Origin of the sequence: Streptomyces sp. NPDC058576 (assembly GCF_042718715.1) — a bacterium.
Lineage (GTDB): Bacteria > Actinomycetota > Actinomycetes > Streptomycetales > Streptomycetaceae > Streptomyces.
On record NZ_JBHXPF010000021.1, the window covers coordinates 1 to 56145 of the forward strand.

Consider the following 56145-nt stretch of genomic DNA (forward strand, 5'->3'; position numbering starts at 1 on the left):
GCCTCCCCCACGAAGTACCCGGAGACGGCGACCACCGCGACCCGGATCGCGTGGCGCAGGATCGGTGAGCCGTGGTGCAGCTCGCGGCGCATCGCGGCCAGCACCACCGGGACCAGTTGCAGCAGCGTGGGCCGCTGCCGGGTGTCCGGGGCGAGGTCGGAGGGGACCCCGCTGTCGGTGCCGGTGCCCTCCGCGATCTCCAGGACGTCGTCGAGCAGGGCCGAGAGCCGGTCGGCGGCGCGGCGGGCGGGACCGACGAGGATCACGTCGTTGTCGGGGGTCTTCAGGACGCCCAGGTCGGTGGCGGAGAGGTGGACGGGCTCGCCGTGCCGGACCGCGCGCGCGGCGGCGTCCAGGACCGATCCGGCCGCGCCGAGCAGCTCGTTCACCCAGAGCCGCTCCAGTCCGTCGCCGGGCACCCCCATCGCCGGGTCGGCCAGCGAGGCCAGCACCGGGCGCAGCCGCTCGGCCACCCCCCGGGCCCCGTGCAGTTCGGCGGGGCGGCGGCGGGCCTCGCGCGGGGTGACGGCGGCGGCGCTGCGGGCGGTCATCAGGGGCAGCGGGTCGAAGGGGGCGACCGGGTCGTGGCGCAGCCGGCGGGCGTAGTCGGCCTCGGCGGCCAGGGCGTCGGCGAGCGCGTCGCGCTGGGCGCCCCATCTGCGGACGGGGAAGAGGACGATCAGCGCCGCCTGGACCAGGCCGCCGACGGCGATCATCCCCGCGTGGGCGGCGGCGTCCACCACCGAGGTGGGCAGGGTGATCGTCACCAGCATGATCGCGACGTTGGAGGAGGCGATGATCCCGCCCGTGGGCCCCGCCGCCCAGGCGAGACCGGCGAGGAAGGTCCAGAGGCCGAGCAGGCAGAGGAAGAGCACGACGTGCGCGCCGCTGACGTAGCCGACGAACGTCGAGACGGCGAGGCTGGCGCCGGAGACCAGGGCGAGGACGGGGCGCGGGCGCCAGCTGCGCTGGAAGGTGGCGATGGCGGCCTGGAACGCGCCGAACGCGGAGCTCGCCGCGATCTCCGGCCCGAACAGCACGAGGCTGATGCCGACGACGAGGGCGAGGCCGGCCGCACCGCGAAAGGCGATGAGGGGTTCCAGCCTCTGCCGCTCGATCTCCAGCCCCGAGCGGGCGGTCTCCTTCAGCGCCCGGAGCCAGCTCATGGGCCGAGCCTAACCGTGCATCGTAGGACAAGCTCGACTTAAGCCGTGATTTCGCCCTCGGGTCGGTGGGACGCGCCGCCCATGCGGGCGCGGTCGGCGGCCTCCGTGCCGTGCGTCCAGCCGTCCAGGTCGGACACTCCGCGGAGCCGGGTGGTCGTGGTCCTCGGGAACATCCGCCCGGCGGCGTCGGCGACCGCGACGTCCCGGGCGGCGAGGACGGGGAGCAGCCCGCCGACCGCCCCTCCTTCCGGACCTGTGCCGGTGTCCGCAGCCGCCGTGATCCGCTCGGCGTCAGCGGCCAGCCGTCGGCCGAGGCGCTGGGCGTACCCCATCAGGAACGCCTGCCGGAAGGTCTTGGTCCGCTTGCGCCCTCCGGCGCGCTGCCCGGCCTCCGCCCGGGTCATCGCGGCCGTCCCCTGGACGAGCAGCGAGGTGAACAGCAGCTCCACGGCCTCCAGGTCGGGCTCGAAGCCGACGACCGTGGAGAAGCCGAGATCGTCGTTCCACACGGCCCGGCAGCGGTTCGCGGAGGCGACGGCGTCCAGCAGGATCGCCTTGGCGCTCTCGTACGGGGGCTCCACCCCGATCCGGCAGGCCCCCGGTGTCTCGCGGCTCCGCGTCCGGGCGGCGAGGAGGGCCTCGTCGATGGTGTGCCGGGCCATCAGCTCCTGCGCCTTGGTGGTCAGCGCCTCGGCCTCCTCCGGGAAACCCGTCGCCTCCGCCTTCGCCAGCAGCGCCCGGATCCGGGTGAGCATGCGGGGCTCACCGGCGGCGGGCGGCCGGTGCAGCGGGCCGGCCGCTGTGCCGGGCGGCGGTCCCACGGGCTCGATGGCGGGCAGCCGCAGCAGCAGCCGGCACAGCTCCAGCAGGTCACCGGCGTAGCTGAACCGGTCGGGGCGGTTGCGGGGCACGGGCGGCGGAAGTTCGGCGAGCTGCTGCCGCCAGCGGGGCGGCAGCTCCGGGTACCGGGCGGTCTCGGCGGCGATCAGGGTCGCGGCCAGCGCCGCCCGCCGCTCGTCCAGCTCCCGGCGGACGAACCGGACCAGGTCGGCGGGGTGCCAGCCCCGCTCCCACGCCCGGCGTACGAACTCCTCGCCGCGCCGGTGCGCCTCGTCGTCGGCGTCCGGGGCGGCGGCGAGCAGGGACGCGCCGGTGTCCAGGGCGGCGTCGCCCTCCGCGTAGAGGGCCGCCGCGCACGCCCGGTCGATCACGGATTCCATCCGGCCAAGGGTAGGCGGACCGCTTCCGGGAGGACCGCCTCAGGGCGGCGGGGGCGGTCGGAGGCCGGGTCCGGGCGGCGGGGCCGGTCGCGGGACGAATCCGGGCGGGGGTCGGATCCGGGGCGTTGTCAGTGGCGGGTGCCGGATCCGGGGCGTTGTCAGTGGCGGGTGCCAGACTCGCACCCATGACCGAACGGTGGGCGGTGGCGGCCGCGGACGGGGGCGGGGCGCTGCTCGCGCCGCTGGCGCGGGACGGCACGCCCGCCGGGCCGGTCATCGCCGAGCCCGACCTCGTCGAGGCGGTCCGCTCCCGCCCCGACGTGGTGCGCTGGGTGTGGCGTTCGACCGCCGGTGTCTATCCCCGGCTGCTCGCCGCCGGGGTCCGGGTCGAGCGGTGTTACGACATCGAGTGCGCCGAGCTGCTGCTGCTCGGGCACGCCGGGCGGCTCGGCGAGCCCCGGTCGGCCGCCGCCGCGCTGGCCCGCCTCGACCACGCGCCGGTGCCGCCGGACCCGCCCGCCCGGTCCGCCGAACCGGGCGCGCAGTCCTCCCTCTTCGAGCCGTCGTCGGGGACCGGGGTGCCGTTCGAGGGGCTCCTGCGGGTCTATGCGGACCAGGTGCGCCGGCACGACGCGGCGGAGCACCCGGACCGGATGCGGCTGCTGACCGCGTCGGAGTCGGCGGGGATGCTCGTCGCCGCCGAGATGCACCGGGCAGGGCTGCCCTGGCGCGCCGACGTCCACCGGGAGCTGCTGCACGGACTGCTGGGCGAGCGGTACGCGGGCGGCGGCGAGCCCCGCAGACTCGCCGAGCTGGCGGACGAGGTGTCGGCGGCGTTCGGCAGACGGGTCCGCCCCGACCTGCCCGCCGATGTGGTAAAGGCGTTCGCGCGGGCGGGCATCCCGGTGAAGTCGACCCGGCGGTGGGAGCTGGAGGGGCTGGACCATCCGGCGGTGGAGCCGCTGATCGCGTACAAGAAGCTGTACCGGATCTGGACCGCCCACGGCTGGTCCTGGCTCCAGGACTGGGTGCGCGAGGGCCGCTTCCGCCCGGAGTACCAGCCGGGCGGCACGGTCAGCGGCCGCTGGACGACGAACGGCGGCGGGGCCCTCCAGATCCCCAAGGTGATACGGCAGGCCGTCGTCGCCGATCCGGGGTGGCGGCTCGTCGTCGCGGACGCCGACCAGATGGAGCCCCGGGTGCTGGCGGCGATCTCCCGCGACCGGGGGCTGATGGAGGTGGCCGGACATGACGGCGACCTCTACAAGGCCCTGTCGGACCGGGCGTTCTCCGGCGACCGCGAGCACGCCAAGCTGGCGCTGCTCGGGGCGATCTACGGCCAGACCTCCGGGGACGGGCTGAAGAACCTGGCCGCCCTGCGCCGCCGCTTCCCGCTCGCCGTCGCCTATGTCGACGACGCGGCGCGGGCGGGCGAGGAGGGGCGCCTGGTGCGGACCTGGCTGGGCCGGACCAGTCCGCCGGTCGTCTCGGCGGGCCAGGACGAGGAGGCGGGCATCCCCCAGGAGGACCCCGAGGGCTCCGGTGACGCCCTGGGTCCCGGGGCCGCCTCCGGCGGCGGCACGGCGCGGGCCCGGGGGCGCTTCACCCGTAACTTCGTGGTGCAGGGCAGCGCGGCCGACTGGGCGTTGCTGCTCCTGGCCGGGCTGCGCCGGACGCTGCACGAGCAGGGGCTGCGGGCGCGGTTGGTGTTCTTCCAGCACGACGAGGTGATCGTGCACTGCCCGGCCGAGGAGAGTGCCGCCGTGGTGGAGGCGATCCGCGCGGCGGGCGAGCTGGCCGGGCGGACCGCCTTCGGACGGACTCCGGTGCGCTTTCCCTTCACGACGGCGGTGGTGGAGCGGTATGCGGACGCGAAGTGACCGTACGGACCGGAAAGCGCCCCGTTCACGCGCCGGACGGCGTGAACGGGGCGCGGGCGGTGGTGCGCTCGCCGTCTCTCTCGTCTACCCGCGTTCCCACAACGCGGGGACGTTCGGCGGCTCCCAGCCGGACATGGCCCGGTGCGCCTGCAGACAGCGGTAGGCGACCCCGCCGTACGTCACGCGGTCGCCCGCGCGGTAGGAGGTGCCGGACGACCAGCTGGTCCCCGGCTCGGTGGGTGGATCGGTGGGCGGATCGGTCGGGCCGGGCGGCTGGGCGACGTCCAGGACGAAGTCGAAGGAGCCCTGACGCCCGTTCCCGACGCTGCGGACGTTCATCAGCAGCTCCGGGTCGAACAGGGCGTCGGTGGTGTTGCGCGGCTCGTTCGGGAAGTACAGCTGGGTGGTGAGGATGCGGCCGCCGGGCGCCTGCGCCTTCACGTGGAGGTGCCGCGTACGGCCCGGGTAGAGGCCCGGCACGACGGTGGTGAGGCTGAACGACCCGTCCGCGCCGGTGAACTGGTGCCCGCGGAAGGCGAACCGCGCCATGTCGTAGGCCCCGTTGGTGTCGGCCTGCCAGAAGTCGAGCAGAGCCCCGGAGAGGGGCCGGCAGGCCCGGCCGAAGACGTAGCCGCTCACGGTGAGCGGTACGCCGGGGGTCCCCGGGGTCACCAGGCTGGTGCGGCGCGGCGAGTCGGGCTTGAAGTACGGCCCCTCCATCTGCGGCGGCGTCGGGTCGTCGCCGTCGTCGCACTCCGGGGTGGGGGCCAGGGGCCCGTTCCCGGCGGAGGCGGCGTCCCGGGCGAGCGCGACGCCTCCTCCGGCGAGCAGGGGCGCTGCGCTCGCGACGAGCGCGGCCTTCAGGAGACCTTTGCGGCTGATCCGCCGCCGGTCCCCCGACGCCTCGTCGGACGCGTTCGGGTCGTGGGGGGTCGCGTTGTCCGTGTGTGGGGTCATGACGGTTTCCTCGGAGTCCTCGGTGGGCCTCGACGCGGGGAGGCGGGAGGCGGGGAGGTTCAGGAGGTGCTGCTGCGGGAGTGCCGGTCCGCGCCGGTCAGATCCGCTGCCAGAGCGCCGGGACGGCCGCGGGGGTCCAGCCGGGCTGCGCCGTGTGCGGCTGGAGGCAGCGGTAGGTCGCTCCGCCGTACGTCACCGTGGCTCCGGCGGCGTATGCGGTGCCGGCCGCCCAGGTGCCGCCCGGCGGGTCGGTGGGCGGGTTCGTCGGCGGCGTGGTGGGCGGGTCGGTGGGCGTACCGCTGGTGACCAGGGTCAGCCCGTACGCCTGGAGCAGCGGGTTGAGCGGCTGGAAGTAGGTCGTACCGCCCGACGAGCAGTTGCCCGAGCCGCCGGAGGTGACGCCCTGCGCCTGGTTGCCGGAGATGTACGAGCCGCCGGAGTCGCCCGGCTCGGCGCAGACGCTGGTGCGGGTCACGCCGGAGATGGTGCCCTCCGGGTAGGTGACGCTGGTGTTGAGCTGCTGGATGGTGCCGCAGTGCCAGCCGGTGGTGGAGCCGGAGCGGCAGACCGAGGCGCCGGCCACGGAGGCGGTGGACCCGGCGACGGTGACGTCGCCCCGCCCGTAGCCGTTCACCAGCGGTCGCGGCGTCCAGTTGGCGTTGGTGGCGACCCAGGCGTAGTCGCGGCCGGGGAAGGTGGAGCCCTGGAAGGTGCCCTGGGCCTGCTGGTTGAAGCCGTTGGTGGTCGTGCCGACCCGGCCGCAGTGCCCGGCCGTGGCGAAGCCGTTCTGAGTGCCGCGCTTGACGGAGAAGCCGATGGAACAGCGGCCCGAGCCGTTCATGTAGTACGCGTCGCCGCCCCGGAGGTCCGCGAAGGTGCGTTGCTTCTCGGCGGACCGGGCCACGGTGACGAGGCCGCTGTCGGCCCCGGCCGCCTTCACGAACGCCTCTCCGGCGGCGGTGCTCGCGGCGTTCACGACGACCCGGTTGGCCTCGACGTCGACGTACCAGACGGGCACGTCCTTCGGGGCCTTGCGCAGCGCGGCCCGGTCGAGGGTCTCCTTCACGCCTTCGAGCCGGTCCAGGCTGTGGGCGACGACCTCGGCCTTCGCTCCGGCCTCGGTGATCCGGGCGGCCTGGGAGGCGTCGGTGGTGGCGACGGTCAGGGTCGCCTTCCCGCCACTGACCCGGGCTCCGGCGAAGTGGGCGCCGAGGGACTTCTCCAGCCCGGCGGCGACGGCGGCGGCACGGTGTTCGTTCGCTATCCGGCCGCGGGCGTCGTCCGCGTCCAGGCCGAGGTCGCGCTCCATGGCGGCCAGCAGTCCGGGCGACAGACTGTCGGCGGAGACCGGCGGGACGGCGGTGCCCGCGGGGTCGGCGGACGCCACGCCGGTCAGCCCGGCGAGGGCGAGCGCGCCCACGGCCACCGTGGCGGTGCCGGCGGCGAGGGCGCGTCTGCGGAGCGTGGTTCTCTCCACGTAACTCTCCTTGGTTCAGGGGATGTCCGGATCCGGCGGGGGTTGGTCCGGACCAGGGAATTGCCGAAACCGTAGCGGCGGTGACGCCCGGCACAGGAGATCCCGTTCGCCCCCTCCCTCCGCGTTATGGGGCCGGGCGCCCGCGGAGAGCCGGAAGCCGTCTCCCTTTCGGCGGGGCGCCCGGGTAGGTTCGCCCTCATGCACACAGGGCAACTTCTGGGCTCGGGACGCACCGCCGACGTGTACGCGCTCGACGGCTCCTGGGTCCTTCGCCGTTACCGGGACCGCACGGACACCACGGAGGAGCTGGCCGTGATGAGTTACGTCGGCGCCTTCGGCTTCCCGGTGCCCCGCATCGGCCCGCCCGCCGAGGGGGCCCGCCCCACGGACCTGGTGCTCCAGCGGCTGACCGGCCCGACCCTGGCCGAGTCCCTGCTGGCCGGGCGGCTGGGGGCGGCCGAGGCGGGGACGCTGCTCGCCCGGCTGCTGCGCGAGCTGCACGCGATACCGCCCCGGGTCTCGACGAACCCGGAGGACTGCGTGCTCCACCTGGACCTGCATCCGGAGAACGTGATGCTGACGGCGGGCGGCGCGGTGGTGATCGACTGGTCCACCGCGGCGGAGGGCCCGCCCGGCCTCGACCGGGCGATGTCGGCGCTGACCCTGGCCCGGATCGCGCTCGACCCGGCGTTCCCGGCCGGGGCGGACGTACGGTCGTTGCTGGCGGTGCTGCTGGCGGAACTCTCCGACGAGGGCGGCGCGTCGGCCGCCGACCTGACGCTCGCCCGCACCCGCCAGCAGCGGAACCCGTATCTGACCGGGGACGAACGGGACCGCCTGGACCGGGCGGTTGACCTGGTGCTCGACGCCTCAAGCCTCTGAGGCGAACCGAGCGCCTCCGGGGAGATCAAGCCCCTCCGGCGCCTGAAAAGCGGGGGGGCGGGGCTCGGGCTCCGGGGCCCGGGGGGCGGGGGGCGGGAGCCCGGGTGGAGCCCCCGAAAGCCCGGTTTCAGCGCCGCCCGCGCTTCGCGTCCCGCACGCGCCGCAGCCGGTTCACCGTGACCGGGTCCACCCGCAGCGCCCGCTCGTCCTCGATCAGCGCGTTCACCAGCTGGTAATAGCGGACCGGTGAGATCCCGAGCTCCTCGCGGATCGCCCGTTCCTTCGCCCCGGGCCCCGCCCAGGAACGCCGCTCCAGGGCCAGCAGCGCCCGGTCCCGTGACGACAGCTCGTCGGCGCCGGGCGGCGCGGGCACGGCCGGGGCGTCGTGGTGCTCAGGGTCGGGGGCGGTCATATCAACCAACCTAATGCCCACCCCCGACACCGCACGCGCGACCGCGCCCCTCGTGCGCGGCCCGTGGCCGCTACTCGGCGGACTCCGCCTGCGTCGCCTCGGCGGCTATCCCTCCGAGGATGCTCTCGGGGTTGCTGCCCGGCGCGACCGCGCCGCCGATGTTCTTCTTGATCGCGTCGCTGACCGTGGCCCAGGACGTCTTGCCGAACGGGGGCAGGGTCGAGTTGGGCAGCGCGGCCAGGAACTCGTGCAGCTTCTCGTGCTTCTTGTCGGTCTCCATGGCGGCCGAGGCGCTGCCGGTCACCGGGAGGAGGTCATACTCCTCGGCGAACTCCAGCACGTTCTCATCGGAGTAGGCGTAGTCGAGGAACTTGCCGATCTCCTTGCGGTGACCGTTCTCCTTGAAGCCCATCATCCAGTCGGCGACGCCCATGGAGCCCGTGGTCGGGCCGTCGGAGCCGGGCAGCGGCACCATGCCGACCTTGATGCCCTTGGCCTCGGCCTCGTCCATCAGGGTGGGGTGGCCGTTGAGCATGCCGACCTTGCCCGCGGTGAACGCCTCGAACGCCTTCGCCCGGTCCAGCTTGCCCGGCGCGACCGGGCCGGTGAGGCCCTTGCCGACGAGGTTGTCCCGCAGCCAGCGGAACGTGGCGACATTCTCGGCCGAGTCGATGTCGTACGAGCCGACGTCGTCGGTGTAGCCGCCGTTGCCGCTGAGCAGCCACATCAGGGTCTCGGCCTGGGCCTCCTCCTGGCCGAGCGGCAGGGCGAAGGGGTAGTCGACGCCCTCCGCCTTGAGGGCTGCGGCGTCGCTGCTGATGTCGTCCCAGGTCTCGGGGGCTTCCAGGCCCGCCTGGTCGAAGAGCTGCTGGTTGTAGAAGAGCAGCCGGGTGCTGGCGACGAAGGGCAGGCCGTACAGCGTGCCGTCGACCTTGCCCGCGTCGGTGAGCGACGGCAGGAAGTTCGCCGCGGTGCGGATCGCGAGCGTCTCGTCGGCGGTGTAGAGCTTGCCCGCCTTGGCGTAGTCCGCGTACGCGCCGATCTGGGCGACGTCCGGGGCATTGCCGTCCTTGACCATCGCGGCGACCTCGCGGTCGACGTCCTTCCAGGAGAGGACGGTGACCTCGACCTTGATGCCGGGGTGCTCCTTCTCGAAGCCCGAGGCGACCCCGCTCCAGTACTTCTCGGAGCTGTTCTCCGGTCCGGTGCCGTAGTCGGCGGCGACCAGTCTGAGTGTGACGTCGCCCGAGCCGGCATCACCCCCGCAGGCCGACAACGTTGCCGTCATTCCCAGCGCGGCCACCGCCGCGGTCAGACCCAAAAAGCGCCGCTGCACAGCCTCGCCCATCCTCGTTGATACGCCTGCTCACGGACGGTGTGCACGGCGTCGGCCGGCGGCCTCGCTCGACCGCGGCAGTGCCGCCCTGTCCTGGACACCGTCCGGATGAACTGCGATTTTCCCCCATAGCCGACGCGAAGGTCTACACCACCGGCGTATCGCTTCGGCAACGTATAGGGGCCCCGGGGACCACAACTGGCTTGCGGCTACTGGCAGTCCGGGGGCCCCAGCCCGTATCTTGGTCCAGACCTTTACGCCGGATTCCGCCAACCCGGGCTTCCGATTTAGTAACTTTCCGGCAGAAAAAGATCTACCTTCACCCGTTCGTCATTTTGTATGGGTGCGCAACAAACGGCGCTAGTGGACTAGACCTTTTTGGGTCGGCGGGCGAAACTGTCTCCCGTGAGACATGTCATCGCCCTCGATGTGGGCGGCACCGGAATGAAGGCCGCACTGGTCGGGACCGACGGCACCCTCCTCCACGAGGCGCGGCGGGCCACCGACCGGGAGCGCGGCGCCGACGCGGTCATCGAGTCGATCCTCGCCTTCGCGGCGGATCTGCGGGCCCACGGCGAGGAGCACCTCGGCGAGAGCGCCGTCGCCGCCGGGGTCGCCGTGCCCGGCATCGTCGACACCGAGAAGGGCATCGCGGTGTACGCCGCGAACCTGGGCTGGCGCGACGTACCGCTGCGCGCCCTGCTCGCCGAGCGGCTCGGCTCCGTCCCGGTCGCCCTCGGCCACGACGTCCGCACCGGCGGGCTCGCCGAGGGCCGCATCGGGGCCGGGCATGGCTCGGACCGCTTCCTGTTCGTCCCGCTGGGCACCGGGATCGCCGGGGCCATCGGCATCGCGGGCGCGATCGAGGCGGGCGCCCACGGGGACGCGGGCGAGATCGGCCACATCGTCGTCCGCCCGGACGGCCCCGACTGCAGCTGCGGCCAGCGCGGCTGTCTGGAGACGCTGGCCTCCGCCGCCGCGGTGACCCGGGCCTGGGCCGCCGCGTCCGGGGACCCCGGGGCGGACGCCGCGGACTGCACCAAGGCCGTCGAGTCGGGCGATCCGGCGGCGATCGAGGTCTGGCGCGACGCGGTCGACGCGCTCGCCGCCGGCCTCGTCACCGCGCTCACCCTCCTCGACCCGGGCACGCTCATCATCGGTGGCGGTCTCGCCGAAGCCGGGGAAACCTTGTTCACACCACTGCGTGCGGCGGTCGAGGAACGCATCACGTTCCAGAAGCCGCCCCACATCGTCCCGGCGGCCCTCGGGGACACCGCCGGATGCCTGGGCGCGGGGCTGCTCGCCTGGGATCTACTCTCCACGGAGGTTTCCGCCTGATGGCCGGACGCGCAGCAGACAGCACCGTTCTCGCCGGCGCCCGGGTGGTGCTCCCCACCGGCACCGTCGAGGACGGCCGGGTGACGGTCGACGGCACCCGGATCTCCGGTTCCGCACCGGAGGGCGCCCGGGTCATCGACCTCACCGGCCACTGGGTGGTCCCCGGCTTCGTGGACATGCACAACCACGGCGGCGGCGGGGCGTCCTTCACCTCCGGCACCGTGGACGAGGTCCTGACCGGCATCCGCACGCACCGCGAGCACGGCACCACCACCATGGTCGCCTCCACGGTCACCGGCGAGATGGACTTCCTCGCCCGGCGTGCGGGCGTCCTGTCCGAGCTGGTCGAGCAGGGCGATCTGGCCGGGATCCACTTCGAGGGCCCCTTCATCTCGCCGTGCCGCAAGGGCGCCCACAGCGAGGAGCTGCTGCGCGACCCGGACCCGGCCGAGGTCCGCAAGCTGCTGGACGCCGCGCGCGGCACCGCCCGGATGTTCACCCTCGCCACCGAGCTGCCCGGCGGCATCGACTCCGTGCGGCTGCTCGCCGAACACGGGGTGATCGCCGCGATCGGCCACACGGACGCGACGTACGAGCAGACGGTCGAGGCCATCGACGCGGGCGCGACCGTCGCCACGCACCTGTTCAACGCGATGCCGCCGCTCGCCCACCGCGAGCCCGGCCCGATCGCGGCCCTCCTGGAGGACGACCGGATCACCGTCGAGCTGATCAACGACGGCACGCATCTGCACCCGGCCGTCCTGGAGCTGGCCTACCGCCACAAGGGCGCCGGCCGGGTCGCGCTGATCACCGACGCGATGGACGCGGCCGGCTTCGGCGACGGGGAGTACCAGCTCGGCCCGCTCGCGGTCGAGGTCACCGACGGGGTGGCCCGGCTGGTGGAGGGCGGCTCGATCGCCGGCTCCACGCTCACCCTGGACACCGCGTTCCGCCGGGCCGTCACCCTCGACGCGATCCCGGTCGAGGACGTCGTCCGGTCCATCTCCGCCAACCCGGCCCGGCTGCTCGGCGTCTACGACCGGGTCGGCTCGCTGGACGCGGGCAAGGACGCCGACCTGGTGGTCCTCGACGAGGACTTCGTCCTCACGGGCGTCATGCGCCGGGGCGAGTGGATCATCGAGCCGAAGACGGCCTGAGACCCGCGGGCCGTTGACCATGCGACGCGAGCCCCGCGGGCTGTTGAACACGTAACGAAGAGATGGCGGTCGGCGCCCGGGACTGGGCCGACCGCCATCGCTTTGACATGATCATCAGCATCGCGTGCCGCGAGCGGCAGGCGCGCACCGCTGGGGCCACGCACCGAGGGAGGGACCGGACCAGGTGATCCTGACCGTCACCCTGAACACCGCGCTCGACGTGACGTACACCGTCGACGCGCTCGTCCCGCACGGCAGCCACCGGGTCGGCGAGGTCACCGAACGCCCCGGCGGCAAGGGCCTCAACGTCGCCCGGGTGCTGGGAGCCCTCGGCCACGACAGCGTGGTCACCGGCTTCGTCGGCGGCGCGACCGGAGGCGTCCTGCGCGACCTCCTCGCCCCGCTCCCGCCGCGCGACGCCCTCGTGGAAGTCGCCGGGAACACCCGCCGCACCCTCGCGATCACCGACCGCTCGACCGGCGACACCACCCAGCTCAACGAACCCGGGCCGCAGGTGAGCCCCGCCGAGTGGGCCGCCTTCCTGCGGACGTACGAGGAGCTGGTCGGCGGGGCCGGGGCGGTCGCGCTCTGCGGCTCCCTGCCGCCCGGCATCCATGTCGGGGCCTACGCCGAGCTGGTCCGGATCGCCCGCGCCGCCGCCGTGCCCGTGCTGCTGGACACCAGCGGCGAACCGCTGCGCCGGGGCATCGCCGCCCGCCCCGACCTGGTCAAGCCGAACGCCGAGGAGCTGGCCCAGCTGACCGGCTCCCGCGAACCCCTGCGCGCCGCGGGCGACGCCCGCCGCCGCGGGGCCCACGCGGTGATCGCGTCGCTCGGCCCCAAGGGCGTGCTCGCGCTCACCCCGGACGGCATCTGGCGGGCCGCCCCGCCCGCGCCCGTGCGCGGCAACCCGACCGGCGCGGGCGACTCCGCGGTCGCCGGGCTGCTGTCGGCCCTCGCCGAGGGGCTGCCCTGGCCGGAGCGCCTCGCCCGGGCGGTGGCCCTGTCGACGGCGACCGTGCTGGCCCCGACGGCCGGCGAGTTCGACGCGGCGGCCTACGCGGAGCTGCTGCCGCGCGTCACGGTGGAGCCCTACGTTCCGGCTCCCTGACCGCCCGGACAACATCGGTGTCCTGCCTCACCTGAGGCACGGTAGTGAACAAAAATCCTGTCGCTTCGGGAATCATTCAGCAGAAATGACCGAAAAGCACGTTATGCCTCGCACGCAGCCCGAACAGCTTAGACTGACGGCCGCATAAAACCCGAATCACCGTGTTAATCTCCCATCATGATCATCAGGAAGAATGCTTTCAAAGCTGCCGGGATCGCCGCAGTCACGCTGGGCGCCACTCTGCAGTTGACAGGGTCTGCTCAGGCCGTCCCCCTCAGCGCCTCCTGCGCCGTCGTCGGCGCCTCTGCGAAGGTAAACACCAACCGGGATGGCGCAGACGACCGCGTCGACTTCGTCATGTACTTCTCCGACGACAAAGCCGACGGTCACCACGCAAGGGCGCGCCTCGTCACGAAGGACGTCAACGGCACGGTCAAGAGGTGGGGTTGGCACAAGGACACGAACGGGGCGAACAACGGAACAATCAAGTACACGTCCTACGCCACCAACCCCTCCGGCATATTCTTCGTTGGCGTCGAGGCAGCTGTATTCGAGGGCGAGAAGAAGCTGGATTCCTGCACGGCCTGGGGCGCCTAGCCACTTTCGCCTAAAATGAGAAGCCCCCCTGAAAGTCACTCAGGGGGGCTTCTCCAGGCCATCTAGGAGGTGGCTTGCGTGACCTCGACCCAATCCAGGATCACGTCACACTGGTTACCGGTCTCACACGAGATCTTGATCTCGTTCTGGCCGGATTGCAAAGTTACCGGAGCCCAAGTGGTCTGCCAGTTCTTTTCCCAGTCCGGGTCAGAAGACTTGATGAAGTTCTTCAAACCGATCGGCTGACTGTTCTTCTTTCCATTCACCGTCAGGGTGGCGTCGGCATCCTTGGCCGGGACCGCATAGCGAACGGCAAGACGGTACTCCCCTTCATGCTTCATCTCCGCCCGCCAGGTCACGGATGAGCCGACGTTGTTGAAGCCGGTGACATACACCCCGTTACCCCCCTGAGCCCCGTCGAGCGAGCTGTCCACGGTGGCCGAGCCGCCCAGCGTCAGCGTCGCCGCGTCCTGCTTCGGCAGCTCGACCGGCTTCGGCGTCTCCTCGGGCTTCTTCTCCGGCTTCTTCGACTCCTCGACCTCGCCGGCGGGGCCCTCCGAGGACGACGCCTCGTTCTTCTTGTCGTCCTTGTCGCCGTCGTCGCCCGTGAGCAGGGCGGCGCCGATGCCGATGAGGACGACCGCGACCACGGCGACCGCCGCGATCAGGAGCGCCTTGGTGTTCGGGCCCCCGCGACCCGTGCCGCCGCCATGACCGCCCTGGGCCGGGGGCTGCCCGTGGGACGCGCCGCCGGGGTAGGTCTCGGGGGCCGCGTACTGCGGGTTCTGCCGGTTGTACTGCTGCGCGGGCTGGCCGTAGCTCTGCTGGGGCGGGTAGCCGTACCCGCCCTGCTGCTGCGGCACCTGCTGCTGGCCGTACTGGCGCTCGCCGACGGCACGCACCTGGTTGTAGGACGTTCTGGGCACGCCGGGCTGCGCGGCCGGACCCGGGTAGCCGTAGCCGCCCTGGCCGGGCGCCTGGGCGCCTGCCGCCTGTCCGTCCGCGTACAGATAGCCGAACGGATCGTCGTCCTCGGGCTTGCTCGCGCCGTTGTTTCCGGCCGTCATCCCTGGGTCACTCCTCACCATCTCGCCAGCCGTCGCCGACCGGCCGAGCCTACCTCGAACGGAGCAGCCCCCGAATTGCGCTCACCCACCGGGACGGCCCCCGGGGAACGGGTACGGGGTAGGGGGAGAAACGGGCCGTGAACGTCATCCGGCCCTGCGGTGAACCTTCGACCGGGACCGCTTTTCCACGTACATCCGCTGGTCGGCGGAGCGCAGGACCTCTTCGACGGTCATGCCGCACTCGGCCCAGCCGATGCCGAAACTCGCCCCGACCCGGACCGCCCGGCCGTCGACCCTTATGGGCGGAATGATGGCATTTCTCAGGCGAACGGCCAGGTCAGCGGCGTCCGCCGCTCCGAGGCCGTCGGCGAGAACGACGAATTCGTCACCCCCGAGCCGGGCGACGGTGTCCCCGTCGCGCACACAGGTGCTCAGCCGCCGGGCGACCTCGATGAGCACGGCGTCGCCGGTGTGGTGTCCGAAGCGGTCGTTGATGGACTTGAAACCGTCGAGGTCGCAGAAGAGGACCGCGAGCCCCTTCGTCCCGTCGTCGTGCTCCGGATCCGGCGCCACCGTGTGCACATGGTGCTCGAAGGGCCCGCCGCCGGGGATCGCCTCGCCCTCGTAGCCGTCGGCCTGATAGCCGTGGGTGAGGGAGGACTCGACGTCCCCGTACGCCGCGTCCAGCGCCTCGATCGCGGTGGCGGCCGGGGAGTGCGGCCGCTCGCAGATCCGGGCGCTGAGCCGCGATTTCAGCTCGGCGCTGTTCGGCAGCCCGGTCAGCGCGTCATGCGAGGCACGGTGGGCGAGGTTCAGCTCGTGCCGCTTGCGCTCCTCTATGTCCTCGACATGGGTGAGCAGGAAGCGCGGCCCGTCGGCGGTGTCCGCGACGACGGAGTTGCGCAGCGAGACCCAGAGGTAGGTGCCGTCCCGGCGGCTGAGGCGCAGCTCGGCCCGGCCGCCCTCGGCGGAGGTGCGCAGCAGGGTGCCGATGTCCTCGGGGTGGACCAGGTCGGCGAAGGAGTAGCGGCGCATGACGGAGGCCGGGCGGCCGAGCAGCCGGCACAGGGCGTCGTTGGTGCGCAGCAGCCGGCCCTGCTGATCGCCGCCCATCTCGGCGATGGCCATCCCGCTGGGCGCGTACTCGAAGGCCTGCCGGAACGACTCCTCGCTGGCCCGCAGCGCCTGCTGCTCCCGCTCCAGCCGGACCAGGGCACGCTGCATGTTGGCCCGCAGGCGGGCGTTGCTGATCGCGATGGCGGCCTGGGAGGCGTACATCTGGAGCGCTTCGCGCCCCCACGCGCCGGGGCGGCGGCCGTTGCGCGGCCGGTCGACGGATATGACCCCGAGCAGGTCCCGGCCGCCCGCGGAGGCGTACATCGGGGCGTAGAGCCGGTCGAGCGGGTGCCACTCGTCCTCGAACCGGGGTTCGGGCCCCTCGGTGTGCCACTGCGGTACGTCGTCGTCGAGGAGGACCCAGCCCTCGGTGTGCGGGATGAACCGGAGGTTGTCCCAGGCCTCGCCCATGGAGAGGCGGCGCTCCCAGGAGGCGCGGGAGCCGACGCGGCCCGTGATCAGGGCCTCGGCGGCGGCGTTGCCCGCGAAGGCGGCGATGACGAGGTCACCGTCCGGCCGGACCAGGTTGACGCAGCCCAGCTCGTAGCCGAGGCCGGCGACGATCCCGTCGGCCACGGTCTGCAGCGTGTCCGCCAGACTCCGCGCCGTATTGAGATCAGCGACGGCCTGATGCAGCTGCCGCATGGTCGCAAGGCGGACGTACGGTTCCGACTCGGCCTCCATCGCTCGCACTCCCCGAGACCTCGACAGCAACTCCAGGTTTCATATCGACGTACTTGTTGCAGTGTCACGGCCACTGAATCACAGTGAGCTGTGCACCCGGTACACAGGGTCAGCAGAAAATGGACTCTGTGACTCAAGTCACAACAGATGGCCGGGGGATGCCGGTGACTCACGGCGACGGCGATCGTTCCGCGGTCACCGGGAGGGACGGGTTCCCCTTGTGTGCGCCCGCGCACGCCCCTGCCGACCGTTTCCGAACCCTGCCCACCCTCCCGGCGCCCAGAACCTCCGCACCCTCCGGCCCGGAGTCCTAGGACCTGCCTGGTCCCCTGGCCCGATGCGACCGGCCGGTCCCCGCGGTTAGCGTCTGTGTGTGCTCCAGACGAAGCCCCCCACCCCGCGCCCCGAGCCCATCCCCCATGCTGAGGGAGTGAGCAACGACGAGTTCCGCGCCGCACTCGCGCGGCTGGCCGCCGGGGTGGTGCTGGTCACCGCCCAGGAGCCGCCCCTCGACGAGGACGGCCGGGGCGAGGACGTGGGCATGACGGCGACCGCCTTCATGTCCGTGTCCCTGGAACCGCCCCTGGTGATGGTGAGCCTGCGCAACGGCTCCCGGATGGACGACCTGCTGGACGAGCAGCCGCTGTGGGCGGTCTCCGTCCTGGCCGCGAGCCAGCGGCACATCGCGGGCCGGTTCGCCATGAAGGGCCGGATCAGCGACCGCCTGCTGTTCGAGGACGTCGCGTACGTACGGGGCGAGGTGACGCACGCTCCGCTGATCGGCGGGGCGCTGGCGACACTGGAGTGCCGCACCGAGCAGCGCGTGGTGGCCGGGGACCACACCCTGGTGATCGGACGGGTGCTCACGGCGGAGCTGCCGAGCCCGGAGGGCGACCCCCTGACGTACTTCAAGGGGCGCTACCGGCAGCTGGGGTGACGGGGCGTGCGCCCTGTCGTCACCGGTCGCGGCGCGGCCACGGTCGCGGTGCCCCGACGAGTCGCGGTGCCGCTGCCCGTCGCGGCGCGGCTACCAGTCGCGGCCCGAGCGCCCGCGCTTGGTGTCGCCGCGCTGCTTCTTCTCGCGCAGCCTGCGCTCGTTGATCCCGCGCGGGATCTTCCGCTTGATCCGGGGCTTGGGCGGCGGCGCGGTGGCCTCGGCCAGGAGGGCGGTGAGCCGAACGGCGGCCGTCTCGCGGTTGCGCCACTGGGAGCGGTGCTCGGAGGCCCGTACGGAGATCACCCCGCCCACCAGTCTGCCCGCGAGCCGCTCCAGCGCCCGCGCCTTCCACACCTCGGGGAGCGCGTCGGTCGCCGCCAGGTCGAAGCGCAGCTCCACCTGGGAGTCGCTGGTGTTGACGTGCTGGCCGCCGGGCCCGGAGGACCGCGAGAAACGCCACATGAGCTCGGCCTCCGGGAGGGAGACCGAGCCGCGGATGACATAGGGCCCGGACATGACACCCATGGTCCCTCCCTCGCGCCCTCTTCGTCACCTTCTTTTGCACGGCTCCTCCTCCCCTCGTCCGGAGGAAGTTCGCAAAGAAAGTAAAGGGACCAGGAACCTCGTGGTCTGCTGCTTGCGTTAGGACGGGTGACGGTAGCTTTCGTGATGGCACGAAGCCCGCACACGACGAGGAAAGGGACTTCCCATGGCAGTAAGCCTGTCCAAGGGCGGCAACGTCTCGCTCACCAAGGAGGCACCGGGCCTTACCGCCGTCACGGTCGGCCTCGGCTGGGACGTCCGTACCACCACCGGCACCGACTTCGACCTCGACGCCTCGGCGATCGCGGTCAACCCGACGGGGAAGGTCGTCTCGGACGGCCACTTCGTCTTCTTTAACAACAAGTCGACGCCCGACCAGACCATCGTGCACACCGGTGACAACGTCACGGGTGAGGGCGAGGGCGACGACGAGCAGATCAACGTCAACCTGGCGGGCCTGCCGGCCGACGTGGACAAGATCGTCTTCCCGGTCTCCATCTACGACGCCGAGAACCGCAGCCAGAACTTCGGCCAGGTCCGCAACGCGTTCATCCGCGTCGTCAACCAGGCCGGCGGCACCGAGATCGCGCGCTACGACCTCAGTGAGGACGCCGCCACCGAGACCGCCATGGTCTTCGGCGAGCTGTACCGCAGCGGCGCCGAGTGGAAGTTCCGCGCGGTCGGCCAGGGGTACGCCTCCGGTCTGCGCGGCATCGCCCAGGACTTCGGCGTCAACCTCTGACGCGTCGCCCCGAGCGCACATCTGCTTCACCCGCTTCACCGGAGCCCCCGGCCGCCTTCGCGGCCGGGGGCTCCGGCGTGCGGTGCGACGGCCCGTCAGTCCGGTGACCCAGTACCGCTAAAACCCGCCACTTCGCCGAATACCGGACAGGGCGGCACCCCATTCGTACAAGAACTGGTCAAAAACTTGTGAGGCAATTGTCAGCACACCATCAACTTCGCTCATTCGATGGCACGCTCTCCGCTCGTAGTCCCCCCACAGGACGACCGACGGAGAACCCACATGAACCTCCACACCACCCCCCACAACTCCCGCGCCCCGCGCACCACTCGACGGCTCGCAGCACTCGCGGCGACCGCCGCGATGGTCGTCGCCGGTGTCCAGGCCGGATCCGCCGTCGCCACACCCGACGACGCCCGCGCCACCGCGGCGAAGCCCGCCACGGCGGCCGCGCTCGGTGTGAACGCCTCGGCGCAGCGCGCCACGGCCATCAAGGCGGCCCAGGCGGACGCCTCTTCCGCCGCGAAGGCCCTGAAGCTCGGCGGCCAGGAGAAGCTGATCGCCCGCGACGTCATCAAGGACGCCAAGGGCGCGGTCCACACCCGCTACGAGCGCACCTACGACGGCCTGCCCGTCCTCGGCGGGGACCTGATCACCCACACCACCGCCGCCGGCAAGCTCCGCAGCGTCGACAAGGCGACCGACGCGAAGATAGCCGTGGCGTCGACGACGCCGAAGCTGAAGGCCGCCGCGAGCGCCCGCAAGGTGATCTACGCGGGCGGCGAGAACCCCGTCCTCGCCTGGGAGACCGTCAAGAAGGGCGTTCAGAAGGACGGCACGCCCAGCCGCGTCCACACCATCACCGACGCCACCACCGGAAAGAAGCTGCACAGCTACGAGGCGATCGAGACCGGCACCGGCAACAGCCAGTACAGCGGCGAGGTCGAGATCACCACCACGAAGTCCGACGCGGGCTTCGAGCTGACCGACGGCGAGCGCGGCGGCCACAAGACGTACGACCTGAACCAGGGCTCCTCCGGCACCGGCGCACTCGTCACGGACGACGACGACACCTGGGGCGACGGCACGGGCGCGGACCGGCAGACCGCCGCCGTCGACGCCCACTACGGCGCGGCGAAGACCTGGGACTTCTACAAGACCGCGCTCGGGCGCGACGGCATCGCGGGCGACGGCAAGGCCGCCTACTCCCGGGTCCACTACGGCGAGAACTACGTGAACGCCTTCTGGGACGACAGCTGCTTCTGCATGACGTACGGGGACGGCGAGGGCAACAAGAACGCGCTCACCTCCATCGACGTCGCGGCCCACGAGATGACCCACGGCCTCACCTCCGCGACCGCCAACCTGGAGTACGCGGGCGAGTCCGGCGGCCTCAACGAGGCGACCAGCGACATCCTCGGCGCCTCGGTGGAGTTCTTCGCCGGCAACGCCTCGGACGCCGGGGACTACCTCATCGGCGAGAAGATCGACATCAACGGCGACGGCACCCCGCTGCGCTACATGGACAAGCCCTCCAAGGACGGCAACTCGGCGGACTTCTGGGACGAGAACCTCGGCAACCTGGACGTCCACTACTCCTCCGGCGTCGCCAACCACTTCTTCTACCTGCTCGCCGAGGGCAGCGGAAAGAAGACGATCGACGGCGTCGAGTACGACTCCCCGACCTCCGACGGCTCGACGCTGACGGGCATCGGCCGGGAGAAGGCCTACCAGATCTGGTACAAGGCCCTCTCCGTCTACATGACCTCCACCACCGACTACGCGGGCGCACGCGTCGCGACCGAGAAGGCGGCGACCGACCTGTTCGGCGCGGACAGCGAGGAGCTGAAGGCGGTCTCGGCCACCTGGACCGGGGTCAACGTCAAGTAACGCTTCACCTACGGACGTACGGAAGCCGGTCAGCCCTCGACGGGCGGCCGGCTTCCGCCGTACAGCCAGGCGTCCCACAGCTCGGTGAGGTCCTGCCCCGTCTCTTCCTCCACGTACGCGGTGAAGTCGTCGGTGGAGGCGTTGGCGTGCCGGTACTTCTTCGTCCAGCCCCGGACCAGGGCGAAGAACGCCTGGTCGTCGTCCATCGCGAGCCGGACGCGGTGCACGACCATGGCCCCGCGCCCGTACACCGGCGGGTCGGAGAGATCGAGGGCGGCGGGCGGACCGGCGGGCGGGAAGGCCCAGTTGGCGTCGTCCTCGTACGCCTCCTGGAAGCTCTCCCCGACCGGTACGTCGTCGTGGTCGGCGGCCCAGAGCCACTCCGCGTACGTGGCGAAGCCCTCGTTCAGCCACATGTCCCGCCAGGTCCTCGGGGTGACGGAGTTCCCGAACCACTGGTGGGCCAGCTCGTGGACGAGGAGCGTGGTGTCGGGCGGGCCGGGGAAGAAGGGCCGGTTCTGAGTCTCCAGGGCGTACGTCGAGTCGTCCGTGCGCCCCACGATCGCCCCGGCGGAGGTGAAGGGGTAGGGCCCGAACCTGGCCTGCGACCACGCCAGCACCGCCGGGATCTCCGCGAGCACGTCCTCGCTCGCCGCCTCCGACTCCGGGTCCACGGCGGTGAACAGGCGGATGCCGTCGGGCGTGCGCGACTGCCGGGTGGTGAACCCGCCCACGGCGACGGTCGCCAGATAGCTCGCCATCGGCTCGGCGGTCCGCCAGTGGTAGGCGGTGCGGCCGTTCTCCGTACGCCGGGCGACCAGCTCCCCGTTGGAGACGGCCTTCAGCGGATCGGGGACGGTGACCTCGATGTCGTACGCGGCCTTGTCGCTCGGGTGGTGGTTGCCGGGGAACCAGGCCATGGAGCCGGTCGGCTCGCCGAGGGCGACCGCCCCGTCCGCCGTCCGCAGCCAGCCCTCCTGTTCGCCGTCCGCGTCGGTGATGGCTTCCGGGGGGCCGGAGTAGCGCACGACAGTGGTGAACGTGCGCCCCTCGCGCAGCCGGTCGTCGACCGAGGCGTCGGGGCGGATCGTCAGCTCCTTGCCCGCCCGGTTCACGGCGGCCGGGCGGCCCTCCACGGTGGCGCTCTCCACGTCGAGTCCGGCGAGGTCCAGGTGGAAGGCGCTCAGGTGCTCGGTGGCGCGGGCGGTGATCGTGGCCGTACCGCGCAGGTGGTCGGCGGCGGGGTCGACGTCGAGCTTCAGGCCGTAGTGGGTGACGTCGTAGCCGCCGTTGCCGAGCCCGGGGAAGTACGGGTCACGCAGCCCGACCGCGCCCGGGGTTCCCTCGACGCCGCCGGTGCAGCCCGAGCCGAGGAGGGCGAGGGCCAGGGCGAGCAGGAGGGGGGCGGCGGCCGGGGTGCGGTGGTTCACCGGTCGATCCTAGGTCGCGGGGCGACCGGGGGCGGTCCGGGCTTTCCGGGGCGGGCCTGGCCTCCGGGCCCAGGGCCTGGCCTCCGGGCTCCGGGGCCTGGCCTCCGGGCTCCGGGGCCTGGCCTCCGGGCTCCGGGGCCTGGCCTCCGGGCCCAGGGCCTGGCCTCCGGGCCCAGGGCCTCCGGTGCTGGAAGGAGCCGCCCGCCTCGGGGGAAGAGCGGGCGGCTCCCAGCTCAGAGGACGGCGATACCGAGGGGCCGGTTGCCTGCCTTCAGGGAGACGGGCTCGCTCTCCTCGTCGTCCAGGTCGACGACCGTGATCCCGTTCCAGTACCCGTCGCGGGTGAAACCGCCGGTCACGTACGCCGTGCGGCCGTCCCGCGACACCGCCACGTCCTCGTGCGGCCCGTCCAGCGGAACGACCCGCTCCGCGCCGTCGGGGGTGCGGACGGTGAGCGAGGGGTCCTCGTCGTCCGGGCCGATCGGGCCGGTGCCGACGACGAGGAGGGTGCCGTCGGGGGCCAGCGTCGCACCGTGCTGGTGGGTGTCGGCGGTCATCCGCTCGATCGTCACCTTGCCGCTGCGCGGGTCGAGCACGGCCAGCCGCTCCCCCTCGAAGGGCAGCAGCAGCTTGCCGTCCCCGGGGCGTACGACGGCGTAGTGCGGCTTCAGCCAGGAGCCGAGCCCGCCCTCCGTGCCGTACGGGGCGACCTCCATGCGCCGGGTCCTCAACGTGTCCGCGTCCACCGCCGTCACGTCGAAGGAGTCGTGATCGGTGGCGTACACCTCGCGGCCGTCCGGCGACACGTCCACGTCGAAGGGGCGCATCCCGACCTTCGCGGTGCCGGTGACCTCGCGGGTCGCGGTGTCGATGACCTCGACCGCGCCGTCCTCGCCCGGCACGTTGACCCCGACGTAGACGTGCTTCCCGTCCGGGGCCAGGGCGATGCCCATGCCGCCGCCCCGGTACTCGCCGGTGGTGACCGGGCCGGACTCCGTCGCGTACGGGACCAGCGCGAGCCGGGTCCGCTTCTGCGTGTCGACGACCGCGACGCCCTCGGCGGTGGCGACCCAGGCCCGCCCGTCCTCGCCGACGACGAGTCCGTAGGGCGCGGTGCCGACCTTCACCGAGGCGATGGGCGCCCCGCCCGTCCCGGAACCGTCCCGGCCGGGGTCGACGAAGGTCACGGTGTCGCCGCCGAAGTCGGCGACGAGCAGCGTGCCGTCGGGGGTGCGGCCGGCGGGGGCGCGGGAGGGGTCGGGGGTCTCCACGGTGCCGGTCGCGGCGGACGCGCCCGGGGTGTCCGGGGCGGCCTCCGTCGTGCCGCTCGCGCACCCGGCGAGCAGGGCGGCGGCGAGCACGCCGAGCGCGAGGCGGCGGGCGCGGACGGCGGCTCGGGGGCCGCGGGGCGCGGTCACGCGGCGTTCCGCAGCTGGGCGGCCAGCTCGGCGAAGCCCCGCCGCTCGGCGTGGGCCAGGGGGGTCACCCCGTCGCCGTCGGGCAGGTCCCGCGTCGCCCCGGCCGCGAGCAGCAGCTCCACGACCTGCTGGTGCGCGCGCCCGCCCTCGCCGAGGATCACCGCCTCCAGCAGGGCGGTCCAGCCGAGCCGGTTGACGTGGTCGACGTCGATGTCGGTGACCCGCAGCACCTCCCGTACGTAGGCGACATGGCCGCGCTCGCTCGCCGGGATGAGGGAGACCCCGCCGAACCGGTTGCGCAGGGTCAGGTCCGGGCCGGCCGGCAGCAGCACGTGCAGCATCGCGACGCTGCCGGTGACCCCGGTGGCCAGCCACGGGGAGTCCTCGCGCCGGTCCTGGGCGTTCGGGTCGGCCCCGGCCGCCACGAGCAGCCGCGCCGCCTCGACGTGGTCGCCGAGGACGGCGAGCAGCAACGGCGTACGCAACCCCTCGTCGCGGACGTCGACCCGTGCGCCGCCCTCGATCGCGGTGCGCACACCGGTGGTGTCGCCGGTGCGTGCGGCGGTGAGCAGGTCGTGATCGAGGGCCTTCATGGGTACTCCGTTCCCGTCTGTCGTGCGGAGGTGACTGCGGAGGTGACTACCGGGCGAGCGAGGCGACGCCCGCCTGGGCGAACTTCTCGTCGAGGTCGCCGCTGGGCGCGCCGGCCACGCCGATGCCCGCCACCGGGGCGCCCTTGGCCTGGACCGGGGCGCCGCCCGCGAGGAACAGGGTGCCGGGGATGTCCTTCAGGTTCGGGGCCTGCTCCAGGCGCTTGGCCAGCTCGGAGGTGGGGGCGTTCCAGGAGACGGCGGTGTACGCCTTCTTCACCGCGGACTCGGGGGACTGCGGGCCCGCGCCGTCGCCGCGCAGGGAGACGATGGTGTTGCCGTTGCGGTCGACGACCGCGACGGAGACCCGCTGGTTCTCCTTCTTCGCCGCGTCCAGCGTGGCCTGCGCGGCCTTGGTGGCGGCGGCCACGGTCAGGTGCGTGGTCTGCTGGAGGTTGCGGTTGCCGGTGTCGGCCTTGACCGCGGCGGCGGGGGCGGCCGCCGGGGCGGAGGCGCTCGCGGACATCGCGCCGAACGTGCCGGCCCCGAGGGCGGCGACGACGACGGCGCCGGTGACGACACGGGTGCGCAGCGACAGCTTCTTCATGGTGGCTCCTTGGTGATCCGGGGCGGCCCGGTGGCTTGGGGGCGAGGCGGCCCGGAGGTGGTCCGGGCGTTTCGCTCTGGTATCGATCCTCCCGGCGGATCCGGCCCCGTACGGTCGGCGTAGCGGCTGGAAGCGGCGCGCGGGACGGTCGACGTCCCCGTCAGCCGATCGGTTGATGCGGAAGTGGCCGGATCGGGTCACCATGGAGGGGTTTACGCAGGTCAGCGACGGAACGTGAGGTACGTGGTGGAGCACCGCAGCGGTTCGCCGGACGCGGCGGGGGCCGAGGCCGGGGGCCCCGGGATCTCCGGCTCGGACCCCGACGCCCGCTGGCTCACGCTCCTCATGCACGCCGCGTTCTTCCTGCTGCTCGGCGCCTCGCTGACCCGGTTCCTGATGCGGCACCCCGGCGAGGCCCGCACCCCGTGGATCATCGCCCTGTCGATCACCCTGGCGGTGCTGTACCTCCTGGGGCCCGTCCTCGGCTCGCGTCCCACCCCGCGCCGGCTCACCTGGCTCGGGGTGCTCGTCCTCGTCTGGATGGTGCTGGTCGTCCTCGCGCCGAGCTTCGCGTGGTGCGCGGTGCCGCTGTTCTACACCGGGCTGCGCATCCTGCCGCCGCGCGCGGCCCTCGCGCTGGTCGCCCTGCTCACCGTGTTCGTCGTGGCCGCGCAGCTGCGCCTGGCCGACGGATTCGACCCGAACCTGGTCCTCGCCCCGCCCGCGGTCGCCGCCGTGGCGACCGCCGTCTTCGTCCATATGCAGCGCCAGGCGGTTCGTCAGCGGGAACTGGCCGCACGCCAGCGCGAGCTGATCGACGACCTGCTCCGCACCCGGCGCGAACTGGCCGCCACCGAACGGCGCGAGGGGACCCTCGCCGAGCGCCAGCGGCTCTCCATGGAGATCCACGACACCCTGGCGCAGGGCCTGTCCAGCCAGCAGATGCTGCTCCAGGCGGCCGACCGGACCTGGAGCGCCGACCCGGACGCCGCCCGCCGCCACGTCCGTACGGCCACCGGCATCGCGGAACGCAACCTCGCCGAGGCCCGCCGCTTCGTCCACGACCTGGCCCCCGCCGACCTGGCGGAGGGCGGCGGCCTGGAGGCGGCCCTGCACGCGCTGGCGGCCCGCGAGAGCGCCCAGGCGGAGGGCGCGCTGACCGTCCACTGCCACGTGGAGGGCACCCCGCACGCCCCGCTGCCGGACCGGGTGCAGTCCGCCCTGCTGCGCATCGCCCAGGGGGCCCTGGCCAATGTGCGGGAGCACGCCGGGGCCACCGCCGCCGGGCTGACCCTGACGCACCTCGACGACCGGGTGGTCCTCGACATCGGCGACAACGGCCGGGGCTTCGCGGTGGGGCCCGACGGCGTACGCGACGCCCGCACCGTACGCGGCCACGGGCTTCCGGCGATGCGGGCCCGGGTGCGGCAGCTCGGCGGAACGCTCACGATCGAGTCGGCGCCGGGCGAGGGCACGGTGCTCTCGGCCGAGGTCCCGCTCACCGCGGTCCCGCTCCCCACCACCCCGGAGGACCCCACATGACCGGCGAGGCAACCCCGCCCCCCGCGCCCGTACGCATCCTGCTCTGCGACGACCACGTCGTCGTACGCGCCGGGCTGCTGGCCCTCCTCGGCAGCGAACCGGACATCGAGGTCGTCGGCGAGGCGGGCAGCGGCGAGGAGGCGGTGGTGCTCGCCGCCCGCCTCGCCCCGGACGTCGTCCTCATGGACCTCCAGCTCGGCGAGGGCATCGACGGCGTCGAGGCGACCCGCCGCATCGCCGCCGACGGCACGGTCCACGTCCTGGTGCTGACCACGTACGACACCGACGCCGACATCACCCGGGCCATCGAGGCGGGGGCGACCGGCTATCTGCTGAAGGCGGAGCGCCCCGAGGAGTTGTTCGCCGCGATCCGGTCGGCGGCCCAGGGCCGCACCACGCTCTCGGCTCCCGTCGCGAGCCGGGTGATGGCCCGGATGCGCAGCCCCCGCCCCAGCCTCACCGACCGCGAACGCGACATCCTGGCGCAGCTGTCCCAGGGCCTCGGCAACCGGGACATCGCCCGCGCCCTGTTCATCAGCGAGGCCACGGTCAAGACCCACCTCGGCCGGATCTACGACAAGCTCGGCGTCGACACCCGCGCGGGCGCGGTGTCGGTGGCGAAGGAACAGCGCCTGCTGCCCTGAGTCCCGTCCGGCGTGCGGAACATTCGTCCAAGACACGAGCGGCGAAGTCGGCGACGGTGGAGGCATGCGCACCCATCACAAGGGCTCCGCCCCGCCGGATCGCGACGCCGAGAACGGCTGGGAGGTCGCCCGTCTCCTCGGCGGCCCGTCGCTCGACGGTGTCCGGATGGCCGGCTTCCGTGACAGCGCGGCAGCCGGACTGGACATGCAGGTGCTCCCCCAGCCCGCCGTGGTCGTCGTCATCGCTCTCGGGAAGGCCCGGATGACGGTGGAGAGCGCCGACGGGCCCCGGCCCATGAGGAGCTTCATCGCCTCGCTGTCACCCGGCCCTGCCCGCATCCGGGGCGAGGGCGTCGAGTGTGTCGAGGTGAACCTGTCGCCCCGGGCAGCCCATGCGCTGCTGGGGGTCTCCCCGCGCGAACTCGACGGCGCCGTCAACGGACTTGAGGAACTGTGGGGGCCGCGTGCCCGACGTCTCGGCGAGCAGCTGACGGACGCGGCGACATGGCAGGAACGCCTCGCCCTGACGGACGCCGTCCTCGCCGGGCGGGCCGCCGGGGCGCGGCCGATGTCGCCCGAGGTCGCCGCCGCCTGGGACACCATCGTGGCCCGCCGGGGCCGGGTACGGGTCGCCGCACTCGCCGCGTCCTCCGGCTGGAGCCGCAAGCGGATGTGGTCCAGGTTCACCGACCAGATCGGCGTCACTCCCAAGCGGGCCGCCGTGCTGGTCCGCTTCGACCACGCCGCCCGGGCGCTCTGCGCGGGCGGGAGCGCCGGCGAGGTCGCCCTGGCGTGCGGATACGCCGACCAGCCGCACCTCCATCGCGACGTGCTGGCGCTGGCCGGATGCACGCCGGGCGCGCTGGCCGGCAGGTCCACGTCAGCCGGCTGACCCGTAGTCGTACGTGCCCCCCTGTAGAAGACGAAGAGAAGCGAGAGGAAGCCCCGTGACGAACCCCGAGGCCACAACCACGGACACGACCGACCGCGATCTGATCGCCCGGCTGGCGTTCGGGAGCATGGCCGCCCAAACCCTGCGCGCGGCCGTCCGGTTGGGCGTGATGGAACGGCTGGGCGACACGCCTCGTCACGCCGACGCGGTGGCCGCCGACGCCGGAGCCGCGCCCCAGCCCATGACGCGGCTGCTCCGCGCTCTGACCGGGCTCGGCCTCGTGCGCGAAGCCACCCCCGGATCCTTCTCGGTGACCCCCGCCGGCGCACTCCTGCGCCCCGGCAGCCCCGACTCGCTCGCCTCCTTCGTCAGGATGTTCACCGAGCCCGTGATCATCCGCGCCTGGGAACATCTGGACGACAGCGTCCGCACCGGCGAGATCGCGTTCGACTCGGTCTTCGGCACCGATTTCTTCAGCCATCTCGCCCAGCACTCCGAGCTGTCCTCGGAGTTCAACGCGGCGATGAGCCAAGCCACTTCCGAGACCGCCGCGGCGCTGCCGTACGCCTTCGACTTCAGCCGGTTCAGCACGGTCACGGACGTCGGCGGAGGCGACGGAACCCTGCTGGCCGGGGTACTGGCCACCCATCCGGGCCTCACCGGTGTCGTCCTCGACACGGCTCAGGGCCTGGTCGAGGCACGGAACACGATGACGCGGGCCGGGCTGGAGGAGCGGTGTTCCCTGGTCGCCGGAGACTTCTTCCATGCGGTCCCCGCGGGCTCGGACCTCTACCTGGTGAAGAGCGTCCTGCACGACTGGACGGACGACCAGGCGGTCACGATCCTCCGCCACTGCCGCGAGGCGCTGCAACCCGGCGGCCTCGTGCTGATCGTGGAGCCGGTGCTTCCCGAGGCCGTCGACACCGCGGCCGATGTCACCGACGGCGGAATCACCTACCTGAGCGACCTGAACATGCTGGTGAACGTGGGCGGCCGGGAGCGCACCCGCACGGACTTCGAGGAAGTGTGCCGCCGCGCCGGCCTGACCCGACCCTCACGTCGGTCACCCCGCTCGCCGAGGCCGCGCCGTTCGCCCTCATCGAGGCCGCGGCCGACTGACAGGGCGGGAGGCCTGTGGCGTGGAGCCGTGGCCGGGGTGGCTCCCGGACCCGCCTCGGTGCATCCGGCGACCGGGAGTCGCCACCCGCGCCACCGCGATACACACGAGCGTGTCCACCCCGAAGCGCTTCACCCGATCGTGGCGGCCAGCCCCGAACAGGCATGACACCATCGATCCGTGCTCGACATCGGCTACTCCCTCTCCCGCCGCTTCCCCGACCCCCCGCAGACCGACTACCGCCGCGCGGACGTCCGCGCGCTGCGGCACGATCTGTTCTCCGGCGACGTCTACCTCGCGGACACCAAGGCGGACCGCGAGGTGTCCACAGCCTGGGGATGGGTGCCGGTGCTCGACTTCGCGTGGGCGCTGTGCGACATCGTCGAGCAGATCGACCAGGACCCCCGCGGCAACCGCTCGCACCGCCGCCAGTACGCGGAGCTGGACTTCACCGAGTCCTCGGACGTCATGATCTTCGAGCGGCGCTTCGGCTGGGTCGACGTCGAGGCGGACTGGATGCCCGGCGACGAGCCCCCGCTCACCTTCAGCCACTCCCTCCTGCGCCGCGAGGCCCGCGACTTCCTGCACGACCTGATCGCCGACCTGGCCGACATGCACGACGGCCTCGCCGACAACCCCGTGATCTGGGACCTCCAGGCCCGCTTCCCCCGCCTCTGACCGGGACCGGGACCGGAACCGGGACCGTCCCCCTCATCCCTCCACCCGCGCCCCGATCTGCGCCGCGAACGCCGGGGCCAGCTCCATCAGCTGCAACGGGCTGATCACCGCCCCCGCCAGCCGGTCCACGCCCCGGGCGATGTCCAGCTCGGCCACCGCGCGCAGGTCCACCGACTCCATCCGGGCGCCGCTGAAGTCCGCCCGCTTCAGCGCGCAGTCCCGGAACTCGACCCGGACCAGCTGCGCGTCCCCGAAGTCCGGCTCGGACAGCACGCAGCCCTCGAAGACGACGTCCTTCAGCCGGGCCTTCCGCAGGTTCAGGTAGTCGATCTTGCCGCCCCGCACCACCACCCGCTCCAGCACCGAACCGTGCAGCTGCACCCCGCCCAGGCGCGCGTCCACCACCTCGACGTCCCGCAGCGACGCCTCCGCGAGATCGGTGCCCACGCCCCGTACGCCCGTCAGCACCGTGTCGATGAAGCGGGCCCGCGACAGCTCCGCGCGGTCCAGGGCGCAGCCGTCCAGAGCGCAGTCCATGAACCGGGCCCCCCGGCCCGACGCGTCCGTCAGGTCCACCCCGTCGAACCGCAGCCCGTCGTAGTCCCCGTCCGGCTCCAGGCCCTCGCCGTCGAACGGAACGAGCGGTGGCAGCCGCACATCCGGCCGCCGCGCCGCCGTCACGCCCGTGGTGCTCTTCTTCCTGCTGCTCGCTGCCATACCCCCATCGTGACGCACGCCACTGACAACGCCCCCGCCGACCGTGTCACGAGCCGACTCCCCCGATCCGTCGCATCATCAAAGATGCGAAGGAGATCCAGCCATGGAACACACGGCACACATCCACGTCGTCGGCGGCGGCCTCGCCGGGCTCACCGCCGCGATCACCGCGGCCGAGTCCGGCGCCCGGGTCACCCTGCACGAGGGCCACCGGACCCTCGGCGGCCGGGCCAGGACCGCGGACGGGCCCTACCGCGCCAACGAAGGCCCGCACGCCCTGTACCGGCGGGGGCCGCACTGGACCTGGCTGGCCCGGCGCGGTCTCCTCGGCCCCGTCGTCTCCGTACCGCCCCTCGAAGGCCTCCGTTTCCGCTTCCGTCGCGCCGGGGCCGTCCGCCGGACCCCGCCCGTGGCCCTGCTGCGGCTCGCCCGCAGGGATCCCCACACGGCCCCGGTGGACAGCACCTTCCTGGAGTGGGCCGCAGGCCGGGTCGGCGAGGAGGGGGCCCGGGCCGCCGCGAACTTCGCCGCCACCGCGCTCTTCCACCACGACCCCGGCGCACTCTCCGCCCGGTTCGTCCAGGAGCGGTTCCGGCGTCTCGCCTCGTTCCCGCCCGAGGCCCGCTACCCGGTCGGCGGCTGGGCGCCGCTCGTCGAGCGGATGGCCGGCCACGCCCGCGGGCTCGGGGTCCACGTCGAGACGGCCGCCCGCGTCGACACCCGTACGCTCGGCGAGCTGGCCCGTACCGGACCGGTCGTCGTCGCCACCTCCCTCGACTCCGCCCGCGTCCTCCTCGACGACGCGTCCCTCACCTGGGAGAGCGGCCGCACCGTCCTCGTGGACCTGGCGCTGCGTACCCGGCGCGGCGACGCGTTCGTCGTGTCGGACCTGGACGAGCCCGGCTGGCTCGAGCGGTTCACCGCACAGGACCCCGGCCTCGCCCCGGCCGGCGAACAGCTGCTCCAGGGCCAGTTCCCGATCGCTCCCGACGCGCGCCGGGCGGAGGGCGTCGCCCGCGCCGAGACACTGCTCGACCTCGGATTCCCCGGCTGGCGGGAGCGCACCGCCTGGCGCGTCGAGGCCCTCGCCGACGGCCGCACCGGAGCCGTCGACCGCCCCGGCACCACCTGGCGGGACCGGCCCTCCGTGGTGCGGGGCGACGGAGTCTTCCTGGCGGGCGACCAGGTGGCCGCCCCCGGACTCCTCAGCGAGGTCTCCTTCACCAGCGGCCTCGAAGCCGCGATGCTCGCCGTGAAGGCGGCCGGACAGCGCTCCGGGCCCGGAGCCGACCGGATCCGGGGCTGAACGGACCCCGGCTGAACGGATCGGGCTTCGATCAGGTCCGGGGTTGACCTCAAGCGCACCTGAGGTACGAGGGTGAGGGCACGGCCCGCCGCAGCGGTGGGCGAGACCGCCATGACCGTCACCCGTGGGAGCCCTCATGTACGCCGTACGCCTGCACGCCTTCGGCCCCGCCGAGAACCTGGTGCACGAGAAGGCCGAGGACCCCGTCCCCGGCCCCGGCCAGGTCCGTATCGCCGTCGCGGCGGCCGGCGTGCACCTCCTGGACACGGCCCTGCGGGAAGGGGAGAGCGGCCCCTACCCGGCACCCGTCGACCTCCCCACCGTCCCGGGCCGCGAGGTCGCCGGAACCGTCGAGTCGGTGGGCGAGGGCGTAGCCGCCGACTGGCTCGGCAAGCGCGTCGTCGCCCACATCGGCATGGTGCCGGGCGGCTACGCCGAACTCACCGTCACCGAGGCCGACCGGCTCCACGAGATCCCCGGGACACTCGACGCCGCCGCGGCCGTCGCGATGATCGGCACCGGCCGCACCGCGCTCGGCATCCTCGGGTCCACCCCGCTCGGACCGAACTCGGTGGTCGTCGTCACCGCGGCGGCGGGCGGGATCGGCACTCTCGTCGTCCAGTACGCGAAGAACGCCGGGGCGACCGTGATCGCCCTGGCGGGCGGCCCGGCGAAGGTGGCGCGGGCGACGGACAACGGGGCCGACCTCGCCCTCGACTACACCCGGGCCGACTGGCCGCGCGCGGCTCGCGCGTACCTCGACGGGCGGGGTCTGCGCGCCACCGTCGTCTACGACTCCGTCGGCGGCACCACCGCCCGCGCCGCCGTGGACCTCCTCGGCCCCGGCGGGCGGCACGTCGTCTACGGCTGGTCCGGCGAAGGCCTCGGCGCCGGGGGCCCGCTCACCTTCACCGCCGGGGAACTGGCCGAACGCTCCATCACGTCCGGGTCCGTCCTCGGGCCGCAGATGATCGAGCGGGGCGGCGGCCTGCGCGCCCTGGAGACCCGCGCCCTCGCCGAGGCGGCCGCCGGGCGGCTGCGGCCCGCCGTACAGCGCTTCCCGCTGGCCGAGGCCGCCGCCGCGCACCGCGCCCTGAAGACCCGGGGCACGATGGGCAAGGTGGTCCTGGAGCCGTGAGGCGGGAGGCCGGCGGGGTGGTCAGGCTCCCGCCCCGCCGGCCCCGGCGCGCGCCAACGCCCCGTCCGTCAACCGGTACCCCGTCCACTCGTCCTGCGGCCGTGCGCCGAGCGACTCGTAGAACGCGATGGACGGGGCGTTCCACTTCAGCACCGACCACTCCAGCCGCTCATAGCCGCGCTCCACGCAGATCCGCGCCAGCTCCGTCAGGAGCGCCCTGCCGTGGCCGCCGCCGCGTCGCTCCGGGCGGACGTACAGGTCCTCCAGGTAGATGCCGTGCACTCCGCGCCAGGTGGAGAAGTTCAGGAACCACAGGGCGAAGCCGATCACCTCCCCGCCGTCGTCGTCGGCCGTCGCCACGTGCGCGTACACGGCGGGCCGGTCGCCGAACAGGGCCCGGGCCAACTGCTCCTCGGAGGCGACGACCTCGTCGAGGGCCTTCTCGTACGCGGCGAGTTCCCGCACCAGGGAGAGCAGGACGGGGACATCGTCAGGTGTGGCGGTACGAATCATGGGCGCAGCCTAGGCAGCGCCGTGGCCACCGGGACACCACGTTCCCGGCCGCCGGTGCACCCAGCCGCCCTACCCGCCCCCGGGGCCGACGCGACGACCTCCGCCGCCCCGCCCGCGCGCGCCCAGCCACCGCCTCGATCTCCTCCCCCTCCCCCCTCACCGCCCCAGCAGCCGCCGCGCGATCTCCGCGTGGTCGGGGGCGAGCCGGACCTCGCCCTCCCCGGCCCCCCACAGCCCGTTCTGGAGCACCCGGCCCAACGTCCAGGCGCGCGCCCGCTCCCGCTCCAGGCCCAGCGCCTCCGTCAGCGCGTCGAACCGCCACACCACCTCCTCCGCGTCGAAGAGGTTGTCCAGCGCCGGGAACAGCTCGAAGCCCGGGTCCCCCGCCAGCGGCTTCGGGTCGAGCGCCACCCACTCCCCCGCGCGCCCCGCATCGGCGCACCCGGCCAGGATGTTGTCGTAGTGCAGGTCCCAGTGCAGCAGCCGGTCCCCCGGCTCCCCCGCCACCTCCCGTACCGCCGCCGCGCAGTCGGCGAGCAGCCGCCGTTCCGCCGCGTCGGCCAGCAGGCCCACCCGCTCCGGCACCGCCGCGAGCATCCGCTCCACCACCCCGCCCAGCGTGCGGAGCCCCTGCGGCGCGGGCACCGCCACCAGCCGGGCCAGCACCGCGCCGAGGAGCGTCACCGCCTGCCGCACATCGGCCTCGCCGGACAACGGCCGCCGCTCGTCGAGCCGTTCCAGCAGCAGCGCGCCGCTCTCCGGGTCATGGTCGAGCAGCTCCACCGCCCCGGCCCCCGCCGCGGTCCAGGCGCGCAACGCCACCGGCTCGCCCGCCGTCTCCTCGTCCACCAACTGGAGCTTCAGCGCGGCGGGCCGCCCGTCCGCCTCCCGCACCACCGGCAGGACCAGCGCGCACATCCCGTACATCGACGGGCCGTCCGGCCGCAGCCCCCACCGCTCCAGGCACCGCTCGGCGAGGTCGGGCAGGCCCGCGACGAAGGCCCGGCCGGCCGCTCCGTTGAAACGGGACTGCGTGGCGGCCAGTTCTTCAGGGATGTCGATCACGCCCTCGATCCTAGGGAGGCGCGCCGCGCGAGGAGGCACGAATCCTCACCGGCCGCGCGACCGCAGGAGACGAAACGGCCCCGCGCGCAGTAACGTCCCGCCACACGTACGCTCGGCATCTCACCGGAACAGGGACACCAGGGGCATCATGAGCACCGTCAGTACCGTCGTCGGCGGCATATCGTTCTGGTACGCGCAGGAGGGCACCCCTGCCCCGCGCGAACCCCTCCCCGGCGACACGAGCGTCGACGTCTGCATCGTCGGCGGCGGCTACACCGGCCTCTGGACGGCGTACTACCTGAAGAAGGCCGTCCCCTTCCTCAACATCACCGTCCTGGAGGCCAAGTTCTGCGGCTACGGGGCCTCCGGCCGTAACGGCGGCTGGCTGTACAACGGCATCGCGGGCCGCGACCGGTACGCCAAGCTGCACGGCCACGACGCCGCCGTACGGCTCCAGAAGGCGATGAACGAGACCGTCGGCGAGGTCGTCAGGACCGCCGCCGAGGAGAAGATCGAGGCGGACATCCACCAGGGCGGCGTCCTGGAGGTGGCCCACACCCCGGCCCAGCTCGCCCGCCTCAAGGACTTCCACAGCGTCGAGATCGCCTTCGGGGAGACCGACCGCGTCCTGCGCGGAGCGCGCGAGACGGCCGAGCGCGTCCATGTCACCGGGGCCGTCGGCTCCACCTGGACCCCGCACGGGGCGCGGCTGCACCCGGCCAAGCTGGTCAAGGGCCTCGCGGACGCGGTGGAGGCGCTCGGCGTGACCATCCACGAGTCGACGCCGGTCACCGAGATCAAGCCCAAGCACGCCGTCACCCCGTACGGCACGGTCCGCGCCCCGTACGTGCTGCGCTGCACCGAGGGCTTCACCGCGAGCCTCAAGGGCCAGAAGCGCACCTGGCTCCCGATGAACTCCTCCATGATCGTCACCGAGCCGCTGCCCGCCCGGATCTGGGACGCGATCGGCTGGGAGGGCCGCGAGACCCTCGGCGACATGGCCCACGCCTACTTCTACGCCCAGCGCACCGCCGACGACCGCATCGCGCTCGGCGGCCGCGGCTACCCGTACCGCTTCGGCTCGGCCACCGACAACGACGGCCGCACCCAGCCCGCCACGGTCGCCGCCCTGTGCGACCTGATGGTCCGGCTCTTCCCCGTCACGGCGGGTGTCCACGTCGACCACGCCTGGTCGGGCGTCCTCGGCGTCCCGCGCGACTGGTGCGCCACGGTCACGCTCGACCGCTCCACGGGCCTGGGCTGGGCGGGCGGTTACGTCGGCTCCGGCGTCGCCACCGCCAACCTCGCCGCCCGCACCCTGCGCGACCTGATCCAGCAGGACTCCGGCCAGGCGGGCCCCACCGACCTCACGGCCCTGCCGTGGGTGAACCACAAGGTCCGCCGCTGGGAGCCGGAGCCGTTGCGCTGGCTCGGCGTGCACGGCATGTACGCGGCCTACCGCGCCGCCGACCGGCGCGAGACCACCTCGCCCCGCCCCGGCACGGACCCCATCGCGAAGGCCGCGGACCGCATCGCGGGCCGCCACTGAGGCCGGACCCCGCCGCCGGACCACGACGACCGACCACGACGCCGGACCACGACCCAGGACCACGACGCCGGACCACGCCCCGGGACTGCGACGCCGGACTACGCCGCGGGGCGCTCCGCCACCAGCACCCCCACCTTGTCGATGCGGTGCTCGGGGTTGCCGAACGCGTCCCGCCAGAAGTTCCCGGCCGCGTCGTCCTCGGGGGTCGCGCAGGTGGAGAGCGTGATCATCGCCCGGGTCGGCTCCGCACCGGGCCGGCCCGGCACCTCGGCCCGCTGCTCGGCGAGCGATCCCTCGCTCCGGAAGGAGGTCTGCCGGGTCTCGGTGATCTCGTACGTGTAGCGGGTGCCGCTCTCCGTCACGTGCACGGGATCGCCCTTGTCGAGATCCGGCAGGTCGCGCAGCACCCCTCCGGCGCTCAACCGGTGTGCGGTGACGAGGTAGTTGCCGACGTCCCCGGGCCCGACGCCGCCGCGCTCGCCGTACGGGCTGGCCGCGACGCCCCGGTCCTGGATCCGGCTGCCCGGCCGGTCGTCGGTGGTCCCCTCGTACGGCACGACGTCCAGGTCCTCGACGCCGATCCCGGGGATGTCGAGGTCGGCGGTCGCGGTACGGGGTTCGGTCCGGTCGGCGGGGGCGGCGGTCGCCGTGCTCGCGGCGACGGTCAGCAGGGCGCCGGCACAGGCGCAGGCCAGTGCACGGGGAACGGTACGGAGTCGGCTGAGCATGGGCATCCCCATCGGTAGCCGGCCCGGCCGGGCGGGTCGGGCCGCGCGGCGATCGGCCTTCCCTCCCAGTACACCACCGCCCCCGCGATCCGCATGCGGGCACCCGGGGTTCAGTCGCGGGGCCAGGGCCGTCCGTCGAGGCGTTCGATGGAGAGGTTCAGACGGCTGAGGGAGACGGCGAGCTGCTCCGCCTCCTCCGGGGTCCAGTCGGCGAGGACCTTCGCGAGGCCCGCCACGTTCCTGGTCCGGTCGCTGTCGAGGCGGCGCTCGCCCTCCTCGGTGATGGCGAACTTGCGGGCGATCCCGCCGTCGGGATCCGGGATGCGCTCGACGACCCCGGCCCGCAGCATCGCGGCCGTCTGCCGGTTGAGCGTGGAGGCGTCCAGACCGAAGGCGTCGCCGAGCTGGCCGATCGACATCGGGCCCTCCGCCTCGATCCGGCTCAGCAGAATGTAGGCGGATCGGTCGAGCCGCCACTCCACGCGCGGGGTCAGCAGATGCATGTACCGGCCGAGCAGCATGGTCTCGCGCTCGATCCGGTCGATGGGCTTGTCCACGCGCTCTTCCTTCGTTGACCAGGTCTCACACCATAGATGTGCACGATGCACTTATTATGCATGGTGCACATTCCATGTATCTTGCATAGTCGAACACCGAAGGCGCGTCGACCCGCCCGGAAGGGCACGAGGGAGCAGTACCCGTGGAGAGTTCACCCCCCGCAGCCCGGCCGGGAGGCGTGGTCGGCATCCTGGCCTTCGCCGGCATCGTGGCGGCACTCACCCAGACCCTGGTGGTGCCGCTGATCGCGGAGCTGCCGAAGCTGTTCGACACCTCCGCGTCGAACGCCTCCTGGGTCATCACCGCCACCCTGCTGGCCGCCGCCGTGGCCACGCCCGTCGCCGGCCGGCTCGGCGACATGTACGGCAAGCGGCGCATGCTGCTGCTCTCGCTCGTCCCGCTGGTCCTCGGCTCGGTGGTCTGCGCCCTGTCCTCTACGGTGGTCCCGATGATCGCCGGACGCGGCCTCCAGGGCCTCGGCATGGGCGTGGTCCCGCTCGGCATCAGCCTGCTGCGCGACGTGGTCCCGGCCGAGAAGCTCGGCCCGTCCATCGCGATCATGAGCGCCTCGATGGGCGTGGGCGGCGCGCTGGGCCTGCCGTTCGCCGCCGCCATCGCGGAGAACACCAGCTGGCGGGTGCTGTTCTGGGTGGTCGCCGTGCTCGCCCTGGCGGTCGGCGCGCTGATCCTGGCCCTGGTCCCCGGCGACCGCCCGGCCACCAGGTCCGGAAGCTTCGACCTGCTCGGAGCCGTCGGCCTCGGCGCCGCGCTGATCTGCCTGCTGCTCGCCGTCTCCAAGGGCGCCGACTGGGGCTGGGGCAGCGCGACGACGCTCACGCTCTTCGCCGCCGTGCTGGTGCTCCTGCCCGCCTGGGGCTGGTGGGAACTGCGCCGACACGAACCGCTGGTCGACCTGCGCGTCACCGCCCGCCCCCAGATCCTGATGACGAACACCGCCTCGGTCCTGGTCGGCTTCGCGATGTACGCCCAGTCCCTCGTCGTGCCCCAGCTGCTCCAGCTGCCCGAGGCGACCGGCTACGGCCTGGGGCAGTCGATGCTCGCGATGGGCCTGTGGATGGCCCCGGCGGGTCTGATGATGATGGCGATGTCCCCGGTCGGCGCGAAGCTGTCCGCCGCCAAGGGCCCGAAGGTCACCCTCGCCGTCGGCAGCCTGCTCATCGCGGCCGGCTACGGCCTGTCCGTGCCGCTGATCGGCGCGGACTCCCCGTGGAGCCTGCTCATCGTCACCCTCGTCTGCAACTCGGGCGTCGGCTTCGCCTACGGGGCGATGCCCGCGCTCATCATGGGCGCGGTGCCGCAGTCCGAGACCGCGTCGGCGAACAGCTTCAACTCCCTCATGCGCTCGATCGGCACGTCGTTCGCGGCGGCGGTGATCGGCGTGGTCCTGGCCCGGATGACCACGGACTTCGGCGGCTTCGCGGCGGCCTCCCAGGACGGCTTCCGGGTCGCGATGCTGATCGGCTGCGGGGTGGGCCTCGCGGCTGCGGTCGTCGCCGCGCTCATCCCCGTACGCCCGGCGACCGCGCTGCTCCCGCCCGCGGCCGCGACCGGGCCCGCCGGAGTGCCGGAGGCGTCGGAGGCCAAGGCCTGAGCGGCGCCGGAACGGAGCACGGCCCGGGGCCCGGCGGCCGAACCGCCTATCCCCGGGCCGGACTTCGTACGGGGCCTACACGGTCGTACGGTGCCGATACGGCGTACGGTGCCGACACGGGCGCACGTTGTCGACACGGGCGTACGGTCAGCGCGGCAGCCGCAGCAGCCGCCCCGACCTCGCCGTGGCCACCAGCTCCTCGACGGTGGCGAGCTTCACCCGGGGCCGGCCCTCGCGCCGCCCCCGGTCCCGTTCGGCCCGGTCGATCGCGGCCAGGCCCCGCGCGTCCACGACCCGGCGGTTGCGCTGCCGGGCGAGGCGCCGAAACGCCTTGGCGTCACCCGTCGGCGCGGGCAGCGTCCCGGCGACCGCGTCGGCCAGGAGCGTCCCGACCGTCTCGGCCGCGCACGTGCGGTTGGCGCCGATCCCGCCGGACGGCCCCCGCTTGATCCAGCCGACCACATAGCTGCCGGGCAGCCCGGCGACCCGGCCGCCCTCGTGCGGGACGGTGCCCGAAGCCTCGTCGAACGGCAGCCCGGGAACCGGCAGCCCCCGGTAGCCGATGGCCCGCAGCAGCAGCCCGGCGCGCAGCTCCACCGGACCCTCGCCGCCGCCGTCGGTGACCCGTACGGAGCGGACACCGCTGTCGCCGCCCAGGACCTCCACCGCCTCGGAGTGGAAGCGGAGCACGATGCGGCGCTCACCGCCCACCGGGGGCGCCGCGTCCGTCCCTACCCGGGCGAGCCCCCGCAGCACCGCGGCCCGGTCGCGCGTCCCGACCGCGTCGATCGCCGCGGCCGTACGCGGATCGTGGTCGTCCACCACCACTTCCACGCCCGGCACATGCTTCAGCGCGAGGAGTTCGGAGCGGGTGTACGCGGCGTCCCCGGGACCCCGCCGCCCCAGCACCACCACCTCCCGCACCCGGCTCGCCCGCAGGGCGTCCAGCGCGTGGGCGGCGATGTCGGTGCCCGCGAGCGCCTCCGGGTCGGCGACCAGGATCCGGGCGACGTCGAGGGCGACATTGCCGTTGCCGACCACGACGACCCGCTCGGCCGACAGGTCGACGCCCTGCGCGACGGCCTCCGGGTGGGCGTTGTACCAGGCGACGAACCCGGTCGCCGACAGACACCCGGGCGTCTCCTCCCCCGACACCCCGAGCCGCCGGTCCGTGGAGGCGCCGACCGCGTAGATCACGGCGTCGTGGTGGGCGGACAGCTCCTGCGCGGAGACGTTCCGGCCCACCTCGATCCCCAGGTGCATCCGGACCCGGGGGTGGGAGTGGAAGCGGGAGAAGGTCTCGCCGACCTTCTTCGTCGCGGGATGGTCGGGGGCCACTCCGTACCGGACGAGCCCGCCCGCCACCGGCAGCCGGTCGATCAGGGTCACCTCGGCGGCGGTGTGCAGCAGCAGGTCCTGCGCCGCGTACATCCCGGCGGGCCCGGTCCCCACGACGGCCACCCGCAGCGGCCCGAAGTCGGACGGCAGACTGCGCTCGAAGACCGGCTCGCCCCAGACATGGAAGTTCGGCCCCTCCGTCTCGGGGGCCGGCTCCCCGCCCTCGTAATAGGCGGCGTTGATGTCCGCGTACTCCCGCTGCCCGGCGGACAACGCGTCCACCGGGAAGATCGCGTCCACCGGGCAGGCGTCCGAGCAGGCCCCGCAGTCGATGCACGCCCGGGGGTCGATGTGCAGCATCTCCGTGGAGCCGAAGGCGCGTTCCTCGGGCGTCGGGTGGATGCAGTTGACCGGGCAGACGGCCACGCAGGTGGCGTCGTTGCAGCAGGTCTGGGTGATGGCGTAGGTCATGGCCCCGGCTCAGATCAGGTTAGCGCGCTGGTAGAACGCGAGGGCGGGCCTGGTGAGGAGTCGGGCGGAGGCCAGGAAGTCCATCAGCCCCGAACAGCTCGACCTCATCATCGACTTGTGGTGCTCATTCGCCTTGGCCGCGGCCAGCGCACGCCGCTTGTCGAGCCCGGCCCTCCGGTAGACCTCCGGGTTCACCATGCTCGTCACGATGAAGTACGAGGCGACGGCGACGACGAACGCGTTGAGCTGCCGCCGCGCCCACCCCGCGCCCTCCAGCCGCTTGAGGGTCTCGTCCCGGGCGAACTTCATGTGCCGGGACTCCTCCACCACATGGATGTTGTTGATGGTGCGGACGAACGGCACCACCCGCTCGTCGCGCATCCAGTCCCGCTGCATCACGTCGAGGACTTCCTCGGCGACCAGGATCGCCGCGTACGCCGCCTCGCCGAACGCCAGTGTCTTGAACGCCCGGCCCAGCTCCATCACCGCGCGGCGGGGACGGTAGTGGGGCGCGCCGAGCTTCTGCGCACCGCGCGCGAACATGATCGAGTGGCGGCACTCCTCGGCTATCTCGGTCAGCGCCCACTGGAACTCCGCGCCCGCCGGGTTCTTCATGTAGATGTCGCGCAGCACCATCTGCTGGAGGATCATCTCGAACCAGATCCCGGTACTGGCGACCGATGCCGCCTCCTGGCGGGTCAGCTCCTTGCGCTGGCTCTCGGTCAACTCGCCCCAGTAGGAGGTGCCGTAGAGGCTGCTCCACTCCGGGCTCGCGCCGTGGAACTCCTTGTCCAGCGGCGTCTCCCAGTCCACCTCGGTGGCCGGGTCGTACGCCAGCTGCGCGGCCGAGTCGAGCAGCCGCCGCGCGACGTCGTCACCCTCGGGACTTGCCTGGACCTTCGACGGAACGGTGCTGCCGGCCATGCTGCGGCTCCTTGGGTCGAGTGCGGTGATCCTTGATCGTGGTGAGTGCGTACGTCGACAGCCGTGCTGTTACGGGCTGTACGGAGTCGGGGCGCGACGGCCCGCACCGCCACCCGAGCACTCCACCCGCTTGTTAGACGCAAGGTATAACAAGGATCCCGGGCCGCCTACCCCCCGGTAGAAATCGGTACGGACGCTCACCGCATCTCCTTGCCCACACGGCAGTTCGGCACTACACCTCCCCCCAGGCGACCGGCAGGGAGACCACTCCGTAGACACTGGAGCGCTCGCGCAACGGCACCTCCCCCGACGGGACCGCGAGGCGCAGGGCGGGAAAGCGGGCGAGGAGCGCCGGGAGCGCGACGGTCATCTCGACCCGGGCGAGCTGCTGGCCGAGGCACTGGTGGGGGCCGTGGCCGAAGGAGAGATGCCCGGTGGCCCGGCGGCGGATGTCGAGCCGGTCGGGCTCGGGGAACCTGTCCGGGTCACGGTTGGCGGCCTGCACGGAGACGGTCACCGTCTCCCCCGCCCTGATCAGCTCGCCCTCCACCTCGACGTCCTCCAGCGCCGACCGCAGCAGCGGATCGGCCACGCTGAGGTAGCGCAGCAGCTCCTCCGCGGCGGGACCCGCGAGATCCGGGTCGGCGCGCAGGGCCTCCAGCTGGGCGGGGTGGGACAGCAGGGCGAAGGCGCCGAGGCCGAGCATGTTCGCCGTGGTGTCGAGCCCGGCGGCGAGGAGCAGCCCGCCGATCCCGGCCAGCTCCTCGTCGGAGAGGCCGGAGACGGCGGACCCGGAGGCGTCCGGGCCGGGGGCGGCGAGGTCGCTGAGCAGGTCGTCGGTGGGCTCGGCCCTTTTGACGAGGACGAGTTCACCGACGTACCGGAGCAGCCCCGCATAGGCCTCGCCCCGGACCGCCGCGTCGGCCGCCTGGTCGAAGATGACCTCGACCAGCCCCAGAAAGCGTCCCCGGTCGGCGTAGGGGACGCCGAGCAGCTCGCAGATCACCAGCGTGGGCACGGGCCGGGCGAAGGCCTCCACCAGGTCGGCGGTGGACCCGGCCTGCTCCATGGCGTCCAAGCAGTCCGCCGTGAACCGCTCGATGCGATGGGTCAGTTGGCGCATCCTGCGCACGGTGAACCGGCCCGCGAGGAGTCGGCGGTAGCGGGTGTGCTCCGGGGCGTCGAGGCCGGTGATGTCCCCGACGGGCGCCGGCGGCAGCTCGCCCGGCGCGCCCTCCATCGGCATCGGCAGGTGCAGGAGTTCGTAGCGGGAGCTGAATCGCGGATCGGCGAGCACCGCGCGGGCGGCCGCGTGCCCGGTGACCAGCCGGCCCACGTGCCCGTCGGCGTAGCGCAGGCGGCGGACCGGCCGGTCGCTCAGGGCGGTGAGAGCGGGGGGCGGATCGAAGGGGCAGCCGGTGTGCCGGTCGGTGGGCAGGACGGGCGGCTCGTCGGCGGTGACGGAGTCGGTTTCGGTGTCGATGTCGATGTCGGTGTCGGTGTCCGGGTCGTACGCCATGGAGTTCTCCCGAGGTGGTGGACGGAGGAGCCGGGCGGGGAGCCGAGCAAAGGAGCAGGACAGGGGAGCTGGGGAGCCGGGCAGAGGAAGCGGCTACCGGGGGTCCTGGCCGAACTTCGACGTCGACCAGAGGTAGCCGAGGACCACGAGACCGACACTCCAGCCGACGGCCAGCCAGCCGTTGTGGCCGATCTCGCTGCCGAGCAGCAGGCCGCGCAGGGTCTCGATGGCCGGGGTGAACGGCTGGTACTCGGCGATCGGCTGGAACCAGCCCGGCATCGTCTCCACCGGGATGAAGGCGCTGGACAGCATCGGGAGCAGGACCATCGGCAGGGCGTTGTTGCTGGCCGCCTCGGCGTTCGGGCTGATCAGGCCCATCCCCACGGCGACCCAGGTGAGGGCGGCGGAGAAGAGCACGAGCAGCCCGAACGCCGCCAGCCACTCCAGGAGCGTGGCGTCCGTGGACCGGAAGCCGATGGCCACGGCGACCGCGCCGACCAGGAGCACGCTCAGCACGCTCTGCAGCACGCTGCCGACGACATGTCCGACGAGCACGGAGCCGCGGTGGATCGCCATGGTGCGGAAACGGGCGATGACGCCCTCGGTCATGTCGTTGGAGACGGACACCGCGGTCCCGACCACCGTGGAGCCGATCGTCAGCATCAGCAGGCCCGGAACAATGTAAGCGATGTACGCGGAGCGGTCGGCCCCCGCGCCGCCGATGCCCGCGCTCATCACATCGCCGAAGATGTAGACGAAAAGCAGCAGGAGCATGACAGGCGTGAGGAGCAGGTTCAGCGTGAGGGACGGGTAGCGCCGGGCGTGCAGCAGATTGCGGCGCAGCATCGTGGACGAGTCGCGGACGGCGAGGGAGAGGGAGCTCATCGGACAGCCTCCTTCGGCTGGTCGTTCCGGCCGGGTGCGCCCGAGCCGGTGAGGGCGAAGAACACGTCATCGAGGTCGGGGGTGTGCACGGTCAGCTCGTCGGCCTCGATGCCGGACGAGTCCAGCCAGTCGAGGAGGGAGCGCAGTTCGCGCTGGCTGCCGTCGCTGGGGATGCGGAGCGACAGGGCCTCCTCGTCGCGGCTGACTTCGCGCAGGGCGGAGGCGGCGGACCGGTAGGCGTCCGGGTCGGTGAAACGGAGCCGGACGTGCCCGCCCGGAACGATCCGCTTCAGCTCTTCGGCCGTGCCCTCGGCGGCGATCTTCCCGTCGTTGAGCACGGCGATACGGTCGGCCAGCTCGTCGGCCTCCTCCAGGTACTGGGTGGTGAGGAAGACGGTGACACCGCCGGCGACCAGCTCGCGGATGATCCCCCACATCGTGTGCCGCGAACGCGGGTCCAGACCCGTGGTCGGCTCGTCGAGGAAGATGATCCGCGGGGAGCCGACCAGCGTCATGGCGATGTCCAGGCGGCGCTTCATCCCGCCGGAGTAGCCCGCGGCAGGCTTCCTGGCCGCCTCCACGAGGTCGAAGCGCTCCAGCAGTTCGGCGGCGACGCGGCGGCCCTCGCGCCTGGGCAGGTGGTGCAGGTCGGCCATGAGGAGCATGTTCTCCTCGCCGGTGATCAGCCCGTCGACGGCGGAGAACTGCCCGGTGACGCCGATCGCGGCGCGGATCGCCTGCGCTTCGGTGGCGAGGTCGTGGCCGCCGACACGGATCTCGCCGGAGCTGGCGCCGGGGGAGACGAGAGTGGACAGGATCTTCACGGCGGTGGTCTTGCCCGCGCCGTTGGGGCCGAGCAGGGAGAAGACGGTGCCCTGCGGCACGGACAGGTCGATGCCGTCGAGCACGAGCTTGTCGCCGTAGGACTTGCGCAGTCCGGTGGCGGTGATCGCCTGCGTCGCGGCCTGGGCGGCGCGCGGCGCGGGGGCCCGGGTGACAGTCATGCTGGTTCCCTTTCGCAAGAGGTGAGTCGGGCAGGGTCGGGGTGGTGCTTGGGCTGTGCTTGGGCTGCGCTGGGCGGCACTTGGGGCGGTCCGCGCTTGGGCCGGGCAGTGCTGGGCCGGGGTGCGCCCGGCGCGCCGGGACGGGCCCGGAGGGCTCCGGAGCGCGGTCAGGCGCGGCGGACGATGATGTCGCCGGCTGTGCGGGGCACGGTCAGGCGCGGCGCACAATGGCGCCTCCGGCTGCGGGGCGAGGTCAGGCGCGGCGGACGATGATGTCGCCGGCCCCGCTCCGGGCGTGCACCTCGACGGTCTCGTCGGAGCCCTCGGGTCCTGCGGCGGCGCCGAGCGCGTTGCGTACGGTGCCGAACTTGGGGTTCAGGTCGAGCCAGGCGGCGGTGCCCTCGTGGATGCCGACTTCGAGGTCGCCGACGGAGGTGCGGAGCGCGATGCGGCCGCGGACCACGTCGCCGACCCGGATGCGGCCGTTGGAGGAGGTCGCCTCGACCCCGGCATGGGCGACGCCGACCTCGATCCGGCCGTTGGCGGCCTTCGCGACGACGTCGCCGTGCGCGACGCCCACGGAGATGTCGCCGTTGGCCGCGTTGACCTTCAGCTCTCCGCCGACCTCGTCGATCTCGGTCACGCCGTTGCCGTTCTTGACGGCCGCCGCCCCGGCGACCGCCCCGATCACGACCCGGCCGGAGCCGGTGACCTCGGCGTTCCCGGTGGAGCGTTCCAGGCGGATGTCGCCGTGGTCGGTCCTGAGTTCGACGCCAGCCGCCTCGTCGACCTCGACGTCGCCGAGCGAGGTCTTCAGCCGCACCTCGCCGAGAGGCCCTTCGCAGAAGAAGCCGCCGAGGGCGGAGGTACCGCGCACATCGGACCCGGCGGGCAGTTCGATGCTCACGAGTACGGTGCCCGGCTTGCCGAACAGGGACCTCTTCTTCGGGGTCTTGACGGTGAGGCGACCGCCCGAGCAGGAGACCTGGGTCTGCCGCACGGCGCGTACGTCGTCCTCGTCCGACTCGCTGCCCGGCAGCACCTCGACGACCGTGTCGGCGCGCTTGCCGGCGGTGATACGGGCGGTGCCGGCGTCCAGCTCGACGACGGCGGAGATCGGCTCAGGAGTATCGAAAGAAGGCATGGCTGTCCCGTCCTCTTGGCTCGGTGAGTTGATGAGTGATCAGTGATGAGCGATCGGTTACGTCGGCCGGATCGGCGATCCGCCGGTGAAGTGAAGCCCGAACGTCCGGTTGCTAGCGGACCCAGCCGGTGAAACCGCCGCGGCTGCCCGAGTCCTTGCCCCGGCCCGGTACGCTCGCGCGCCCCCCGCCGTCGAGGGCGACGGACACGGCCCGCACGAGCCAGGCGTTGACCGACAGCCCCTCCGCCGCCGCGGCGCTCTCGGCCCTCCCCTTGAGGTGGGCCGGCAGACGGAGGTTGATGCGCACCATGGCCCCGTCGTCGGCCTCCGCCGACGGGGCGGCCACGACGGGAGCCGCGACCGACTCCTGCGCCTCCCGCACCGGCTCGGGCGCCGGCGGCGGCGTCACCACGAACTCGGGATCGAGCCCCCGCAGCCGCACGTCGACCGAACCGGGAGCCAGCTCCCGGGTGACGTCGCTCATCGCCGCGGAGAGCACGTTGAGCAGGGTCAGCCGGGCCGCGGACTCAAGGGGAGCACTGAGCCGCTCGGCGAGGGCACGGGCTTCGTCGCCGCTGGCATCCGCGGCGACGGCGAGTTCCCGCCGGAGATGGTCGACGTAGGGGGTGAGGTCCATGACGCCATCATGGCACACACATGGCACCATGTCGAGCCATCGTGGCGCAGCGCCCACAAAAACCAATTTGACCTGGGGTTTCTCAACCAGAGGCACGACAACGGCACCGCAGGAGCGCTTCTGATAGCCCAAGATGGCACCACTGCGACACCATGTGGCACCACACGGCCCACCGGTGGCTCCGCGTGGCACACGCGCCCCCGCCCCCGAACCCGGAGGTACTGACGGCAAGGACGGCAAGGACCGCACACAACGCCAGGCCCGCCACACGCCCACCCGGCCGTCGGCCCCATCACCACCCCGGACACCAGAAAACCCCAGGTCACGATCGTGTGACCTGGGGTTTCTCCGAGCCCCCTGTCGGATTCGAACCGACGACCTACGCATTACAAGTGCGTTGCTCTGGCCAGCTGAGCTAAGGAGGCGTGCCGGAGCAGTCTAACCAACCCCGCGCCCCGCCCGTCCGCGATTTCCGTGTGCCTCGGACTACTGACAGATCAGTAAACGCCAGGTAGCGTCACGGCAGGTTCGCGCAAGTGGACCAGACCACTCCCTACTCGGATCGTCCGGCACGTTCCTGCCGGTTGAGGAGAAGATTCAGCATGGCCAGTGTCACGTTCGACAAGGCGTCCCGCGTCTACCCCGGCTCCACGAAGCCGGCCGTGGACCAGCTCGAGATCGACATCGAGGATGGCGAGTTCCTCGTCCTCGTCGGTCCCTCCGGTTGTGGCAAGTCGACCTCCCTGCGCATGCTCGCGGGTCTTGAGGACGTCAACGGCGGCTCGATCCGCATCGGTGACCGCGACGTCACGCACCTGCCGCCGAAGGACCGGGACATCGCCATGGTGTTCCAGAACTACGCGCTCTACCCGCACATGTCCGTCGCGGACAACATGGGCTTCGCGCTCAAGATCGCCGGTGTGAACAAGACCGAGATCCGGGCGAAGGTCGAAGAGGCCGCCAAGATGCTGGACCTCACCGAGTACCTGGACCGCAAGCCGAAGGCGCTCTCCGGTGGTCAGCGTCAGCGTGTGGCGATGGGCCGGGCCATCGTGCGGGAGCCGCAGGTCTTCCTCATGGACGAGCCGCTGTCGAACCTCGACGCCAAGCTCCGCGTCTCCACCCGTACGCAGATCGCCTCGCTGCAGCGCCGCCTCGGCATCACCACCGTGTACGTGACCCACGACCAGGTCGAGGCCCTCACCATGGGCGACCGGGTCGCGGTGCTGAAGGACGGGCTGCTCCAGCAGGTCGACTCGCCGCGCAACATGTACGACCGCCCCGCGAACCTCTTCGTCGCCGGCTTCATCGGCTCGCCCGCGATGAACCTCGTCGAGGTCCCGATCACCGACGGCGGCGTGAAGTTCGGCAACAGCGTCGTCCCGGTCTCCCGCGAGGCGCTCTCCGCCGCCGCGGACCGCGGTGACACCACCGTCACGGTCGGCATCCGCCCCGAGCACTTCGACATCGTCGAGCACGGCGGCGCCGCCGCGAAGTCGCTGACCAAGGACGCCTCGGACGCGCCGGCCGGTCTCGCCGTCTCCGTCAACGTCGTCGAGGAGCTCGGCGCCGACGGCTTCGTCTACGGGGCCGCGCAGGTCGGCGGCGAGCACAAGGACCTGGTCGTCCGCGTCGGCGGCCGCGCCGTCCCGGAGAAGGGCACCGAGCTGCACGTCGTCCCGCGCCCGGACGAGCTGCACGTCTTCGCGACCTCCACCGGCGAGCGTCTCACCAACTGACCCGCCTCCAGCCGTACGCACGGCCCCGCTCCGCCCGGCAACGCCCGGCGGAGCGGGGCCGTTTGCGTGGTCCCGGCGGGTTTGGGTTTCGGTGCCGGGTGGCGTCAAATACCCCGGCACACAGGGCATTTCACCCCCGACCGTCAACCGCGTATTCGAAAGGGCGCGTCGAACCATCCCCCGCGAGGGTGACGAATTGTCGCCAAGTCATCACCGGCCGCTACGCTCGCTGCGTGACCCACACCGCGCGCCGCATCGGCCGATCCCTCGCTCTCGTCCTGCCCGTCGTCATGGTTCTGTCCGGGACCCTCGCGGTCACCAGCGTTCCGTGGGCGGCGTCGGACAACGACTCCAAGCTGCTGGCCGCCTCCTCGGAGACCGTGTCCAAGCCCGCGAAGCCGCACGCCCCGCAGGACGTCCTGCGCGAGAAGCTGCTCGTGGAACTCCAGGAGAAGGACCCGGGCACCGCGCTCACGGGTCTGCAGCGCGCCGTCGAGCAGCGCCCGTCGCTCGCCCGCCACTGCATGTCGATCGCGAAGGCGCTCGGCAAGGCGGCCGTCGAGCAGTACGGCCCGACCCGTGCGCACCGCTTCTCCCGGCCCGTCTGCGACACCTCGTTCGCCTCCGGCGTCGCGCAGTTCAGCTGAGTCCGGGAGGCGGTCGCGCCGAGCGCCGCCTTCCGTCCGCGGGCACCGCATATCGTGCCTGCCATGCATACGTATCCGACGCAGGCCGTGATTCTTGCCGGTGGCCAGGGGTCGCGGCTGCGGCCGTACACCGACGACCGCCCCAAGCCGATGGTCGAGATCCCCGGGACCGGGACTCCGATCATCGGCCATCAGCTGTCCTGGCTGGCCGCAGAGGGAGTCACCGACGCCGTCGTCTCCTGCGGGCATCTCGCCGAGGTGCTCCAGGAGTGGCTGGAGGAAGCCGTCCTGCCGCTCCGGGTCACCACCGTCGTGGAGACCGAGCCGCTGGGGCGCGGCGGCGGGCTGAAGTACGCGGCCGGGCGGCTGCCCGATCCGGAGCAGCCCTGGTACGCCACCAACGGTGACATCTGGACGCGTTTCTCCCTGCGGGAGATGGCCGCCTTCCACGCGGAGCGCGACGCCACCGCCACGCTGGCCCTCGCCCGTCCGCGCATCCCGTGGGGTGCGGTGGAGACGGACGCGTTCGGGCACATCACCGACTTCATCGAGTCGCCGCCCTCGCCGTATCTGATCAACGCCGGGGTGTACGTGTTCTCCCCCGCGTTCACGAAGCTCCTGCCGGACCGGGGCGACCATGAGCGGACCACCTTCCCGCGGCTTGCCCGTGAGCGCCGGCTGGCCGGCTATCCGCTGCCGAACGGGGCGTACTGGCGGGCCATCGACACCGCGAAGGACCTGACCGAGGCGGCCCGCGAGCTCGGCTCCCACTCCGCCTGACCGTCACCCGCGGGCGCGAAGAAGGGCGGCGCCCACCGGTTGTTCCGGTCCGGGCGGGCGCCGCCCTTCGTGCCGTCGGTCGTACGGGTCAGCCGAGGAGGCCGCCGATCGGGTTCCGGCCGCCGCCGCCACCGCCCGAGGTCGATCCCTCGCCGCCGGAGGAGGCCGAGCCGCCGGTGGGGGCCGGTTCGCCGCCGCCCGTGGAGGCGTCGCCGCCGGTGGAGCCGGACGAGGCGGGTCCGGCGCTGGTGGCGGCCGGGGGCTGCTGCGGGGTGGTCTGCTGCGGGGGCGCCTGGTTGGTGCCCTGGGTCTGGCTGGGCTGGGTGCTGCCGGAGCCGGTGCTCTGGCCGCCGCCCGTGTCGCGGGTCGCGCCGGGGCTGGCCTGGCCGCCCTCGGGTGCGGTGGCCGCGCCGGAGCTGGTGGGTTCGGGCTGCCGCTGCTGCTCCGGTGTACGGGAGGCCTGGCGCTCGCCGGTGGACTCCTGGGGGAGCGGCATGCCGGGGAGCCGGTTGGTGGGGTTGTCGTTGCGCCCGGGGACGGTGACGACCTCGGTGGAGCGGACCGCGCCGCCGAGGATGGAGCCGACGAGCAGGGTGAGGCCGACGACGACGGTCGCGACGACGGTGCCGCGGCGCAGGACGCGTCGGCGCAGGTCCCAGAGCTCGGAGCGCGGGCCGAGCTTGCGCCAGGCTTCCCCGGCGAGCCGGCCGTCGACGGAGTAGACCGGGGCGCCCGCGATGATCAGCGGGCTCCAGGCGGCCAGCAGGATGATGTCGGGTGCGTCGTAGACGGCGACCGTGCGCCAGCTGACCGTGACCAGCAGCGCGGCGGAGAGCAGTGCGCCGAAGGCGGCGGCGACCCGCTGCCAGAGGCCGAGGACCGTGAGGACCCCGACGACGACCTGGAGGAAGGCGACGGTCAGTCCGGCGCCGACCGGGTGGGAGAGGGCGAAGTCGCGCAGCGGCTCGGCCACCGCCCACGGGTGGAGGGAGGTCAGCCACTTCATCATCGAGCCGCGCTCGCCGCCGTCGAAGTAGACGGGGTCGCACAGCTTGCCCATGCCGGCGTAGATGGAGATGAAGCCGAGGAGGACCCGCATGGGCAGCAGGACGACGCCCAGGTTCATCCGGTGGCCGGGGTAGTAGGCGTGCCGGACGGGGTCGCCGGTGCCGCGCCGGGGGCGGGAGTCGGCGGCCTCGGCGGAGTCCGGGGCGTCGTCGTAGTCGTCGTCGCCGGGGCCGTCGGGCCCGTCGAGCGGGTCGTCGTACGCGCCGACGGCCTGCCGCATGGGCGGCAGCAGCGGGCCGGTGCGTCCCGGCCGGTGGGGGGCGGTCAGTACGGGGTTGGGCTGCGTCTCCTCCAGGAGCGGGATGACCTGCGTCGCGCCCGCTTCGTGCCCGTGCCCGCCCCCGGAGGCCCCGAGTACGCCGGGTCCGGCGTCGAGGTGTCCGGCGGTGGAGTTGCGCACGGCCTGGAGGAGGCCCGTCGCGCCGGGGTCGCCGGGGGCGGACTTGCCGCTCCAGACGACGGGCGCCCGCCTGCGGCCGCCGCCGGCGCCGCTCATGGCGGGGATGCGGGCCGTTTCCGCGGGGGCACCGCGCAGCCGTGCGCGCTGGCCCGGGGCGAGCTGCACCCGGAAGCTGGCGTGGTTGACGATGACCTGCGCGGGGTCGCTGTCCACCTTGGTCATGCTCAGGGCGGGTTGCTCGTCGAACCGAGGCGTTCTGGTGTCCACACTCATCTAACCGAGTGATGTGTGTTTAGGACACTGCCTTGACCGCACCGAATGTGTCCGAGACCCGTCAAGATCAGGCCAAACTCGGGCATCCTGGACGGGTGTTCGGCGTTCGCGCGTCAACTCGCCCGGCGGACGAGCCGGTTGCCGCGCGAACGCCGCACCCGTGGGGCCAGGACCTATCCGCGGCGGCGCGCCACCTCGTACATCACGATGCCCGCCGCCACACCGGCGTTGAGCGACTCCGCGCCGCCCGGCATCGAGATCCGCACCCGGTAGTCGCAGGTCTCGCCGACGAGGCGGCCGAGCCCCTTGCCCTCGCTGCCGATGACGATGACGACCGGGCCCGCCAGCTCCTCCAGGTCCTCCACCGTGTGCTCGCCGTCGGCGGCCAGGCCGACGACCGTGAGGCCCGCCTTCTGGTAGCCCTCCAGGGCGCGGGTGAGGTTGGTGACCCGGGAGACGGGCGTGCGGGCCGCCGTGCCGGCCGAGGACTTCCAGGCGCCCGCGGTCATGCCGGCCGCGCGGCGCTCGGGGACGACCACGCCGTGGCCGCCGAACGCGGAGACCGAGCGGACGATGGCGCCGAGGTTGCGCGGGTCGGTCACCCCGTCGAGGGCGACGATCAGCGGGTCCTCGTTGTTGTCGTACGCGGCGGCGGTGAGGTCCTCCGGGTGCGCGTACTCGTACGGCGGGACCTGGAGGACGAGGCCCTGGTGGTTCAGGCCGTTCGTCATCCGGTCCAGCTCGGGGCGCGGGGCCTCCATCAGGTTGATGTTGCCGCGCTCGCCCGCGAGCTTGAGGGCGTCGCGGACGCGCTCGTCGTTGTCGATGTACTGCTGGACGTACAGGGTGGTCGCGGGCACGCCGTCGCGCAGGGCCTCGTAGACCGGGTTGCGGCCGACGACCATCTCCGAGGTGCCCTTGACGCCGCCGCGCCGGGGCGCGGGGCGGCGGGCCGCGGCCTGCTTGGCCTGGGCCCCGGCGATCCGGTTCTTCTTGTGTCCCTTACGGGCGGAGGCGGGCGGCGTCGGTCCCTTGCCTTCGAGACCACGGCGTCGCTGGCCACCGCTGCCGACCTGCATGCCCTTCTTGTTGGACGTGCGGCGGTTCCTGCGTTGGCTGTTCCCGGCCATGATCTACCTGTTTCGTTGCTTTCAGACGTACGTACGTATAAGGAAAGTGTGCCGCCCGGATCGCCGGGCGGCACAATCTCACTGCTCGGAGCGGGTGCTCAGCGCGGTCCCAGCGTCCACCGGGGGCCGGTGGGGCTGTCCTCGATGACGAGGCCGGACTGGTTGAGCTGGTCGCGGATGGCGTCGGCGGCGGCCCAGTCCTTACGGGCGCGTGCCGACTGCCGCTGGTCGAGGACGAGGCGGACAAGGGTGTCGACGACGCCGTGCAGGTCCTCGCCCCGGTCGCCCTCCCCCGCCCACTGCGGGTCGAGCGGGTCGAGGCCGAGGACGCCGAGCATGGCCCGGACCTCGGCGAGGCGGGCGACGGCGGCTTCCTTGTCGTCGGCGGCCAGCGCGCTGTTGCCCTGGCGGACGGCGGTGTGGATGATCGCCAGCGCCTGCGGCACGCCCAGGTCCTCGTCCATCGCCTCGGCGAAGGCGGGCGGCACCTCGGCGGCGGGGGGAACGGTCTCCCCGGCCTTCTCGGTGACGCGCTGGACGAAGCCCTCGATCCGCGCGAACGCGGACTCGGCCTCGCGCAGGGCCTCCTCGCTGTACTCGATCATCGACCGGTAGTGCGGGGTGCCGAGGTAGTAGCGCAGGACGATCGGGCGCCAGTGCTTGACCATCTCGCTGACGAGGACGGAGTTGCCCAGCGACTTCGACATCTTCTCGCCGGACAGGGTGACCCAGCCGTTGTGCACCCAGTACTTCGCGAACGCGTCGCCGTAGGCCTTGGCCTGGGCGATCTCGTTCTCGTGGTGCGGGAAGATCAGGTCGATGCCGCCGCCGTGGATGTCGAAGGCGGAGCCCAGGTACTTGTGGGCCATCGCGGAGCACTCCAGGTGCCAGCCGGGCCGGCCGCGGCCCCAGGGGGTCTCCCAGCTGGGCTCGCCCGGCTTCACGGCCTTCCACATGGCGAAGTCGCGCTGGTCGCGCTTGCCGGTCTCGCCCTCGCCGGACGGCTGGCGCAGATCGTCGAGCTCCTGGTTGGAGAGCTCCAGATAGCTGGGCAGGGAGCGCACGTCGAAGTAGACGTTGCCGTCGGCCTCGTAGGCGTGACCGCTCTCGATCAGGCCGCGCATCATCTCGATCATCTCGGGAACGTGGCCGGTGGCGCGGGGCTCGTAGGTGGGCGGCAGGCAGCCGAGCACGTCGTAGCCGTCGTTGAACGCGCGCTCGTTCTCGTAGCCGATCGACCACCAGGGGCGGCCCTGTTCGGCGGACTTCGCGATGATCTTGTCGTCGATGTCGGTGACGTTCCGGATGAACGTGACGTCGTAGCCGCGGTACGTGAACCAGCGGCGCATGATGTCGAAGTTCAGGCCTGAGCGGATGTGGCCGATGTGCGGTGCTGCCTGGACAGTGGCGCCACAGAGGTAGATCGAGACACAGCCCGCGGTGAGCGGGACGAAGTCACGGATCTGCCGGGCGTTGGTGTCGTGCAGGCGAATAGTCACGCCTCAAGGGTAGTAGGCCGACACCAGTGCCCCGCGACCCTTGGGGATCGCGGGGACAACTTTCTGGTACCGGGATGGCCCGGACCGGTCCGGAGAGCGTTTTCCGGGGTGCGCGAGAAGCCTTCCGGGGGCTCAGATGCTGCCGACGACCTTGCGCGGCGAGACCCGGACGACCACGCGGGGGTCGTCGGCGCCGGAGTTCGGGTTGAACTCCGCGTACGGCTTGCCGGTGTACTTCACCGAGAGCTCGTCGATCAGCTCCTGCCCGCCGTCCGTCGTCAGCGTCGCCTCGCCGCGGATCTCTGCGTAGCTGTACGGGGCGTCGAAGGGCTGGACGACGACGGTGACGCGCGGGTCGCGGCGGAGGTTCTTCTCCTTGCGGCGGCCGACGGTGGTGGAGATGAGGACGTCGTCGCCGTCGCGCTTGACCCAGACCGGGGAGACCTGGGGGCTCCCGTCGGGCTGGATGGTGGCGATGTTGACGAACACGGGGGTGTCGAGCAGGTTCTTGAGCTCGGTGGAGAGTTCGGCGGTCATGCGTACGGCCTCCTGTGCGCTACGGGTCCTTCGGTGCGGGGGCGTTCGGTGCGGGCCGGATTCCTGCGGAACCGGTCCCGTCGTCCGGTGCGTCCCCTGCTGCTCCTACCCGGCAACCGCGCGCACCCCCGGTTCCTTCCCGCCGCGTCCCGCCGGAAGGGTGAACGCCAGCGCGGCCCCGGCCAGCGGGACCGCCGCCAGTACCGCCCACCGCAGGGGCGCGGGCGCGTCGAGCAGGGCGCCGGTCGCCGCGCTCCCGCCGAGGACGGCGATCCCGGACACGGAGGACAGCGCCCCGGTGGCAAGACCGAGCTGCCGGTCCTCGACCAGGTCCGGCACCAGGCCCCGGGCGGCGGGGACCAGCAGCATCTGGCCCAGGGTCAGCAGGACGACGAGTGCGGCGCCGGGCAGCAGACCGCCGGGTCCGCCGGGCGTGAGCGGTACGGCGGCGAACCCGGCGGCCACGACCGCGAGGCCGGAGACCAGCGCGGCGCGCGGGGCGATCCGGCGGGCGGACCAGCGGGTCAGCGGCACCTGGGCGACGACGACGAGCAGCGAGGACAGTGCGAAGAGCCAGCCGAGCGCGGCCTGGGACCCGGTGGCCCGCTCCACCTCGACGGGCAGCGAGAGGTAGAGCTGGTTGTAGGCGACGAGGTAGGTGGAGTACGCGAGGCAGAGCAGCAGGAACGCCCGGTTGGTGAACACCGCCCGCCAGGACGACCGCCCCGGTTGGGCCGTACGGGTGACGGCGGCCGGGGTCCGTCGCCCGTCGCGTACGCCGTCGGCTTCCGGGTCCCGGTCCCGTACGCGGTCGGCGCGCGGCATCAGGCGGGCGTGCCCGGCCAGTACGCCGACGAAGACGAGGGCCCCGGCGAGGCAGGCGGCCCGGAAGCCGCCGCCGAGCAGCAGGAGCAGGGAGCCGAGGAGCGGCCCGAGGAACGCCCCGGCCTGTCCGGCGGCGGAGAACAGGGCGAGGACGTGGGCGCGCGGGTTGCCGGTGTCGCGTTCGTGCCGGACGGCCTCGCGGGCGGCCTCGGACTCGACGGCCGGGGAGAAGAGCGCGGCGGCGAAGCCGATGAGGAGGACGGCGGCGATGACGGTGGCCGTCGACCCGGCGAAGGCGAGCCAGCCGAACCCGGCGATCCGCAGGACGCAGCCCGCCAGCACGACGGGCCGGGGGCCGTACCGGTCGGTGAGGGCGCCGCCGACGACGAACAGGCCCTGCTGGCTGAAGGTACGCAGCCCGAGGACGAGCCCGACGAGCCAGCCCGCCATGCCGAGGCCGCTGCCGAGGTGGGTGGCCAGGTAGGGCAGGACGGCGTAGAAGCCGATGTTGAAGGCGAACTGGGTGGCGGTCAGGAGCCGGAGGTAGGGGGTGGGCGCGCTCACGAGCAGGGGGCGGCGGCGCGCCTCGGCGGGGGCGCGCGGTGGTGAGGTCACGGGGCGCTCCTTCGTGCGGGAGCGGGCGCGGGAGCGGGCGTGTGCACGGGCGCGGGCGGCTCGGGCGTAGGCGCGGTCGGCACGGGCGTAGGTG

49 protein-coding genes, 1 tRNA gene and 2 pseudogenes are annotated in these 56145 nt (G+C 72.9%); 21 read left to right on the forward strand and 31 right to left on the reverse strand.

Annotation, left to right across the window (positions count from 1 at the left end; translation table 11 throughout):
• Together ACFWRV_RS16865 and ACFWRV_RS16870 are read right to left on the reverse strand one after the other, a co-directional pair.
• Positions 1–1166, reverse strand: a pseudogene (locus ACFWRV_RS16865) (FUSC family protein); the annotation flags it as partial.
• A gap of 38 nt (positions 1167–1204) precedes the next feature.
• Positions 1205–2386, reverse strand: a complete 1182-nt coding sequence (locus ACFWRV_RS16870; RefSeq protein WP_384334809.1) for a DUF2786 domain-containing protein — start codon at positions 2384–2386, stop codon at positions 1205–1207.
• A gap of 185 nt (positions 2387–2571) precedes the next feature.
• On the opposite strand from ACFWRV_RS16870, the gene ACFWRV_RS16875 reads away from it, so the two are divergent.
• Complete coding sequence (locus ACFWRV_RS16875) at positions 2572–4266, forward strand: bifunctional 3'-5' exonuclease/DNA polymerase (RefSeq protein WP_384334812.1); 1695 nt, start codon at positions 2572–2574, stop codon at positions 4264–4266.
• Between the two features lie 84 nt (positions 4267–4350).
• On the opposite strand, the gene ACFWRV_RS16880 is transcribed toward ACFWRV_RS16875, so the two are convergent.
• Positions 4351–5223 carry a carbohydrate-binding protein gene (locus tag ACFWRV_RS16880; RefSeq protein WP_384334815.1) on the reverse strand — a complete coding sequence of 291 codons (873 nt, stop codon included), beginning with the start codon at positions 5221–5223 and terminating at the stop codon, positions 4351–4353.
• Positions 5224–5320: 97 nt separating this feature from the next.
• Positions 5321–6700: an alpha-lytic protease prodomain-containing protein gene (locus tag ACFWRV_RS16885; RefSeq protein WP_384334818.1), complete on the reverse strand. Its 1380-nt coding sequence runs from the start codon at positions 6698–6700 to the stop codon at positions 5321–5323.
• A gap of 198 nt (positions 6701–6898) precedes the next feature.
• Between ACFWRV_RS16885 and ACFWRV_RS16890 the strand changes: the two genes are divergently transcribed.
• Positions 6899–7582: a phosphotransferase gene (locus ACFWRV_RS16890; protein ID WP_384334821.1), complete on the forward strand. Its 684-nt coding sequence runs from the start codon at positions 6899–6901 to the stop codon at positions 7580–7582.
• Positions 7583–7709: 127 nt separating this feature from the next.
• On the opposite strand, the gene ACFWRV_RS16895 is transcribed toward ACFWRV_RS16890, so the two are convergent.
• Together ACFWRV_RS16895 and ACFWRV_RS16900 are read right to left on the reverse strand one after the other, a co-directional pair.
• Positions 7710–7994, reverse strand: coding sequence for a DUF3263 domain-containing protein (locus tag ACFWRV_RS16895; RefSeq protein ID WP_384334824.1), 285 nt, complete (start codon positions 7992–7994; stop codon positions 7710–7712).
• A 70-nt stretch (positions 7995–8064) separates the two neighbouring features.
• Complete coding sequence (locus ACFWRV_RS16900) at positions 8065–9342, reverse strand: ABC transporter substrate-binding protein (RefSeq protein WP_384334827.1); 1278 nt, start codon at positions 9340–9342, stop codon at positions 8065–8067.
• 432 nt (positions 9343–9774) lie between these two features.
• Between ACFWRV_RS16900 and ACFWRV_RS16905 the strand changes: the two genes are divergently transcribed.
• From ACFWRV_RS16905 to ACFWRV_RS16920, 4 genes are all read left to right on the forward strand, one after another.
• Positions 9775–10668, forward strand: a complete 894-nt coding sequence (locus ACFWRV_RS16905; protein ID WP_384335109.1) for an ROK family protein — start codon at positions 9775–9777, stop codon at positions 10666–10668.
• On the forward strand, positions 10668–11825 hold the full coding sequence (gene nagA / locus ACFWRV_RS16910; protein WP_384334830.1) for an N-acetylglucosamine-6-phosphate deacetylase: 1158 nt from the start codon (positions 10668–10670) through the stop codon (positions 11823–11825). The genes ACFWRV_RS16905 and nagA overlap by 1 nt, the downstream gene beginning before the upstream one ends.
• Before the next feature lie 184 nt (positions 11826–12009).
• On the forward strand, positions 12010–12936 hold the full coding sequence (locus ACFWRV_RS16915) for a 1-phosphofructokinase family hexose kinase (RefSeq protein ID WP_384334833.1): 927 nt from the start codon (positions 12010–12012) through the stop codon (positions 12934–12936).
• Between the two features lie 177 nt (positions 12937–13113).
• Positions 13114–13533 carry a hypothetical protein gene (locus tag ACFWRV_RS16920; protein ID WP_384334836.1) on the forward strand — a complete coding sequence of 140 codons (420 nt, stop codon included), beginning with the start codon at positions 13114–13116 and terminating at the stop codon, positions 13531–13533.
• A gap of 62 nt (positions 13534–13595) precedes the next feature.
• On the opposite strand, the gene ACFWRV_RS16925 is transcribed toward ACFWRV_RS16920, so the two are convergent.
• Together ACFWRV_RS16925 and cdgB are read right to left on the reverse strand one after the other, a co-directional pair.
• Positions 13596–14600 carry a CBM35 domain-containing protein gene (locus ACFWRV_RS16925; protein WP_384334840.1) on the reverse strand — a complete coding sequence of 335 codons (1005 nt, stop codon included), beginning with the start codon at positions 14598–14600 and terminating at the stop codon, positions 13596–13598.
• 144 nt (positions 14601–14744) lie between these two features.
• A complete protein-coding gene (cdgB, locus tag ACFWRV_RS16930) occupies positions 14745–16400 on the reverse strand; it encodes a diguanylate cyclase CdgB (protein WP_384334843.1) in 1656 nt (551 codons plus the stop codon).
• A 430-nt stretch (positions 16401–16830) separates the two neighbouring features.
• On the opposite strand from cdgB, the gene ACFWRV_RS16935 reads away from it, so the two are divergent.
• Positions 16831–17337 carry a flavin reductase family protein gene (locus ACFWRV_RS16935; protein WP_030720633.1) on the forward strand — a complete coding sequence of 169 codons (507 nt, stop codon included), beginning with the start codon at positions 16831–16833 and terminating at the stop codon, positions 17335–17337.
• A 90-nt stretch (positions 17338–17427) separates the two neighbouring features.
• Here ACFWRV_RS16935 and arfB read toward each other — a convergent pair whose 3' ends face one another.
• Complete coding sequence (gene arfB / locus ACFWRV_RS16940; protein WP_384334848.1) at positions 17428–17862, reverse strand: alternative ribosome rescue aminoacyl-tRNA hydrolase ArfB; 435 nt, start codon at positions 17860–17862, stop codon at positions 17428–17430.
• 184 nt (positions 17863–18046) lie between these two features.
• On the opposite strand from arfB, the gene ACFWRV_RS16945 reads away from it, so the two are divergent.
• Both ACFWRV_RS16945 and ACFWRV_RS16950 read left to right on the forward strand, forming a co-directional pair.
• Positions 18047–18622, forward strand: a complete 576-nt coding sequence (locus ACFWRV_RS16945; protein WP_384334851.1) for a TerD family protein — start codon at positions 18047–18049, stop codon at positions 18620–18622.
• Positions 18623–18904: 282 nt separating this feature from the next.
• Complete coding sequence (locus ACFWRV_RS16950; protein WP_384334854.1) at positions 18905–20512, forward strand: M4 family metallopeptidase; 1608 nt, start codon at positions 18905–18907, stop codon at positions 20510–20512.
• 29 nt (positions 20513–20541) lie between these two features.
• On the opposite strand, the gene ACFWRV_RS16955 is transcribed toward ACFWRV_RS16950, so the two are convergent.
• From ACFWRV_RS16955 to ACFWRV_RS16970, 4 genes are all read right to left on the reverse strand, one after another.
• Positions 20542–21942, reverse strand: coding sequence for a M1 family metallopeptidase (locus ACFWRV_RS16955; RefSeq protein WP_384334857.1), 1401 nt, complete (start codon positions 21940–21942; stop codon positions 20542–20544).
• A gap of 233 nt (positions 21943–22175) precedes the next feature.
• Positions 22176–23360: a YncE family protein gene (locus ACFWRV_RS16960; protein WP_384334860.1), complete on the reverse strand. Its 1185-nt coding sequence runs from the start codon at positions 23358–23360 to the stop codon at positions 22176–22178.
• Positions 23357–23953 (reverse strand): ankyrin repeat domain-containing protein, encoded by a 597-nt coding sequence (locus ACFWRV_RS16965; RefSeq protein ID WP_384334863.1) that lies wholly within the window; start codon positions 23951–23953, stop codon positions 23357–23359. Before ACFWRV_RS16965 ends, ACFWRV_RS16960 begins: the two co-directional genes overlap by 4 nt.
• 46 nt (positions 23954–23999) lie before the next feature.
• Positions 24000–24557, reverse strand: coding sequence for a heme-binding protein (locus ACFWRV_RS16970; protein WP_384334866.1), 558 nt, complete (start codon positions 24555–24557; stop codon positions 24000–24002).
• A gap of 246 nt (positions 24558–24803) precedes the next feature.
• Between ACFWRV_RS16970 and ACFWRV_RS16975 the strand changes: the two genes are divergently transcribed.
• The 5 genes and pseudogenes from ACFWRV_RS16975 to ACFWRV_RS16995 all read left to right on the forward strand — a co-directional run bounded on the left by ACFWRV_RS16975 (position 24804) and on the right by ACFWRV_RS16995 (position 29430).
• The gene (locus tag ACFWRV_RS16975; RefSeq protein ID WP_384335112.1) at positions 24804–26099 is read left to right on the forward strand and encodes a sensor histidine kinase; all 1296 of its coding nucleotides are present in this window, start codon (positions 24804–24806) and stop codon (positions 26097–26099) included.
• A complete protein-coding gene (locus ACFWRV_RS16980) occupies positions 26096–26743 on the forward strand; it encodes a response regulator (protein ID WP_384334869.1) in 648 nt (215 codons plus the stop codon). Before ACFWRV_RS16975 ends, ACFWRV_RS16980 begins: the two co-directional genes overlap by 4 nt.
• A 64-nt stretch (positions 26744–26807) precedes the next feature.
• A complete protein-coding gene (locus tag ACFWRV_RS16985) occupies positions 26808–27635 on the forward strand; it encodes a helix-turn-helix domain-containing protein (RefSeq protein ID WP_384334872.1) in 828 nt (275 codons plus the stop codon).
• A 127-nt stretch (positions 27636–27762) separates the two neighbouring features.
• Positions 27763–28754, forward strand: a pseudogene (locus ACFWRV_RS16990) (methyltransferase).
• 178 nt (positions 28755–28932) lie between these two features.
• Entirely contained in the window at positions 28933–29430 is a 498-nt protein-coding gene (locus ACFWRV_RS16995) for a hypothetical protein (protein WP_028419539.1), read from the forward strand.
• Positions 29431–29463: 33 nt separating this feature from the next.
• On the opposite strand, the gene ACFWRV_RS17000 is transcribed toward ACFWRV_RS16995, so the two are convergent.
• Complete coding sequence (locus ACFWRV_RS17000) at positions 29464–30147, reverse strand: pentapeptide repeat-containing protein (protein ID WP_384334875.1); 684 nt, start codon at positions 30145–30147, stop codon at positions 29464–29466.
• 103 nt (positions 30148–30250) lie between these two features.
• Here ACFWRV_RS17000 and ACFWRV_RS17005 point away from each other — a divergent pair, with 103 nt between their 5' ends.
• Entirely contained in the window at positions 30251–31453 is a 1203-nt protein-coding gene (locus ACFWRV_RS17005) for an NAD(P)-binding protein (protein WP_384334878.1), read from the forward strand.
• A 136-nt stretch (positions 31454–31589) separates the two neighbouring features.
• Positions 31590–32591 carry a zinc-binding dehydrogenase gene (locus tag ACFWRV_RS17010; protein ID WP_384334881.1) on the forward strand — a complete coding sequence of 334 codons (1002 nt, stop codon included), beginning with the start codon at positions 31590–31592 and terminating at the stop codon, positions 32589–32591.
• Between the two features lie 21 nt (positions 32592–32612).
• On the opposite strand, the gene ACFWRV_RS17015 is transcribed toward ACFWRV_RS17010, so the two are convergent.
• Both ACFWRV_RS17015 and ACFWRV_RS17020 read right to left on the reverse strand, forming a co-directional pair.
• On the reverse strand, positions 32613–33104 hold the full coding sequence (locus ACFWRV_RS17015) for a GNAT family N-acetyltransferase (RefSeq protein ID WP_384334884.1): 492 nt from the start codon (positions 33102–33104) through the stop codon (positions 32613–32615).
• Between the two features lie 156 nt (positions 33105–33260).
• Positions 33261–34169 (reverse strand): aminoglycoside phosphotransferase family protein, encoded by a 909-nt coding sequence (locus ACFWRV_RS17020; protein ID WP_384334887.1) that lies wholly within the window; start codon positions 34167–34169, stop codon positions 33261–33263.
• 148 nt (positions 34170–34317) lie between these two features.
• Here ACFWRV_RS17020 and ACFWRV_RS17025 point away from each other — a divergent pair, with 148 nt between their 5' ends.
• Complete coding sequence (locus ACFWRV_RS17025) at positions 34318–35718, forward strand: NAD(P)/FAD-dependent oxidoreductase (protein WP_384334890.1); 1401 nt, start codon at positions 34318–34320, stop codon at positions 35716–35718.
• Between the two features lie 98 nt (positions 35719–35816).
• Here the strand turns inward: ACFWRV_RS17025 and ACFWRV_RS17030 are convergent, their stop codons facing one another.
• Entirely contained in the window at positions 35817–36446 is a 630-nt protein-coding gene (locus tag ACFWRV_RS17030; RefSeq protein WP_384334893.1) for a class E sortase, read from the reverse strand.
• A 110-nt stretch (positions 36447–36556) separates the two neighbouring features.
• Positions 36557–37003: a MarR family winged helix-turn-helix transcriptional regulator gene (locus ACFWRV_RS17035; protein WP_384334896.1), complete on the reverse strand. Its 447-nt coding sequence runs from the start codon at positions 37001–37003 to the stop codon at positions 36557–36559.
• A 143-nt stretch (positions 37004–37146) separates the two neighbouring features.
• Between ACFWRV_RS17035 and ACFWRV_RS17040 the strand changes: the two genes are divergently transcribed.
• Complete coding sequence (locus ACFWRV_RS17040; protein WP_384334899.1) at positions 37147–38616, forward strand: MFS transporter; 1470 nt, start codon at positions 37147–37149, stop codon at positions 38614–38616.
• 147 nt (positions 38617–38763) lie between these two features.
• Here the strand turns inward: ACFWRV_RS17040 and ACFWRV_RS17045 are convergent, their stop codons facing one another.
• From ACFWRV_RS17045 to ACFWRV_RS17080, 8 genes are all read right to left on the reverse strand, one after another.
• Positions 38764–40425: an FAD-dependent oxidoreductase gene (locus ACFWRV_RS17045; protein WP_384334902.1), complete on the reverse strand. Its 1662-nt coding sequence runs from the start codon at positions 40423–40425 to the stop codon at positions 38764–38766.
• 9 nt (positions 40426–40434) lie between these two features.
• Positions 40435–41349, reverse strand: coding sequence for a diiron oxygenase (locus tag ACFWRV_RS17050; protein WP_384334905.1), 915 nt, complete (start codon positions 41347–41349; stop codon positions 40435–40437).
• A 232-nt stretch (positions 41350–41581) separates the two neighbouring features.
• Positions 41582–42868 carry a cytochrome P450 gene (locus ACFWRV_RS17055; RefSeq protein WP_384334908.1) on the reverse strand — a complete coding sequence of 429 codons (1287 nt, stop codon included), beginning with the start codon at positions 42866–42868 and terminating at the stop codon, positions 41582–41584.
• A 93-nt stretch (positions 42869–42961) separates the two neighbouring features.
• A complete protein-coding gene (locus ACFWRV_RS17060) occupies positions 42962–43753 on the reverse strand; it encodes an ABC transporter permease (RefSeq protein WP_384334911.1) in 792 nt (263 codons plus the stop codon).
• Complete coding sequence (locus ACFWRV_RS17065) at positions 43750–44757, reverse strand: ATP-binding cassette domain-containing protein (protein ID WP_384334914.1); 1008 nt, start codon at positions 44755–44757, stop codon at positions 43750–43752. The genes ACFWRV_RS17060 and ACFWRV_RS17065 overlap by 4 nt, the downstream gene beginning before the upstream one ends.
• Positions 44758–45010: 253 nt before the next feature.
• Positions 45011–45901 (reverse strand): DUF4097 domain-containing protein, encoded by an 891-nt coding sequence (locus tag ACFWRV_RS17070; RefSeq protein WP_384334917.1) that lies wholly within the window; start codon positions 45899–45901, stop codon positions 45011–45013.
• A 112-nt stretch (positions 45902–46013) separates the two neighbouring features.
• Positions 46014–46538 (reverse strand): toxin-antitoxin system HicB family antitoxin, encoded by a 525-nt coding sequence (locus ACFWRV_RS17075; protein ID WP_384334920.1) that lies wholly within the window; start codon positions 46536–46538, stop codon positions 46014–46016.
• Between the two features lie 351 nt (positions 46539–46889).
• Positions 46890–46963 (reverse strand) — tRNA-Thr (locus tag ACFWRV_RS17080).
• A 177-nt stretch (positions 46964–47140) separates the two neighbouring features.
• Here ACFWRV_RS17080 and ACFWRV_RS17085 point away from each other — a divergent pair.
• The 3 genes from ACFWRV_RS17085 (at position 47141) to ACFWRV_RS17095 (ending at position 49704) form a co-directional block, all read left to right on the forward strand.
• Positions 47141–48277: an ABC transporter ATP-binding protein gene (locus ACFWRV_RS17085; RefSeq protein WP_384334922.1), complete on the forward strand. Its 1137-nt coding sequence runs from the start codon at positions 47141–47143 to the stop codon at positions 48275–48277.
• Positions 48278–48510: 233 nt separating this feature from the next.
• The gene (locus ACFWRV_RS17090) at positions 48511–48924 is read left to right on the forward strand and encodes a hypothetical protein (RefSeq protein ID WP_384334925.1); all 414 of its coding nucleotides are present in this window, start codon (positions 48511–48513) and stop codon (positions 48922–48924) included.
• Between the two features lie 63 nt (positions 48925–48987).
• Positions 48988–49704, forward strand: a complete 717-nt coding sequence (locus ACFWRV_RS17095; RefSeq protein ID WP_384334928.1) for an NDP-sugar synthase — start codon at positions 48988–48990, stop codon at positions 49702–49704.
• A gap of 88 nt (positions 49705–49792) precedes the next feature.
• Here ACFWRV_RS17095 and ACFWRV_RS17100 read toward each other — a convergent pair whose 3' ends face one another.
• The 5 genes from ACFWRV_RS17100 to ACFWRV_RS17120 form a co-directional block, all read right to left on the reverse strand.
• A complete protein-coding gene (locus tag ACFWRV_RS17100; protein WP_384334931.1) occupies positions 49793–51445 on the reverse strand; it encodes a DoxX family membrane protein in 1653 nt (550 codons plus the stop codon).
• A gap of 173 nt (positions 51446–51618) precedes the next feature.
• Complete coding sequence (rlmB, locus tag ACFWRV_RS17105) at positions 51619–52575, reverse strand: 23S rRNA (guanosine(2251)-2'-O)-methyltransferase RlmB (protein WP_384334934.1); 957 nt, start codon at positions 52573–52575, stop codon at positions 51619–51621.
• A gap of 98 nt (positions 52576–52673) precedes the next feature.
• A complete protein-coding gene (cysS, locus tag ACFWRV_RS17110) occupies positions 52674–54074 on the reverse strand; it encodes a cysteine--tRNA ligase (protein ID WP_384334937.1) in 1401 nt (466 codons plus the stop codon).
• Positions 54075–54206: 132 nt separating this feature from the next.
• Positions 54207–54611: a PPOX class F420-dependent oxidoreductase gene (locus ACFWRV_RS17115; protein ID WP_384334940.1), complete on the reverse strand. Its 405-nt coding sequence runs from the start codon at positions 54609–54611 to the stop codon at positions 54207–54209.
• 105 nt (positions 54612–54716) lie between these two features.
• The gene (locus ACFWRV_RS17120; RefSeq protein ID WP_384335115.1) at positions 54717–56006 is read right to left on the reverse strand and encodes an MFS transporter; all 1290 of its coding nucleotides are present in this window, start codon (positions 56004–56006) and stop codon (positions 54717–54719) included.
• Positions 56007–56145 lie beyond the last annotated feature (139 nt).

Bases quoted from the DNA above. Each gene is read 5' to 3' on its own strand.
- ACFWRV_RS16870 (WP_384334809.1), bottom strand. From the start codon at position 2,386: ATGGAATCCGTGATCGACCGGGCGTGCGCGGCGGCCCTCTACGCGGAG.
- ACFWRV_RS16875 (WP_384334812.1), top strand. From the start codon at position 2,572: ATGACCGAACGGTGGGCGGTGGCGGCCGCGGACGGGGGCGGGGCGCTG.
- ACFWRV_RS16880 (WP_384334815.1), bottom strand. From the start codon at position 5,223: ATGACCCCACACACGGACAACGCGACCCCCCACGACCCGAACGCGTCC.
- ACFWRV_RS16890 (WP_384334821.1), top strand. From the start codon at position 6,899: ATGCACACAGGGCAACTTCTGGGCTCGGGACGCACCGCCGACGTGTAC.
- ACFWRV_RS16895 (WP_384334824.1), bottom strand. From the start codon at position 7,994: ATGACCGCCCCCGACCCTGAGCACCACGACGCCCCGGCCGTGCCCGCG.
- ACFWRV_RS16900 (WP_384334827.1), bottom strand. From the start codon at position 9,342: ATGGGCGAGGCTGTGCAGCGGCGCTTTTTGGGTCTGACCGCGGCGGTG.
- ACFWRV_RS16905 (WP_384335109.1), top strand. From the start codon at position 9,775: ATGAAGGCCGCACTGGTCGGGACCGACGGCACCCTCCTCCACGAGGCG.
- nagA (WP_384334830.1), top strand. From the start codon at position 10,668: ATGGCCGGACGCGCAGCAGACAGCACCGTTCTCGCCGGCGCCCGGGTG.
- ACFWRV_RS16920 (WP_384334836.1), top strand. From the start codon at position 13,114: ATGATCATCAGGAAGAATGCTTTCAAAGCTGCCGGGATCGCCGCAGTC.
- ACFWRV_RS16925 (WP_384334840.1), bottom strand. From the start codon at position 14,600: ATGACGGCCGGAAACAACGGCGCGAGCAAGCCCGAGGACGACGATCCG.
- cdgB (WP_384334843.1), bottom strand. From the start codon at position 16,400: ATGGAGGCCGAGTCGGAACCGTACGTCCGCCTTGCGACCATGCGGCAG.
- arfB (WP_384334848.1), bottom strand. From the start codon at position 17,862: ATGGGTGTCATGTCCGGGCCCTATGTCATCCGCGGCTCGGTCTCCCTC.
- ACFWRV_RS16945 (WP_384334851.1), top strand. From the start codon at position 18,047: ATGGCAGTAAGCCTGTCCAAGGGCGGCAACGTCTCGCTCACCAAGGAG.
- ACFWRV_RS16950 (WP_384334854.1), top strand. From the start codon at position 18,905: ATGAACCTCCACACCACCCCCCACAACTCCCGCGCCCCGCGCACCACT.
- ACFWRV_RS16965 (WP_384334863.1), bottom strand. From the start codon at position 23,953: ATGAAGGCCCTCGATCACGACCTGCTCACCGCCGCACGCACCGGCGAC.
- ACFWRV_RS16970 (WP_384334866.1), bottom strand. From the start codon at position 24,557: ATGAAGAAGCTGTCGCTGCGCACCCGTGTCGTCACCGGCGCCGTCGTC.
- ACFWRV_RS16980 (WP_384334869.1), top strand. From the start codon at position 26,096: ATGACCGGCGAGGCAACCCCGCCCCCCGCGCCCGTACGCATCCTGCTC.
- ACFWRV_RS16985 (WP_384334872.1), top strand. From the start codon at position 26,808: ATGCGCACCCATCACAAGGGCTCCGCCCCGCCGGATCGCGACGCCGAG.
- ACFWRV_RS17000 (WP_384334875.1), bottom strand. From the start codon at position 30,147: ATGGCAGCGAGCAGCAGGAAGAAGAGCACCACGGGCGTGACGGCGGCG.
- ACFWRV_RS17005 (WP_384334878.1), top strand. From the start codon at position 30,251: ATGGAACACACGGCACACATCCACGTCGTCGGCGGCGGCCTCGCCGGG.
- ACFWRV_RS17010 (WP_384334881.1), top strand. From the start codon at position 31,590: ATGTACGCCGTACGCCTGCACGCCTTCGGCCCCGCCGAGAACCTGGTG.
- ACFWRV_RS17015 (WP_384334884.1), bottom strand. From the start codon at position 33,104: ATGATTCGTACCGCCACACCTGACGATGTCCCCGTCCTGCTCTCCCTG.
- ACFWRV_RS17025 (WP_384334890.1), top strand. From the start codon at position 34,318: ATGAGCACCGTCAGTACCGTCGTCGGCGGCATATCGTTCTGGTACGCG.
- ACFWRV_RS17030 (WP_384334893.1), bottom strand. From the start codon at position 36,446: ATGCTCAGCCGACTCCGTACCGTTCCCCGTGCACTGGCCTGCGCCTGT.
- ACFWRV_RS17045 (WP_384334902.1), bottom strand. From the start codon at position 40,425: ATGACCTACGCCATCACCCAGACCTGCTGCAACGACGCCACCTGCGTG.
- ACFWRV_RS17050 (WP_384334905.1), bottom strand. From the start codon at position 41,349: ATGGCCGGCAGCACCGTTCCGTCGAAGGTCCAGGCAAGTCCCGAGGGT.
- ACFWRV_RS17055 (WP_384334908.1), bottom strand. From the start codon at position 42,868: ATGGCGTACGACCCGGACACCGACACCGACATCGACATCGACACCGAA.
- ACFWRV_RS17060 (WP_384334911.1), bottom strand. From the start codon at position 43,753: ATGAGCTCCCTCTCCCTCGCCGTCCGCGACTCGTCCACGATGCTGCGC.
- ACFWRV_RS17065 (WP_384334914.1), bottom strand. From the start codon at position 44,757: ATGACTGTCACCCGGGCCCCCGCGCCGCGCGCCGCCCAGGCCGCGACG.
- ACFWRV_RS17070 (WP_384334917.1), bottom strand. From the start codon at position 45,901: ATGCCTTCTTTCGATACTCCTGAGCCGATCTCCGCCGTCGTCGAGCTG.
- ACFWRV_RS17075 (WP_384334920.1), bottom strand. From the start codon at position 46,538: ATGGACCTCACCCCCTACGTCGACCATCTCCGGCGGGAACTCGCCGTC.
- ACFWRV_RS17085 (WP_384334922.1), top strand. From the start codon at position 47,141: ATGGCCAGTGTCACGTTCGACAAGGCGTCCCGCGTCTACCCCGGCTCC.
- ACFWRV_RS17095 (WP_384334928.1), top strand. From the start codon at position 48,988: ATGCATACGTATCCGACGCAGGCCGTGATTCTTGCCGGTGGCCAGGGG.
- ACFWRV_RS17100 (WP_384334931.1), bottom strand. From the start codon at position 51,445: ATGAGTGTGGACACCAGAACGCCTCGGTTCGACGAGCAACCCGCCCTG.
- rlmB (WP_384334934.1), bottom strand. From the start codon at position 52,575: ATGGCCGGGAACAGCCAACGCAGGAACCGCCGCACGTCCAACAAGAAG.
- ACFWRV_RS17115 (WP_384334940.1), bottom strand. From the start codon at position 54,611: ATGACCGCCGAACTCTCCACCGAGCTCAAGAACCTGCTCGACACCCCC.